Genomic DNA, 57,671 nt, shown 5'->3' with positions numbered 1-57,671 from the left:
TGTATAGCCGATGAGATATAACTTTTTATTGTAATAAGAAGCATCCGTAACCAAAAAATTTATTTTAAAAGATTCTGTTTGCTGCGCCTGCTGCTTTCCTGAAATTTCAGGATCAATGCTGTAATGCACGGTGGATTTCGTGCCCCAATCTTTCGTAAAAAGGTGAATTTTCCCGTTGAGATAAATCATTGCTTCAGCATCAAAATCCGTTGAAGAATACTTCGGGATAAAGTCTTTTTGTTCCGGATATTCAAATGAGATCAACCGAACCGAATCATTTGTGAAAGAATTGTTTCCAGATGATACTTTATAAATTTCAAGGTCTCTTCTCGTCCCTCCGTTATTTCCGAAATCGCCGATGTAAAAATTACTTCCGTCATGAGTTAAAGCTTCCCAGTCTTTATTTTTAGCATTAATCGGTAGGATATTGATGATTGATCCTGTTGTTTTATCCAGTTCAAAAATTTCCGGTGAATTTCCACTATCGTTAAATGTGTACAATTTCCCGTTCATTAAGCTTAACCCTGATGTTTCTTCAATCTTTTCATCCAGATAAGCAATTCTGAATTTTCTGATCTTTAATGTTTCAGATTGTTGGGAAGAATACAACGTAGAAATCAGAATGGCTAAAACAGGAAATAATTTTTTCATTTTGTAAAAATATTATAAATGACAGTAATTACAATCTTTTTAGCGCAATGGACACAATTTTTTAATAATTGTATTTAATTTTCGCTCGCAAAGGCGTTCATACTCAGCAAATGATAGAAAAGTCTAATATTAATATAATTTGTGTTTTTTTGATACTATTATTCCACTCAGCCAAGTCTAAATGAAAATTAAAAAATTTAATAAAAAAGACGGACCAAGCCGCCTGAATTGATTATATAGAGATATTGAAAATTATTTAGAACGGAGAAAATTTACGCTGTTTTTTTATGTGATTCCGGGTTTTTCTTATTCTTCTTTTTCCAGTAATCTTTCTGATATTGCCGTACTGTTTTTCCGGTTCCGTCATGTCGCCATCCGGGAGAATTAAAAATATAATTAATTCTGTCCGAGAATTTTAACCCCGGTTGTTTAATGTCTTTCCATATTTTTCGCCATTCATATAAAAGAACTGTATCAGGCTTATTGTCGGGCATTTTAGGATAAATACCATATTTTACGGGCACGTTGGGATCTTCTTTTTCAAAAGTTCCGAAGATTTTATCCCAGATAATAAGACACATTCCCATATTTCTGTCCAGATATTTAATATTACAGGCATGATGCACCCGGTGATGAGAAGGTGTAACTAGAATATATTCCAGAATACCAATACTTTTTACGGTCTGTGTATGCACCCAGGTTCCGTACACCTGGCCTATCGCATATGCCACCATAATATGCCACGGATTAAAACCTAAAAAAGCGAGCGGTGAAAAATAAAGATACCGGTACAGCGGCTGTAGAACCGGACTCCTAAAACCGGTTGTCAGATTAAAGAATTCCGAGCTATGATGGGTAATATGTACCGCCCAAAACGCCCTGGAATGATGATCTACATAATGAAGGACATAATAAGCGAAATCCGTAATAATAAAGCAAAGCAATCCGTACCATACTGTATATTCCCATGAAAAAAGCCTGTGGTTGAAGAAGAAAAACATTACTCCCATGGCAAAAGCTTTCATCAGAATATCCAACCCAAAATTGAGTAGCGCAAGATAAATATTTGTTGCAAGATCTTTTCCGTTATAAAGCCTGGCTTCGGCAACATGACTGTAAATCATTTCTGCCAGAATGATTGTTGCATGTACCGGGATCGACCATGCATAAATATTTTCAAGACCATCTTTACCAAAAAAGTAATCTACCATTGTCACTTTTATTTGGTACAAAGGTAAGATTTTAAGAAAACGTTAAGAATATTTCCTGATTTTTTTAATGAAATTTTAATCAGCTGTTTTGTTGGCTAATTGTCCGCAGGCTGCATCAATATCTCCTCCCCGGCTTTTTCTTACTACACAAACAATTCCTGCATTTTCAAGCTGACGGATATAATTTTCTTCTGCCTGCTTATTACATTGATCATATTTCCCGTCTCCAATTGGGTTATATTGGATTAAATTAACTTTTGAAGGAACCTGTTTACAGTATTTAATAAGCGCTTTAATATCTTCATCTCCGTCATTGATGCCTTTCCATACGCAGTATTCGAAAGTAATGACAGAACCTGTTTTCTGATACCAGTATTGAAGCGCTTCCATAATTTCCGTTAAAGGAAATTTTTCGGAAAACGGCATGATTTCATTTCTTTTAGCCTCAATAGCAGAGTGAAGTGATAAGGCAAGTTTCACTCTTAAATCGTCATCAGCAAGCATCTTAATCATTTTCGGAATTCCCGATGTAGAAACGGTAATTCTTCTCGGCGACATCCCTAAACCTTCCGGTTGTGTGATTTTCCTGATGGCTTCCACTACATTTTTATAGTTCATCATCGGCTCTCCCATTCCCATAAAAACAATATTGGAAAGTGGCCTGTTAAAATACATTTTGCTCTGGCTGTCGATTAAAGCAACCTGATCTACAATTTCCGCCACTTCCAGATTTCTCATTCTTTTGAGTCTAGCTGTTGCACAGAATTCACAGTTTAATGAGCATCCTACCTGAGAAGAGACACAAGCTGTAGTTCTTGTTTCGGTAGGTATCAAAACAGACTCTACCAATAAACCATCATGTAATTTCACTCCGTTTTTGATGGTTCCGTCGGTACTTTTCTGGAGCTGATCAACAGAAACCGGATTGATGGTATATTCTTCGGAAATTCTTTCACGAAGAGACTTTGAAAGATTCGTCATCTCATCAATCGAATGAAGGTTTTTGCTCCACAGCCAATCGTACACCTGTTTCGCCCGGAAAGGCTTTTCTCCTAAAGACGTAAAATACTCTTTAAGCTGGTCGAGTGATAAAGTTCTGATATCTTTCATTATGTTGTTGGATGTTGGATGTCAGAAGATGGAAGAAAAATTGGGCGCCGAATTGCAAACTTCCAGCACCCAACTTCCAGCTTCCGTTCTTATAAAATTAGCATCGCATCTCCGTACGAGTAGAATTTGTATTTCTCTTTTACAGCTTCTTCATATGCGTGCATTACGAAATCTCTTCCTGCAAACGCTGCAATCATCATGATTAACGTAGATTTCGGTGTGTGGAAATTCGTGATCATACAGTTGGCAACCCCGAATTCATGAGGAGGATAAATAAATTTATTTGTCCATCCGTGAAATGCGGAAATTTTCTTATTTGAAGATACTGAAGTTTCCAGTGTTCTCATTGTTGTAGTTCCTACAGCACACACTCTCTTATTAGCTTCAACGGCATTGTTGATGATCTGGGCATTTTTCTCATCGATGAAAATCTCTTCAGATTCCATTTTGTGCTTGGAAAGATCTTCCACTTCAATAGGATTGAATGTTCCTAATCCAACATGAAGGGTAACTTCTGCGAAATCAATCCCTTTGATTTCCAGTCTTTTCATCAGATGTTTTGAGAAGTGAAGCCCAGCCGTAGGTGCAGCAACCGCTCCTTCCACTTTTGCGTAGATTGTCTGGTATCTTTCTGCATCTTCCGGTTCTACGTCTCTTTTAATATATTTTGGAAGCGGTGTTTCTCCAAGCTCCTTTAATTTAGCTCTGAATTCTTCGTAAGAACCATCGAACAAGAATCTTAATGTTCTCCCTCTTGAAGTTGTGTTATCGATAACTTCCGCTACCAGAGATTCGTCTTCCGTGAAGAATAATTTATTTCCAATTCTGATTTTTCTTGCAGGATCTACCAATACATCCCAAACGCGGGTTTCTTTATCAAGTTCTCTCAAAAGGAAAACTTCGATTTTTGCTCCTGTCTTTTCTTTATTTCCATAAAGACGTGCCGGGAAAACCTTGGTATTGTTAAAGATGAAAAGATCTCCTTCATCAAAATAATCAACCACATCCTTGAACAATTTGTGTTCAATAGTTTCGGTTTTTCTGTCCAAAACCATTAGCCTTGCTTCGTCTCTGTGCTCGGATGGGTGTTCTGCTAATAATTCTGCAGGAAGATCAAAATTAAAATCTGATGTTTTCATTTTTTAAATTACGGTTTAAAAATTATCAAATTACAAGATGTAATTTTCGGACTGCAAATATACGACATTCGGTACCCCTTTGTCAAGTATTATTTACAATCAGGCAAAAAACCGTGATTTTACGGCGAATATTATGTCTGAAAATTTGTATTTTGCAGTTTAAATGTACACTTATGAGCAAATATTCAATTGAATCTTTCGTCAACGAAACAAAAGAAAAAACCGAAAACAGAGATTACTTCGAACTTGAAAAGCCAGCGCTTCTGGAAATTAACCTGAACAATCAGGCAGTATGGACAAAGACCGGAAGTATGGTAAGTTATATAGGAAACATCAATTTTGAAAGACAGGGAATGCTTTCGGGTGGTTTGGGAAATCTGCTTAAAAAAGCAATCAGCGGTGAAGGAGCAAGACTGATGAAAGCCGAAGGAACCGGAAAATTATATGTGGCCGATGAAGGAAAGAAGGTACGCATTCTTTACCTTAACAATGAAGCTGTTTGTGTAAATGGAAACGACGTATTAGCTCACGAACAAAGCGTAAAAAGTGATATTACGATGCTGAAAAGCATTGCAGGCGTTATGTCCGGCGGACTTTTCCAGGTAAGGCTATCCGGAACAGGACACATTGCAGTTACTACGCACGGTGAGCCATTGACTTTGCTGGTAACTCCTGATGCACCTGTTTTTACAGATCCTAATGCTACGGTAGCATGGTCCGGAAACCTAACTCCTGAATTAAAGACCAATGTTTCTTTTAAAAGTCTTATCGGAAGAGGGAGCGGCGAAGAATTTCAGATGAAATTCTCCGGGAACGGATGGGTTTTAATACAGCCTTATGAGGAAGTGTATAGGATTGAGAAATAGTAAAATGCCCATAAAAACAGTAAAGTTTGCAAATTGCTCACTTTGCTGTTTTAGTTTTGAAATTTTAGTTGATCAGGATTAATTTTTATATCAAAATTTTGAGGCTCAATACTTTCTAATGACAATACAATTTCAAGATTTTCAGATTTTGCTGATGCTGATTTTACTATATAATTTTTTTCAAATTTAACTTTATTATAAATTTCATAATAATCGAATAAAAACTGTAATCCAATATATGATAAATCGTCCTGAAAGTCTGCAAAAATAACTTCTGCTGAAACTCTCGGCTTTTTCATCTTTCCATTTGTATATTCGTTGATTAAATATCGTGATAAGCCGTCATTTTGTTTTCCAACAAACTCAGATCTAAAGAACCTTCTTTTTGACTCATCTTCAAATTGTTTTTTAGCAGAAGGAATTCTTTTTGAATATTTATAGTCAAAATTCAGCTTACTTAAAGGAAACGTAGTATTCGTTACATGAAAATAATGTTGTAAATTATTTTTTAAGTCAATTATAGTTGCTGTCATTATATCTTTACTTTCAGCTCTGAAATTAATCTTATAAGAGTAATCTTTTGAATTTACAATACTCAGAAATTCAAAATTTTCTGTTCGCTTTTCTCTTTTTTGTTTTGATTGGAATTTATATTTAACAAAATAATCAAAATGATATTCCTGGGAAAAAGCATTAGCGAAGCTTAAAATAAGCAATAATGGGATGAGTTTTTTCATAGATATTGTTTTACCTTCTTCCATTCTTCAAGTTTCTTCTCAAAAGACACGGTGTGGAGAGGACTGGTAGAAGGTAGTAAAAATACCGGAATTTTATAATTCTTGCCTAAAATTTTCTGTACATTTTTATATGATTTTCCGCCGTTGCAAAATATGGCTTTAATATTAGAATGATCTTCCAGCAATTCTTCAATTTGATTGGCTTCTTCGTTTTTAATTTCAGAGTCGAGACTTCCTTTTCTTTCGCAGGAATCGATGACATCCCAAAGCGCAATATGATGGTTCTTTAAGATCTGAATTCTTTGATCGTAATCTTCCGTAAATTCTTCATTCAGCAATTCAAAAATGATCTTCCAGAATTTATTTTGCGGATGACCGTAATACTGTTGCTTTTCCAGGGATTTGACACCCGGAATTGAGCCTAAAATTATAATTTCAGAATGATCATCAATGATTGGAGGAAAAGAGAAGATTCTGTTTTGCATAATTGGATTTTATATTTTGGCTAAAGCCTTTTCATTTTCAAAAAACAAAAAGCGGGCTAAAGCCCGCTCCTATTGATATTTTTATAATCAAATTAAAAATCAGTTTTTAATTGCTCAACTGAAATAATTCTACTGGTTAATCTTTTAACTTCTTCTAAAGAATTTTTACCTTTAACTCTTTCAATTAAATTCAGTATAGCATCTCTTTCATTTTCACTTTTGATAATTATATAATTAATATCTTCAGGAGAAAATTCTAAAGAAATATGAGAAATATCTTCATTATAAATTTTCTTTAATTCCTTAACCTTCTCTGAGGAAGCTTTTTTTAAATTTCCAAATAAGTTATGTTCAATTTCAGGATTTATAACATACCGCCACTCCCTTTCATCTGAGAATCTATAATTTTCAGTAACTTTTCCATTCATCCGCTCTACCCTACCTTCGTAATTTTTTAAATATCTTATAATATCAAAAGCTTTCCTCTCCTCAATTGTTAGATCAGAAATTCGTTCTCTTCCACTCTTTAATTTTTCAAATAAATCGGAAAAAATGCTATTTGCTAATACTGATTTCTTCTCAATATATAAAACGGGGTTTAAACCTTGTTCTTCTGCCCATTTTTTCTTTAATCCTATTCCATAACTACCATAATTATTGATATGATTTAAAATTTGCGAAAAAGGAATATCACAAAAAGATACCATCGGAATTAGATAGTCAACCTCCTTGCTTTCTGATATGATCTTTTCTCTGCAATAAGATACCTTAAAGTTGTTTGCTAAAATTCCCTTTAAATTTGTAAAATTCTTAGTGAAATGTATGATTGTATTTGAACTAAGTCCCATACAGTATAAGTTTTGTTACTATTATTATAGTGTTTCTTTCAGCCAGTCGAAGAATTCTCTCTGCCAAACGAGACCATTCTGAGGGTGAAGCACCCAGTGGTTTTCATTCGGAAAGTACACCAGTTTGGATTTTAACCCTCTCAGCTGTGCTGCCTGGAAAGCTTCCTGACCCTGCTCGTAAGGAACCCTGTAGTCGATTCCACCCTGAACGATCATAATCGGCTTGTTCCATTTATCCACAAAATTGCTTGGATTAAATTCTGTGTACGCTTTAGGAAGTGGCTTTTCCCAAGGCGAACCGAGATCCCAGTTGGCAAACCAAAGCTCTTCTGTGGTAAGATACCAGGATTTCATATCAAACAATCCATCATGGGCAATAAACGTTTTGAATCTGTTTTCGTGGATTCCGGCTAACATGAATACACTGTATCCACCGTAACTTGCTCCAACAGCTGCTACTCTTTCACCATCCACGTAAGGCAATGTTTTAGCAAAGTCTGTTGCGGCAAGATAATCTCTCATCGGCTGACCGCCCCAGTCTTTGGAAATTTCTTCATTCCATTTTGTTCCCCAGCCCGGCATTCCTCTTCTGTTTGGTGCCACAACAATATATCCGTTGGCAGCCATTAAGGCGAAATTCCATCTTGTACTAAAGAATTGTGTTAAAGCCGACTGTGGCCCACCTTGGCAATACACCAGTGTAGGATATTTTTTATTAGGATCGAAATTTGGAGGGTAATGGAACCATACGCCCATTTCTTTGCCATCCGAAGTTTTCACCATTTTAAGTTCAGATTTTCCCTGAGAGAGGCTTGCGTACGTGTCTTTATTAACTTCGGTTACCTGCTGCATTTCTCCGTTTTTGATATTCACCGAAAACAGGTCTGTTGCATGGTTGATGTCTGTTCTTCCTATCAATAAAGTTTTTTTCTGATCAGCAAAGATTTCATTCACATCAAAATCACCTTTTGTGATCTGCTGAACTTTGGCATTTTTCGGGTCTAATGAAAACAGCTGTTTTGTACCTCTGAATGCCGCCGTAAAATAAATTGTTTTTGAATCTGCACTCCAGAAGACATCTCCGGAAACGCTTTCCTCCCATCCTGCAGTAAGATTTGTTACTTTAGCCGTTTTCCAGTCCATGATTTTCACATCATTTTTGTCCGCTTCATAACCGTCTCTGGCCATACTCTGCCAAATTAACGACTTTCCGTCCGGACTGAATTTAGGATTCACATCATAGCCTTTATTAGATTCCGTCAGATTTTTGGTGGTTCCTGTTGCAATATCATAAGCGAAGATATCAGTATTTGTGCTGGTGGAATACTCTTTTCCGCTCTTAGGCTTTGTTACATAAAGAAGCTGTGAGGAATCCGGACTCCAGATAAAATCTTCAGTTCCCCCGAATGGTCTTTGTGGAGAATCCCACATCTTTCCTTCCAGAAGATCTTTTGCAGCATCTGCTTTATCCGAAACATTTACTACAAAAATATGGTTGTATTTTCCTTCGTTGAAATAATCCCAGTGTCTGTGGTTGAGGTCGGTATAAACCTGTGCCGTGGTTTTCGGGGTGTCGGAATATTTATCTTTCCCCATTACTTTTTCCACGAGAACCTGTCTGCTGAATGCTATTTTTTTGCCATCGGGAGAAATGACAATATTATCCGCTTCACCTATTGTATAAAATTCCGTCCAGGTTTTTGCATTGTCTTTAGAAACAAAAATCTTGTCACCTTCCTGGGCATAAATTCCGTTTTTATCCCATTGAATAAGGGCTTTTTTGCCTAAATCCATTTTTGCGGACTGGTTATTCAGAACATTCAGGAAATAGCTTTCGTTTTTGGTTTTTTCTGTTTTAAGATCCACCTGTCCCACTTTATAAATAAGCGAAGAATGATCTGGTGAAACTGCCTGTACCCCAACTTTCTTTAAAGTCCAGAGGATTTCCGGCGTCATTACTTTCTGTGCATTCATTAAGAGCGGCGCTGCCAAAGCCAGCAGACTGTACTTAAATTTCATATTGTTGATCAAATTTTTTGATTATGATATAAAGCTCATAATCCTGTTTATTTCAAAGTTTTCAAAGTTACTTATTTTTACCATACAGCAAGAGAATATTCAGAGATAAAATTTAAGCAAAATTGTGTATTGTCTACATAAAAAAGAGTGAACCGAAGCCCACTCATTATCAACCTTTGAAATGTTTATGATTTAATCTCTGTCTGAAAACATGGAGTTTGCCAGAGAAGTTATCAGGGAGAGAAGAATACTGAAAATCAGTGCCCACCAGAAACCGTCGACGACCATACTGTCTATAAAATAATCTGCAATAAGAATGATGATCGCGTTTATAACAAGGGCAAATAAGCCTAAGGTAATAATTGTTAAAGGTAATCCCAAAAGATTAAGGATCGGTTTTACAATCAGGTTTAAAATTCCCAATACAATGGAAAAGATAATGGCCCCACCGAATCCGGAAAAATGTACTCCCGGTAAAATCATGGTAAGCAGGTAGGCAACAATTGCCGTTACCAGCAGACGAATAATTAAGTTCATATTTTTATTTTTTTAGTTCAGTCACTTATTCAGAAATTGTTATATTAAATATAGCATAAATTTCCGAAAAGATTTACTTTATTTTCATCATGGTTACCAAAGAAGTGGCAACATGGCTTTCCGAATCATTGTTTTCATCAACAGTATAGATTTCCGTACGGATGACACTGATCTTTGCTCCGCCCTTGATGACATACGATTTTGAAACGAGTGCATCGCCGATTGCCGGACGCAGATAATTCACCTTCAATTCTACGGTTACTACATAGCAATCTTCTTCATAATGACTTACCGCGGCGTATCCTGAAGAAACATCCACTAAAGAAGCAATCATGGCTCCGTTGAACATTCCGGCTTTCCTGGTCATCAGATCCATTTTAGGGATTTTCATAGAGATAAAATCGGTTTCAACTTCCAGGAGTTCTGCTTTATAGAATTTCAATGTTTCGGAACGGTGAAAGCTGTCGGTGATGAGCTGTTTTTTTTCGGGTGTCATGTGATGATTTTAAAATGTAAATGTAAAGACAAATTTCAAAAACAATGCAAATATGGTTCTGGCCTTAAATTAATTTAAGCAGATCCGATTGAATTAAGTTTTGGCAAAAGCCATTTTGAGGTTTTTATTATTGGAAAGCAGACTAAAGTCTGCCCCTATTGATATCTTTTGAAATTATTATTTTGAACAGATTCTTCGACGAGATCAGCATGACATTGTGAATACTAACAGTTTTATTAAACATGATTTTGCAGCAGTGTCATTTTGTACAGAGGCAAAGCATTTTATGCATACTTAGTTTAAAACAATCTGAAAATTGTCATCCAAAGACAAAACACCTTCTGTCAGGCTTTCAGGATGTGCCGTAAAACCTTTTAGTTTTGAAGTTTTCCCTTTTAGAACGAGATCCATCAGCTGCTTATCTGATACTTTTTTACCAAAAATTTCAAACGAAACTTTAAAGCCACAGTTTTTGAAATCTGAACACCCTACCGCTGTCTTTCCTTTCATGAGATGATGTTCTTTGCATTTGGGGCATTTTGTTTCTTCCCAGGACTGCAGTTCTTTTTTTACGGCTGGTTCACGTTTCTTTTTTTCTTTCACCACCTTTTCTTCTTCCAGATTGATTACTTTTCCTTTTCCGTAGACTACCTTTTCGGTAAGCTCAGTAACCATCTGAATCAATTCTTCCTTGAAATGATTGGCTTCATACTCTCCTTTTTCAATTTTCCGGAGTTTAAGTTCCCATTCACCGGTAAGTTCCGGGCTTTTAAGGAGCTCATCTTCAATAGTATCAATCAGCTGAATTCCCGTTTGGGTAGCGATGAGGTTTTTCCTTTTCTTTTCAATATACTTTCGTTTGAAAAGAGTTTCGATAATGTTAGCGCGGGTTGATGGCCTTCCGATCCCGTTATTTTTGAGCAATTCTCGGAGCTCATCATCTTCCACCTGTTTTCCGGCTGTTTCCATGGCACGAAGAAGCGTTGCCTCGGTGTAAGGTTTTGGCGGCGAAGTTTTACCCTGATGGATCATCGGATCATGAGGTCCGGTTTCCCCTACGGTAAATTCCGGAATGGTCTGTTCTTCCTCTTTATCTTTTTCTTTCTCCGACTCGTCTTTCGGTTCTTTTGCATAAACGGCTCTCCATCCCGGTTCGAGAATCTGCTTTCCGCTGGTTTTGAAAGGAATGGTTCCCACTTTCCCCTCTACCAAAGTATTAGAGATTTTACATTCGGGATAGAAGACGGAAATAAAACGTTTCGCAATTAAATCATACACCAGTTTTTCCTCCCTGCTCAGATTTTGGGAAGGTGGAACTTCGGTAGGAATAATGGCGTGGTGATCTGTGACTTTTGTATCATCAAAGACCGTTTTGGATTTCGGAATCGGGGCTTCCAGCAAAGGTGCCACAAGTTCCTGATAAAAGTACATTTTTCTCAGAATTCCTTCTATTTTCGGATATAAACTTTCAGATAAATAGGTCGTATCTACACGAGGATAGGTCACATGCTTTTTTTCGTAAAGACTTTGAATATAATTCAGCGTATTTTCTGCGGAATAACCATATTTTCTGTTAGCTTCCACCTGAAGTCCGGTAAGGTCAAACAGCCTCGGATTCTTTTCTTTACCTTCTTTAATTTCGAAAGAAATGATCTCGAAAGGGTTTTCTTTTAGATATTCCAGACCTTTTTCGGCCCGTTCTAATGTTTTTAAACGGTCGATGGCGGCATTGAAAACAACATCTCTGTATCGGGTTTTCAGTTCCCAGTATTCTTCTACGGTAAAGGCATCAATTTCCTTTTGGCGCTGAACCAGCATCGCCAATGTTGGCGTCTGAACCCTTCCGATAGAAAGCACGGCTTTATTTCCCCCGAATTTTTTGGTAAAAAGCCTGGTTGCGTTGATGCCTAAAAGCCAGTCGCCGATAGCCCTTGCATTTCCTGCGAGATATAAATTTTTGTAATCTTCGGCAGGTTTTAAGCTTGCAAAACCTTCTTTGATGGCTTCTTCGGTTAGGGACGAGATCCACAAACGCTGAATCGGTTTGTTGCATTTTGCTTTCTGCAGTACCCATCTCTGGATGAGTTCTCCCTCCTGTCCGGCATCCCCGCAGTTGATGACCTCATCACATTCGGATACTAATCTTTCAATCACTTTAAACTGGTTTTCAACGCCTTTATTCGGAATTAATTTGATCCCGAAATTATGAGGAATGATGGGCAGCAGAAAAAGATTCCAAGATTTGTACTGCGGACCGTAATCGTGAGGTTCTTTGAGGGTGCAGAGATGCCCGAAAGTCCATGTCACACAATAGCCGTTTCCTTCCATATATCCCTGTTTGGGAGTGGTGGCCCCCAATACTTTGGCGATATCTCTGGCAACACTAGGTTTTTCGGCAATACAAAGTTTCATGAATTTTTCGGAGTTTTGAAGAGGGGCAAAAATCGGGATTTTTTTTGGATTTTGCTAATTTGTTGATGGCGGATGATGAAGCGTTGTTTGTTGATGGTTGAGCGTGTGGGTGATATCTTTTGCAATTAAGCTCATTGGTAAGAAAAGTGTTTCCTATATCGTGTATTATAAATAATGTTGGGAATTCCGGATGTATTAATGCAGGAAGTATTTCTGCGGGCGTTCATATTGCATTTGCAGTAATCACCATATGGTTTACAGTAGCAAGAATATTATTTACAGGGACTTCAATTACAATTGCAGGAGCAAGAATATTATTTACAGGAGTAAGAATATTATTTGCAGGAACTGAAATATAGTTTGCAGGCATAAAAATATAATCTGAAGTAAACAGAAGTATGTTTGCAGTGTATATAAGTATTGGAAAAATATAGATTAAACTTCTTGTTAAAAGAATTTTTTTTCACAAAGTTGAAATTATAATCCAGCATATTTAAGGAGCAAATAATTAATCAACGAGTTGATTCGATGAAGCTTATTATTTTAACTGCATAAGAAATTTAGACTATTAAGATTAATTAATTCAAAAAAAGCTCCCTTAAAAGAGAGCTCACCAACAATACTTATGAACCAGGTTCATGAATTTAATTTATATTACATGGTCATCGGAACGTCCATGAGAAGAATTTCCGTGTTTTCGGATGTCGCTTTGATGCGAAGCTCATTAATATTCCAAACTCCGAAGCCATCTCTTTCTTCCAGCTTTTGACCTTCGATTTCTGCACTTCCTTTAATGATAAAAGCATAAACACCGTTTCCTTTTTTCTTAACCTGATAATCAGTTTCGGTATTGGTTTCAAAGTTTCCCAAATGAAACCATGCATCCTGATGAATCCACACTCCTTCGTCATCGGCATTTGGAGAAAGGATTTGCTGGAATTTATTTTTGCTTTTCGTTTTGTCTAATGTAATCTGGTCATATCTCGGGGTAACGTTTCTTTTATTCGGATATACCCAGATCTGGAGAAATTTCACCAGCTGATCCTTATTTTTATTGAATTCACTGTGCATAATTCCGGTTCCCGCACTCATTACCTGAATATCACCACTTCTGATAATGGCTGAATTTCCCATGCTGTCTTTATGTTCCAGATCGCCTTCCAGTGGAATACTGATGATCTCCATATTGTCGTGAGGATGTGTTCCGAAGCCTCTTCCCGCCTCCACTTTATCATCATTTAAAACTCTTAATACCCCGAAATGCATTCTTTCCGGATTGTGGTAATTGGCAAAACTAAAGGTGTGATTGCTCACCAGCCAGCCGTGGTCTGCTTTTCCTCTGGTATCTGCTTTATGAATAACGGAATTGTCTTTGATCTTTGAGTCTAGATTGGGAAGATGGTTGTAGCCAATCGGTTCCAACGGTTCGATCTCATCGATCTCATTTTTCATGGTATTGTCCAATGATGCTGATGCCACGAACATTCCCGTTCCCAATAGTCCTTTTTTTAAAAAATCTTTTCTGTCCATATTTGGTGTGTATTTATTTGTTTTGATAGGACAAAGTTAGGTTGGTGGGTTTTGCTGTGCATTTAACTAGTTTAATAAATGTGATTATTTTCTTTTGTCTTGAAATCGAAGATTCGACGTAGTCAAACAAAAGAAACAAAAATTCAAGACTGGAACCTGAATGCTAAAAAATATTTTTATTCTCTAAAAATCCCAAAACTTGCGCGAGTTCACTATTGGTTCTTCGGTTCGACCTTTCTGTCGCGCTTCGGACAGTAGAATTTTCTTTACGTTCGCAAAAGTAATTTTCTTTACGCTTCAGTTTCCCAGGTCGGTTTTAAGGGGTTCTTCGACTGCTTCGCGCTCAGAATGACTGTGTGTCAAACCATTAACCATGAAAAGAATTGGGTGATAAAACCACCCTGTCAAAAATTCTGCAAATTTTTGCCATCCCTCCTTAGGAGGGGAATTGTGCGGATCTTGATTTTGAAAATTATTTTTGCTTGGAAGCGAGGCGTTTTCGGATGGTGCTTACAAATTCTTTGGAAACGCCTAGATAGGAAGCAATATAGTATTGTGCCACTCTTTGCGGAATGGACGGATAAACTTTTATAAATTCCAGGTACCGGTCTGAAGCACTTTTGGAAATAGTATTGACCAGACGGTGCTGGAGCGTGGAAAGATTTCTTTGCACAAGCATTCTGAAAACCCTTTCAAATTTTGGGATTTCGGATAATAGTTTTTCTTTAGCTGCCGGATTCAGCATATAAATTTCCGAATCTTCCAGGGTTTCTATGTATAAATTAGATGGTTTCTGATCCTGAAAGGAAGCAATATCACTGATCCACCAGTCTTCTATGGCAAACAGGATGGTCACTTCAAAGCCATTGTCATCAAGATAATATACTCTTACACACCCTTTCTGGATGTATCCCTCAAATTGACAGATTTCTCCTTCACGAAGCAGGATTGTCTTTTTGGGAAAGGTCTGCAGGGTAAGCAAACCGGTGAAAAATTGTTTTTCTTTAGGCTCAAGGTTAATGAATCTTGTTACATTTCCGATGATGTTTTCAGACATAGTTGCAGTTTATGGCTGCAAATTAGGAAAAAGTGTGTAAACTTCGTTCTTTAATAATCCGCTTCCTCCACCATAATGCTCAATAACTTTTACTTTTTTATCCAGATTTTCACAAAAGGTTTTGATGTCTTTCTCAAATTGTTCTTCCAGTCCGGAACTCAAAAGAACAATATCTACATTCGTATTTCTGATGGTATTATAGCATGTATTCTCATCCATTTGGATGGTTGCTTTCCAGCCTTCATTGTTTTCAATGACTCTTTTCAGGGTATCAAGGATCTCCTGATTTTTACCGATGACTAAGAAGTGTAAGGTATTCATTTTTGATTGTTTATTTTATGTTGGTTTGAACACTAAGGGACTAAGATTCTTTTTAATACTTTCTATTTTAAGGTTCACAAAGCCGTTCACTTATAAGAGCACACGGAGATCCGCTACAATATTGTCAGACTGAAGTTATAGGATCTTCTTAATCTAAACCTTAACCTCAACCTTCGATTTACTCTACAAATGCTTGCTTCCCGTGATCTTTAATTCATTTAAATCCAGCTGTGATTCTGCTTTCCGGATTTCATCATCACTGTATAGCTTTTCTCTTTTCATAGTAAACAGCTCTTTCCGTTGCAGCGCAAAAATATCCAGCATGATTTCATGATATTCTCTAAGATCATTCTGCCTGTTGGTGCACATTTCAATGGAACTTAAATGGTTCTTATGGAGCTTAATGTCATTTTCTATGGTATTTTTAAAGTTTTCAACAAGATTGTTTCGATTAATATTCTTTTGATATTTTTCCTGAAGTGTGTTAAGCGCCAGTTTATCAAGCCTGATCTGAATTCCGGCCTGTTGCTCATGGGAGGGCTGAATGATATCTATTTCTTCAATTCTAATCAACCTGATAATTAAAGGAAGCGTAAGCCCCTGAAACACCAGTGTCACAAAAATGACAACAAATGTGATGAAAAGAATCAGATTTCTCATGGGAAATTCCGCCTGTCCATTCATCATTACCGGAATTGAAAGTGCTGTTGCCAGCGAAACAACGCCACGCATTCCTGCCCAACCGATGATCAGTGGGTTTTTCCATCCCGGGGTAGGATCTTTTCGTATATTTTTACTGAGCCATCTCGGGATATGGGCTACGGGATAGATCCATAGCATTCTTACCACAATAACAATAGCACTGATGATAAGACCGTATTTTATGCCTTCCGCTAAAGAGGTTTCTCCCAATCCGTGGATGATATCCGGCAGCTCAAGACCTATCAGAACAAACACCAATGCATTCATCACGAAAATAAGGGTATTCCAGACTCCCAGCATGTTGACTCTGGTTGTTCCGGTTTTAAATATTTCATGGGCACGGAACGACATGAATAATCCACCGCTCACCACCGCCATAACACCTGAAAAATGAAAATGTTCTGCAGAAAGAAATAAAATATAGGGCGTAATTACCGTTAGCGCCGCATCAATAGCAGGAGTTGTAGGCAGAAACCGATGAATGGCATAGAAAACATGCGCCCCGGCAATTCCTACCACTACGCCCATTCCTGCTACAAGAAAAAACTGCCCGGTCGCTTCCTGCATAGAAAATACACCCGTCATAACCGCAGCGAGGGCAAACCTGAAAACAATAAGTGACGAAGCATCATTAATAAGACTTTCTCCTTCCAATATGGCGATGGTGCGTTTGGGAACTTTCAGCCCTTTTAAAACAGTAGTTGCCGCAACGGCATCCGGAGGAGAAACAATACCGCCCAATAAGAAACCCAATGCCAGGGTAAAACCCGGAATTAAAGCCTGTGAAGCAAATGCCACAACCAGTGATGTTAAAAAAACCAAACCAAAAGCTAACAGTCCGATCGTTCTTTTCCATTTCCAGAAGTCGTTCCATGAAGTGTACCAGGCTGCTTCATACAGAAGCGGCGGAAGGAAAATCAGGAATATGATTTCCGGATCCAGCCTTAGCACAGGAACGCCGGGAATAAAGCTGATGCCCAATCCTGCCAATACCAGAAATATGGGATAGGCAATTTTTATACGTTGCGCCAGCATCACGAGGAGCATGACGATTAGGAGTAGGCCTAGTATAAGGAGTAGTTGTTCGTGCATGGTTTTTATTTTTCTATATATTAATTTCTTTTGTCTTGAAACAAAAGAAACAAAAGTTCAAGACTGGAACCTTACGCTAAAAATTTCTTTTACTCTCTAAAAATTCTAAAACTTGCGCGAGTTCACTATTGGTTCTTCGGTTTTATATTTTTGTCGCGCTTCGGACAGTAGAATTTTCTTTACGTTCGCAAAAGTAATTTTCTTTACGCTTCAGCTTCCTAAGTCATTTCTAAAAGAACTTTCAATTGCTTTGCTTACAGTTTCACAGATTGTATTATCTAACTGTCTCATTCTGGAAGAATCTCAACTTCTTTTAATTACATTTTCTTTTGTCTTGAAACAAAGAATTATTATCTGTTATTTTTTCTTGTCTTAAAACAAAAGAAACAAAAGTTCAAGACTGGAATCTTCCGCTAAAAATTCCTTTTGCTCTCTAAAAATTCTAAAACTTGCGCGAGTTCACTATTGGTTCTTCGGTTCTATATTTTTGTCGCGCTTCGGACAGTAGAATTTTCTTTACGTTCGCAAAAGTAATTTTCTTTACGCTTCAGTTTCCTAAGTCGTTTCTAAAAGAACCTTCAATTGCTTTGCTTACAGTTTCACAGATTGTATTATCTAACTGTCTCATTCTGGAAGAATCTCAACTTCTTTTAATTACATTTTTCTTTTATCCTCTATCCGTCTATTATCTTACGGTCTTTTTCTTACAAATGTATGAATAATGACGTTCTTTCCTTCTTTTCCAGGTTTCTGGTTTTATGACCTTTTCCGACTGTGTCTTCTACCAGGAGAATTTCGCCGGTCTGAAACCGACGAAGCTCTCCGAGTGAGGTTTCTATTTCAACACCTCCATCCAAAAGCACAATGAATTGCTTCTGCGGGGCATGATGGAAATCGTAATTGTAATCTGCGGAAACTTTTCTGAACTGTAATTTTTTAACTTCAAAATTCTCGGATAAATATCCTATTTCACCTTGGTCAATTAAAGGAATTTCAAGATCTTCAAAATAAGATTCGCCTTCTTCATCACTAAATATTCTTGTGATTTTCATGATGTTTCAATTTAAAATAAAAGAGTATAATAACTTTATCTATTATTTAAACAAAAATCAATGAATTTGCCAGTTCAATTTCTTCCTGATTGATAGAATGTCCGAAATTCTGATAGACTTTTTCGGTAACATCAGCATTCATTTCCCGGAGAATATTAGCCGTTGCATATACCCTTTCTACCGGTACATGAAAATCCGGATTGCTGGTTCCGAGGAAAATGGGAGTTTGTGCAAAATCTCCTTTGTAATTTTCCCTGTTGATCTTTTCACCAATTACGCCACCGATAATGGCTGCCGCCCCTCCGAATTTCTGTGCATTTCTTGCTAAAAACTCCAGCGTAAGACAGGCTCCCTGTGAAAATCCGAAGAAGTAGATATTTTCCGGTTCTATACCCTCAGCTAAAGCTTTTTCTACGGTTTTGCCTATGTTTTCAATGGCTGAAGAGAGCCACGGCTCATTCTGTTCCACCGGAGCGATGAAGGAAAACGGATACCAGCTTCCTTTTGTGGCCTGAGGAGCCAGCAGTGCATAATCTTTCACATTCAAATATTGCGATAAACTCAAAATATCCTGTGCGCTTCCACCTCTTCCATGAATCATGATCAACACTTTTTCTGCTTCGTTCAATGGTTTTCCTGCTGTTTTTATATCTAAAATATGAGCCATGACTTATCTGTATTTTTCTGTTGGATAATTAAATTTCGGAAGAACTTCTACTAAATGTTCTCTTTTTTCTTCAAACTGCAGAGGAAGGTTTAAATGTTCACCTAATGAAGCGAGTTCCTCATCCACATCAAATCCCGGACCTGAAGTAGCAATTTCAAACAAAACACCTCCCGGTTCTTTGAAATATACGGAAGTGAAATATTTACGGTCTTTCACTTCAGTATGTTCCAATCCGAATGTATTGAGTTTTTCAATCATCTCAAGCTGTGTTTGTGCATCTGGCGTAGCGAAGGCAACGTGATGAACCGTTCCTCTTCCCGCAAGTCCTTTCAAAGCATTCGGGGTGCATACAAGATCTACATATTTTCCCGGAGCATCTTCCGCGGCGTATCTGAACCTGTCTGAACTTTCCGCAATAAGCTGATGATTCATCTGGGTTGTGAGCAGCGCTGCAGTTCTTTCATAAGCATCCAGCCAGATTTCCACATGGTGAATTCCTTTAATGGCAAAATCTTTTGGGATAAAATGATTGTTGTATCCTTTACGATCATCCTTATCATTAAAAACCAATTCCAGTCCGAGTCCGTCAAAATCTTCAAGATAAATAAAAACTTCCCCCGAAAATCTTTGCTGTGGATGTTTGAAAGGAATATTAAACTGATTCAGGCGATTCATCCAGTAATCCAGTGCATCCATGGATATGGAAAACGCTGTTGTATTCAGCATACCTTTTCCGTGTCTTCCATTTACCAGTCCTTTTCCGTAGGGAAAAGTCGTCATAATCGTTCCCGGAGTTCCGAATTCGTCACCGAAATAAAAATGGTATACATCGGAATAATCGAAATTAACCGTTGTTTTAACCAGCCGAAGTCCTAATACTCCGGTATAAAAGTCTATATTTTCCTGTGTGTCGCCTGTGATGGCTGTAACGTGATGAAGTCCTGTGATCAGTTTCATGGTTGTTGAGATTAAGGTTAAGGTTAATAATTATTCTTCTTTTAGCCAGACATCGTTGTACAATTCCGGATTTCTTTTGAACTGGGCATGAACATACGGACACAACGGTACGATTTTAAGATCATTTTCTCTTGCATACGAAACCAGCTTATCCAATAATATTTTGGCAAAACCTTTTCCGGCATATTCTTCGCTGACTTCGGTGTGATAAACGGTCAATTTGTTTCCCATTACTGAAATATCCATTTTTCCGGCTTTATTATCGTCTGAAAAAAGCTGTATTTCTCCTCTTACGTTTCCTAAAACTACTTTCGTTGTTTCCATATGTTTAAATTTTTATTGCTTATTGCTTATTGCTAATTGCTAATTGCTAATTGCTAATTGCTAATTGCTAATTGCTAATTGCTAATTGCTAAATTACTGCGTTTGCTGAAAATGGCTGATGACCTATGATAACTTCGGCAATGCCTCTTCTATTTTTTCACGTAAACCCTCGTGCTGTTTCGGAAGTTTTAAGCTTGTTCCCAATTCGTTCAAAGGTTCATCTACTGTGAATCCCGGATTATCGGTAGCAATTTCGAATAAAACACCGCCCGGTTCACGGAAATACAGTGAATAAAAATAATCTCTGTCGATTTTCGGAGTGATATTCAAACCTGCGGAAAGGACTTTTTCACGGAATTCCATCAACACATTATCATCTTTCACTCTGAAAGCAACATGGTGATTGGTTCCTGCCGCATTCCTTCCCAATAACAATTTATCATTTTCAATAATATCAACCAGGTTGGCCGTTTCAACTGCATCTGTAGCAAAACGGTATCTTTCTCCTTCCTGTTTCTGAAGATCATATCCGAAGATATCCGTTAAAACTTTTATGGTGGGTTCTGCTCTTTTTAATGAAAGCGTTACATTGTGAAATCCTTTCAAAGCATTTTCTTCTTTGATGTCTTCTGTTGTCCAGACTTTTCTTTCATCTGTGGAAGATTCGATAAACTGCAGCTGTAAACCATCCGGATCTTTAAATGAAATCAGTTTTTCACCGAATATTTCTACCTCTTCCGCATTTACATTAAACTGTTGCAGTCTGTTTTTCCAGAAATCAATACTTCCTTTGGGAATTGAATAGCCGATGTGCGTGGCCAATCCCGCTCCGTTTGTTCCTTTTCCTATTCCTTCCCACGGGAAGAAGGTCAGAATAGTTCCGGGTGTTCCTTCTTCATTTCCGAAATAAAAGTGGTAGGTTCCGGGATCATCAAAATTGACGGTTTTTTTTACCAGTCTTACTCCCAGTACCTGAGTGTAAAAATCTAGATTTCTTTTGGCGTTGTCTGCAATCGCAGTGATATGGTGCAGCCCTAAAATTCTATTGTTCATGTTGTTTAATTTTATATGACAAATGTATGAGCTTATAAAATCCTGCACATTTAACTAGTTTAATAAATGATATTATCGGCATTCGGATTTATACAATTATTTTTAAATAAATATCGAATTATTTAAAGTTAATAATAACAAAAAAAAATAATGATCTAAAAATCAGAAGATTATAATTAATTTTATAAAAAGTCTACATTTTTAGTGGACTAATAAAGATTTATACTTTATATTTGCAACCGTAATCAGAAGATAAAAACAATGAATACAGGTTTGAAAAATATTTTCATCATCAAGCATACCATCAGAATAATGATGAAGTATTGCTGTATGCCTGAAATAGAGCATTGTGGTGACTGACCTTACTTTTATATGACATATTTTAAAGGCTTTACCACGTTGTAGAGCCTTTTTTTGTTTAATTAAGCATCGTAATTATGATAGAGATAAAAAATATATCAAAAACCTTCCATCAGAAAAATCAGTCTTTTAAGGCACTGGACCAAATCAGCCTGAATATAGAAAAAGGCGATATTGTAGGAATTATAGGGTTTTCCGGTGCGGGGAAAAGCACGCTGATCAGAACGGTAAATCTGCTTGAAAAACCGGATAAAGGTGAAATCATCATTAACGGAAAAGATTTTACCCGGTTAAAATCCAGGGAGCTGGCAAAGGAAAGAAAAAAAATAGGAATGATTTTCCAGCATTTCAACCTTCTTTCATCAAGAACTGTTTCTGAAAATATTGCTTTACCGCTGGAACTTGATGGCGTAAAAAAAGAAGCAATCAGTAAAAAAGTTAATGAGCTTCTAAGTATTGTAGGACTTGAAGATAAGGCCAATGATTATCCTAAAAGCCTTTCGGGAGGTCAGAAACAAAGAGTAGCTATTGCCAGAGCACTTGCCAATGACCCTTATCTACTGCTCTGTGATGAAGCGACCAGTGCACTGGATCCCGCAACAACATGGTCAATCCTGCAGCTGCTAAGAGATATTAATCAGAGGCTCGGCATTACCATTCTCTTGATTACCCACGAAATGGAAGTCATACGGACGATTTGCGACCATGTCGCTGTTATAGACAAAGGAAAACTTATTACCAAAGGAACTTTAGGTGAAATTATTACACAAAAAGATCATCCCATCATCAAAAAATTTTTAAACTCAGGTGTTATGAATATACCGCAGGAACTCAGTAAAAAACTGCAGAAAGAACCGCAGGACGGGCTTTTTCCCCTTATAGAAGTAGAAGTGAATGAAGATATTTCTGTTGAAGCACTTCTTTCCATTGTATACGATAAATATAAGATTCCTTATAAAGTTTTAAAGGCAGACGTAGAATATCTGGGAGACACAAATTTTGGTAGACTTCTTCTACAACTCCAGGGTGATGAAGAAGAAAATCAGCAGGCCATTTATTATTTAAACCAGAATAAAATCCAAAACAGAGTAAGAGGTTATGCTTAGTGACACGATAATTACGCTCCTTTCAAAAGGTCTTTGGGAGACGGTTTTCATGACATTTGTTTCAGGATTTTTTGGGTTTGTTTTGGGACTGCCGGTTGGGATTTTATTATTTCTGACTAGAAAAGGACAGCTTTTGGAAAACAGGATTTATAACAGAATCTTATCGGTGCTCGTCAATATCTTCCGTTCAATCCCCTTTATTATTCTGATTGTCTGGATGATTCCTTTCACCAGAAGTCTGGTAGGAACATCTATTGGTGTTAATGCAGCATTGGTTCCGTTGAGTATCGGGGCAGCACCATTTATTGCAAGACTGGTTGAAAACAGCTTGCTGGAAGTTCCTGCCGGATTAATAGAAACCGCCAGAGCATTGGGAGCAAGCCCGTTTCAGATCATCAGGAAAATTCTCCTCCCGGAAGCACTGCCTTCTTTAATCAACAACGCAACAATCACTTTGATAACGTTAGTGGGTTATTCTGCAATGGGTGGAGCGGTGGGAGCTGGAGGACTCGGACAGATCGGCTATCAGTACGGCTATATCGGCTATGATGCGGTCATTATGAACCTTGTACTTACCTTATTGGTAGCGATTGTATTTATCATCCAATTTTCTGGTGACCGACTGGCTAAACGGTTTGATCATCGATAAAAGGATAATAATTGTCCTTCAAATTTAAGATAATATAATGTGAATGTGAAATAGTGTGGTGGCATTGCAAAACTTTGTCACTGATGGTAAAAGGCGAATTTCCGGGGCATCCTGAGATTAATACCGTTCCGTGATTTTCGCTTTCTTACCATTTAAAAAAGAAAATAATTTACAATGAAAAAAATAAAGATTTTAGGACTGATAACTGTTGGATTATTACTGTCAGCCTGCAATTCCGGGAAAGACAATCCCAATTCGATTAAAGTAGGTATTACCTCCGGACCGGAACAGGAAATTGCGGAAACTGCCAGAAAAGTGGCCAAAGAAAAATACAACCTTGATGTGGAGCTGGTTGCCTTCAACGATTATGTCATTCCCAATGAAGCCCTGAACAACGGGGATATCGACGCCAATGCTTTTCAGCATGTCCCGTATCTGAGTGAGCAGTCCAAACAGAGAGGGTATAAACTTGCCGTAGTGGGAAATACATTTGTCTACCCGATCGTTGCCTATTCCAAAAAAATAAAAAACATCAGCGAGCTGCAGAATGGAAGTACGGTTGTTATTCCGAACGATCCAACCAACGGCGGCCGCTCTTTATTGCTGTTACAAAAAAATGGTTTGCTAAAACTGAGAGACGGAATCGGTTTATTACCAAAAGTCACTGATATTACTGATAATCCGAAGCAGTTGAAAATTATCGAAATTGAAGCACCACAGCTACCGAGAGTATTGGATGATAAGGAAGTTGTACTGGCAATCATTAACAATAATTTTGCAGCACAGGCCGGACTGGATGCAGAAAAGCAGGGAATTTTAAAGGAAGATAAAAATTCGCCTTATGTGAATGTGATTGTTTCACGAGAGGATAATAAAAATTCTGAAAAAGTGAAGAAGTTTGTAAAAGCTTACGAATCTGATGAGGTAGAAAAAAAAGCAGAAGAAATTTTTAAAGGTGGTGCCGTTAAAGGCTGGAACTAAATATGATAAAAGTTTAATATTAATGCATTTCACAGAAATTAGTTATTGCTAAGAGATTTTTGTTATTTATATATTTTTGCAGCATCATTCTATATAATGGAATGATGCTTTTTTGTTTTCTTTAGGTGAATGGTGAGAAATAACCAATTTCACGAAATTACATTTTCTCAATTTGAGATAATAAAAAAAATTCCTATTTTTGTTTTTAATCTAAAAAGGCTTTTTATGTTAAAGAAAACCGCCATTGTAAGTTTATTTACTTTTATTTCTGCTTCGTATATGGCTCAAAATAATACCATTCCCGTTTATTTAGACGAATCGAAACCTGTTGAACAGCGTATTCAGGATGCTCTGTCCAAAATGACGCTTGAAGAAAAAATTGCGATGCTTCATGCACAGTCCAAGTTCAGCTCTCCCGGAGTACCAAGACTGGGAATTCCTGAATTCTGGACGACCGACGGCCCTCACGGCGTGCGTTCTGAAGTAAAATGGGACGAGTGGGATCAGGCCGGCTGGACCAATGATTCAATCATCGCCTACCCTGCCTTAACAGCACTTTCCGCAACGTGGAACAAAAACATGTCGTGGAATTACGGTAAAGCATTGGGTGAAGAAGCCCGCTATAGAAAAAAAGACATTCTTCTGGGACCTGGTGTCAACATTTACAGAACGCCACTCAATGGAAGAAATTTCGAGTATATGGGAGAAGATCCTTTTTTAACATCAAAAATGGTGGTGCCTTATATTAAAGGTGTGCAGTCGAACGGTGTAGCAACTTCCGTGAAGCATTATGTCCTGAACAATCAGGAAATGTTCCGTCATACCAGCAATGTGATTATAGATGACAGGACATTATATGAAATTTATCTACCTCCTTTTAAAGCAGCTGTAACCGAAGGAGACTCCTGGACGATCATGGGAGCTTATGATATGTACAAAGGACAGTACGCCAGCCAAAACCAATATCTTCTGAATGACATCCTTAAAAAAGAATGGAATTATAAAGGTGTGGTTGTTTCAGACTGGGGTGCGGTAAACAATACCGAACAGGCGATTCACAACGGCCTTGACCTGGAGTTTGGAAGCTGGACCAACGGTTTATCGGACGGGCATTCCAATGCTTATGATAATTATTATCTGGCCCAGCCTTATTTAAAATTGATTAAAGAAGGAAAAGTTGGAACAAAAGAGCTTGACGATAAAGTGACCAGACTTTTACGTCTTGCCTATAAAACCACCATGAACAGGAATAAACCTTTCGGGAATATTGCTTCTGAAGAACATAAAGCCGTTGCTAAAGAAATCGGTGAAGAGGGAATTGTATTGCTTAAAAATCAGGGAAATGTTCTTCCGATTGACATCAATAAAGCTAAAAAAATTGCCGTTATTGGTGAAAATGCCATCAAGATAATGACCGTAGGAGGAGGTTCATCTTCCCTGAAAGTAAAATATGAAACGCTTCCTTTGGAAGGAATTAAAACGAGATTCGGGAAACAAGCAGATGTGCAGTATGCAAGAGGCTATGTAGGAGATATCGGCGGTGAATACAACGGGGTAAAGTCCGGACAAAACCTGAAGGAAGACAGGTCTCCAGAAGCTCTTCTGGAAGAAGCTGTAGCACTGGCAAAATCTTCTGATTACGTAATTTTCGTTGGTGGACTGAATAAAGCTGATTTCCAGGACAGTGAAGGAAATGACAGAAAAAGCTACGGACTGCCATACAATCAGGATCAAGTGATTTCTGCGCTGGCAAAAGCCAATAAAAACCTTGCCGTAGTTCTGGTTTCCGGAAATGCCGTGGCAATGCCGTGGGTAAAGGATGTTCCGACAATTGTTCAGGCGTGGTATCTTGGTTCTGAAGCCGGAAATTCTTTAGCCGCAGTTTTGGCTGGTGATGCGAACCCTTCTGGAAAACTGCCGTTTACATTTCCTGTAAAACTGGAAGATAATGCAGCACATCAGATGGGAGAATATCCGGGGAATAAGGAAGAATTGGCTGCCGGAAAAGGAAAAGACCAGAAAAATCCGATCAATATCAAATACAACGAAGGTATTCTGGTAGGATACAGATGGCACGATACGAAAAAAATCAAACCTTTATTCAGTTTCGGACATGGCTTAAGCTACACGACTTTTGAATTCGGAAAAGCAAAAGCGGATAAAAAAACAATGGCACAGGATGACAAAATTACTTTTACAGTAACGGTTAAAAATACAGGAAAAAAAGCGGGTGCCGAAGTGGCACAGTTGTACATCAGCGATCTGAAATCATCTGTTCAGCGTCCTGCTAAAGAACTGAAAGGTTTTGAAAAAGTATTCCTGAACCCTGGAGAGGAAAAAGAAGTAACCTTTACCATCGACAAAACAGCATTAAGCTTCTTCGATGCCGATAAACACGACTGGGTAGCAGAACCGGGAGATTTTGAGGCTTTAATCGGTAATGCTTCCGATGCTATTAAAACCAAAGTGAAGTTTACTTTAAAGTAGTTTTACCTTATTTATATTTCTAAAACGTGAATGCCCGGAATTTATCCGGGCATTTTTATTATTTAATAGTATCAAATGAGATTATCAAAGATACTTTTAATTAAAATTTTAAGCTTCTATAATCAGTTCCTTCTCATATCCGTTGTACTTTTCCGTGATATAACCGTGTGGATTACAAATAACCTCGGTTTCTCCTATTTTATACCTGCAGGGCGTATGAATATGCCCATGGATCCAGTATAAAGGTTGATATTCCAGAATTAAACGCTCAAGATCCGAAGCATAGGCAGAAGTTAGAGTATCCTTTTTAAAATGTTCGGGCACCGATTGAAGGCTTGGAGCATGGTGGGTAATGACTATATTTTGTAATTTTTTAGAATTTTCCAGACTTTCTTTCAGCCATGCTTTTGAAAACTGATGGATTTTATAAATATCAATTGATCTTATTTTTGAATAAGAAGGATCTCGACGGATCATTTTATAGTCGTTCATTCCGTTCTGACAAAGAAAACCGTAATATCTGGGATCTCCGAATACTGAAAAATCTGTCCATAAAGTTGCTCCGTGAAAACGAATACCCTCAATATCAATACTTTCATCTTCCAAGACAAAAATATTGGATTTCGCGGCCGCTTCTTTTATTTTATTTAAAGTTTTAGGATGGGATCCTTTGTAATATTCATGATTTCCGAGCACGTAGATTACAGGCCTGTCACGAATGTAGCTTTTAATCCAATCAATTCCTTTGGTTCCCAGATTTACATCTCCCGCCAGTATTACTACATCGCAATTATCAAAAGATAAATCGGTTACTCCAAATTCCTGATGCAGATCACTGATGATTTGTATTTTCATTCTGCTAAAATAAAAAAGAACCGGCATTTTTTGCACCGATTCTTTATTTTATTAAATGTGATCATCAAGATTTTAATGAAGAATTTGCATCATAATGGCTCATTCAGAAAGCTATTCTACAATTATTTCAACCTCTTTTATTTTTATATTTCTGAAAATAAAATATAACAATACTCCCAATGCAGATAAAGCGTATATCATCAGAATAATTAAACTCAAGTTTCCCACTGCCCATTCTGAAGGAAAGATCTGGCTCATTAAAGTCATGAATGACAGTCCGATCCCCGCACCTAAGAAATAACTTGTAGACCCCACACTTGAGGCTACTCCATAATCTGAAGACGCAATATCCTGAACCCCTAACACTGACTGGGCGGTAAAACAGAATGTCATGCCTATCCCCGAAATACAGGCTGCGCCCATTAAAACCAAAGGCAAAAGATGTCCGGTAAATACTGAAATCAGCAGCAATAAAGCGCCTGCTAACATAAAGCTCCACCCGAAAATAGCCATCTGAGCAGAATCCAGCCTTTTTGAAATATGCGGCAAAGCAAATTTGGCAACCAGCGCAGACATGATACTAAATGGAACCAACATTAATCCTGCAGAAGCAGCACTATGATTCATATCTTTCTGGAGCATCAGTGAAATAAGGAACAAAAAGCCTATGAAAAACGCTCCCAACGCAACAAAACCAAGTCCGGATACTTTTAATGATCTGTGTTTCATCAGTGATAAATCAATCAACGGCTGTGATGCTGATCTTAAACGGTAAAATAAGATTGTTAATAATGAAAACGCCATTAAAAAAGAGGAAACAACAGTTACGGTCTGTTCTTGAATATGAATAAGTTCGTGTGTTCCGTAGGTAAGACTCAGAAGTCCCAACACCAATAAAATTCCAGATAAAGTGTCTGTTTTTTTTGATTTTTCAATAATGGTATCTTTCGGAAGATAGTAATAAGCAAGTATAAGCGTGACCGCCAAAACCGGAACATTAATAAGAAAAACCCAGTGCCAGCTGAGATAAGTACTGATAATTCCGCCTAATGAAAGTCCGCTTCCGGAACCTATGGCAGCAAATGAACTGAAGATCCCCACCGCACGGTTTCTTTCCTGATCCCCCGTAAACGTATTGGTAACGACAGACATCGCAGAAGGCATGATGAATGCAGCACCCAACCCCTGCAAAGCCCGAAAAACAGCCAGCATTTCAAAACCGGATGATAATCCTGCGCCTAAGGAAGTCAGCATAAAAATTAATGAACCCACAAGAAAAATTCTCTTTCGTCCGATTTGATCAGAAAGTTTTCCGCCGATAATGAGAAATCCTCCGAAAAACAGCACATACAATGTTTGAAGCCATTGTACGGTTTCGGTACCGATGCCAAACTGTTCCTGGATAGAAGGAATTGAGAGGTTAACAATCGCGATATCCAGAGCTTCTACAAATGTTCCTGCCGATGCTACCATCAAGATGATCTTTTTTCTGTCCATATAGTTCATTTATGCTGCAAAATTACCATTTGTAGGACATACATTAAAATTTAAACACAAATTAAGAACAAATAATAAAAAATAAATACATTTAAAGAACAATTATTCTTATATTTGATTTTTAATGATATAAAACAGAACATATGGCAACAGAAAATTACATTCCGGACGAAAAAGATTTTGCAATCCTGAGAATTCTTCAGAAAGACGCCAAACTGAGTGTTCGGGATATTGCAGGAAAAATCAACCTGAGTCCTACCCCGACTCACGAGCGCATTAAAAGAATGGAAAAATCAGGCATCATTAAAGAATATACAACCGTTGTAGACCGTAAAAAAGTGAATAAAGGCATGATGGTGATCTGCATGATCGCGCTTAATATTCATAATAAAAAAACAGCAGGAAAATTTATAGAAGAGGTTGGTAAATTGAAAGAAGTTGTTGAGTTTTATAATATCAGCGGAGATTTTGATTTTATGCTGAAGATTCTGGCTCCAAATATGGATGAATTTCATGAATTTTTCGTGAATAAGCTCTCGGAAATTGAAGGCATCGGACAAACAAAAAGCATTTTTGTGATGAACAGCATTAAAGAAAGTGTACAGATTCTTTAATCATTCTGAAGAATAAATATTATTATCCAAAAATTCTCTACACAAATCCCAAGATATACACGATTTAGAAAAAATATTAATATATTTGAATTGTAAACATGATGAAAACTGCATCAATGGAGACCAACAAAAGAAAAGTTTTAATTATTGACGATCATAGTATTGTGAGGCAGGGCGTTTATCTGCTCATCAGAAAGCATTTCACCAATACCGAGATATTTGAAGCTTCAACATTAAATGACGGTAAATCGATCATTAAAAAGGAGAATATAAACTTCATTATACTTGATATTAATTTTCCTGAAGGCAACAGTTTAAATTTTGTTGAAAATCTTTCCATTGAATACGGCGACAGCATCAAAATACTCATTTTTTCCGCTCTTGAAGAAACAATTTTTGCTTTTAATTTTATTAAAGCCGGTGCACATGGTTTTTTAAGCAAACTTTCTGAACAGGAAGAAATCGTTAGGGCTTTCAGCAAGTTTTTTGAGACAGGTAAATACTTAAGTGACGAACTTAAAGAAAGACTGCTTGATAATATGATCCGGAAAAGCAATGCATCTCCTATTGAAATGCTGTCCATCCGCGAGCTTGAAATTGCAAGACTTCTTGTTGCCGGATTATCCAATAATGAGATTGCTTCCAAACTTTATATTCACAAATCTACTGTAAGCACCTATAAAACAAGGATTTTCGAAAAACTGGGAGTCAACAACATTCCTGCTCTTCTCAACCTTTTCAATCTGAACTGATTAACCGGTAAATGTTAAAATCATTTTTGTTCCTTCCCCTTTTTTACTTTCAATATTAAAGGATACATCAATAAACGGTAAAAGTTCTTTTACGATCTTCATTCCTAATCTGGAACCCGAGAAATCTTCAGCCTGCTTTAGTTTTGAAATCTCTTCTTCCGACATTCCCAACCCTGTATCCTCAATTACCAGGTGATAACGGCACTCGTTGGTAATACCATAAATATAGATAAAACCCTGGTCTGTATATTTAATGGCGTTATCAAGTATATTATGAATGATAATACTCAGAACATCCGGATTACTTATCAGAACATCATTCTTGCCTATATTATTCTGTATTTGTATAGACTTAAATTCAGCAGTATTCGCAAACAGCCGCATCCTTTGGAAAACGAAATCACGCAGCATGATATTTTCCCTGGTTTTATGATTATCGTAAATAAAAATTTTATTGTAAGTAATGGTGGAATCTATAAATTCAAGTATCTGCGCGGAAGATTCTTTGATAGAACCGATCACTTTTTTTTCATAGCAGTCATCATCAGTATTATCCATAAGAATCTCGGTACTCATATTGATAAATTTGAGAGGGCTTTTGATATCATGGCTTATTGCTGCCACAAGTTTTTTTTGCCTGTAAAGCTGAGCGTAAAGTTCTTCCCGGGTTTTAGACAATGAACCTATGGTTTCTTTCAGTTCTCTGGTACGTTCATCAATTTTAGTATTAAGTATGAGAGATTCTTTTTCTATTTGTTTCAGCCTTATTTTGTAAAACGAGTAAAAAATCAAAAGTAATAGTACAATTGCGGATAATCTGAATAAGACAGTTTCCCAAAAGGCAGGCTTTACAAAGACATGTAATGTTTTGTAATTATAATCGGAAGAAAAATCTTTCAGTTTTCTTACATGAATCTCATGATTTCCGTTAGTAAGTGAGTTAATGCTTATTACCCTGCTATCGGACAATGGCTGCCACTTGTTATCATCAATTCGATATTCGATGTAATCATTCCCCTGATTACCAAAATTCGTGTAGTCGACGAAAATTTTCACGTAACCGAAATTATTTTCAAGATTTAAAATACCGGAAATATTTTTTTCTTTTTCGTTGATGGCAATTCTGTCTAAGTAATAGTCTTTACCAGGCGTAACAGGAAAAGCATTTCTTGCATTAATATATACCATTCCATTCATAGAAGGAAATATGATAGAACCATTATGCATCAATCCGTTGATATTCGCACCACCGTTGAACTCCAAAGTGAGCAGACCGTCTTTACGGCTGTATTTATGAATATATACAGCGGTATTTCCATGGAGATAATAGTTTAGAAAGTTCTCTTTTTTAACCTGAAACAGGCCTTTATTTGATGAAAGCCAGTAATATCCTATTCCGTCGTCAATTACGCTATGTACCGCTGAAAGTACACTGTTTTTTTGTGGTGGTTCGTATATTTTTCCGTCTTTATAAAGATAAAGGCCTTTTCCATAGGTTTGTATCCAGAAAAAATGATCCCCATTGTTGTTAATACTTCTGAAAGTTCTATTTTTGATAAGTGTTTTTCGCGTGCTTTTCTTTTCATTGAAAAGGTAAAGTCCGTTGTGTGCGGCAAGAAGCAATTCATCATTATTGACTTGTGTGATTCCTCTTACCGGAACATTGATCGCATAAAATTTTTCTTTTATAATTTTTTGGTTTTCAATGATTATGTAGCCTATAAGGTCTTTATCTGATTTAAGAGAAATCCATATTTTATTTCCTATCGTACTGCTTATACCCCGAACTACCGTATTTTTACCGAAATTCCGGATCGTTTTAGCTTGACCCTGAGCGTAAAGAATGAGACTATGTTCACTTTTCAGGAGAAATTCGGGTTTATTTTTAAGCGGAAGAATTCCGTACGGATCTTTATTTGGAAAAGGAAAAGTTTTCACATATCCGTTACAATTAAAGATATCGCCATCACCTGTAATCACCTCTTTATTATTATATGGAGTTATAGCATGAAAAATCGTTTTATCAGGAGTGTTATAGGCATTGATAAAATTTTCTCTAACTACTAAAAAGCCTTGTGAAACTGTTCCCAGGATAAGTGTTCTGGTACTATGATCATAATACATACATGTGATCGCAACGTTTTTAATCGTTTTACTGTCGCAGATCTCAGTTGATAATATCGTATTATTCTTATGTTCAATCACATAAACTTTGTTATCATTCCTTATCAGAAGCTGTTTATTAGCTGTGTTAATGAAGAACTCAAAATCTTCTTTTTCTGTAATTCCTGTCTGACATTCTTTTATTTCTCCTGTTTTCTCTATTTTTTCGATTAAAGAAGGCTTCCTCATATAAAATAACTGGTCTCCCAGAATGAAAAACCGAAAGTAAGTATAACCATTCAAATCTCTAATGAATCGGCTTTTACCGTCCTTTTGGTAAAAAAGTCTGTAATTGTCAATATAATAAAATTCCTTTTTTGTAATAAAAAAATAATATTTCCCTTTTTTTATTTTTTCAGACGTTTCTTTTAATATTTTCCAGAGGCTCTCTGCACCATGAGGCTTCAATTGCTTAAAAGAAGATGAATTCGTATCAGAGATTACCGAAAATCCCCTGCGGCTGATCAAAGCCGGAATATCTCCCGAATTGTAGAATGTAAACAGCCAGTCGTCATCCGCAGAGCCTTCTATCAGTAGAGTTCTGTTTTCAACCGATGGTAAATTCACATCATATGTCAGAAAATTCTTTCCGTCAAACCGTGCAATACCATTATCAGTAGAGAGCCATATAAAGCCATATTTATCTTTTACAATTGATTTTATGGTATTTTGGGGAAGCTTACATTCGTCAGCATTGTACCATTTTTCAAAATAATTATCCTGTTGTGCGGAGATCCGAACGAATACGAGAACAAGGAACAGTACGCAAAGATATTTCATATTGTGTTATAATAAGACAGTTAATATTTTGTAATACTAATACTACAACAAGTCATACAAATACTTATTAAAATTTAAAATAGTATTACATCTTCTATCTTTTCATAAAAATAACTTTGTGTTTGTAGTTTTACAGTTAACAATAATAGATGACAACTGTAAAATGTATATCAAAAATACATTTTTTTATGATATTTCACATATTATTTTACCATAATATGCAATTAGTAAAACAATTTAATGAATCAGATATAAAAAATTAAAAACAAAAACCTTGAAAAGCCTAAAAAGCAAATAATGAGAAAAAATTCGGATTCCTGATCATCACATGGCCTGTTGGGCAATTAGATTACTGATAGGCCATTGTTGAAACGGAATAAGAAAAATAAAATCCGGAAGGGTTTTGAAGATGACACCTAAAACCAATGAAAATATTATATGATTTAAGAAGAAACATTTTGATTTTTACCGTTTCCTTATCAAAACTCTACGGCAATCACCAGAATGATTCTTTAAAATCTCAGAGAAAGAAAGTACGATATAAAAAAAGAAAGCATAAATAATAGAAATTTATTGCTGCGAGAAATAAGAAAACATTTCCTTATAAGATTCTAAAACACATAATGATTAATTAAGTATTCAGATATTGCAGAGACTTACTCTGCATTTCTGAAACTTAGATGAAAAAACACAAATTCATTAACACATGCATTTTAAGATGAAGATAAAATTATTCCCATACATTAAAAGTTTTCTTAAAGGTTTGAGCACACGTGAGATTCCAGACGATTTCAAAATAAAGGAATTCATTGCGGAACGATAAATTGGATGATCTTACGTTCGTTCCGCAGCTCATAACATATTTATGGTTTACATCATTGTTTTGAAAACTTTCTATAAAGCATATTCATAACATTCTCAATTGAAACAAACATTAAATGAACCCTAACTATTTTCTTTAACAGCTAGCAGAATATCCACAGTGATTAACTAAAATTAAGCTGTAAGTATTGAGTTCATTTAGAAAACAAAAAAGAATTTAAAACTTTAAAAATCACGATAACGAAATGGCTTATAATTTCCTGTACGGCCTGTATAAGAAGCCTTAGCAATATATTAAAAACTTTATGGAAAGATCTGTACCTAATTATAAAAAAATCTTCGAAGATATTATCAGCAAAAAATGTCCTGAAAAATATACTTTGTGCGAACACATACTGAATAAACGCGAAATATCAGCAATGGATGTTCTGCGGCTGAATGATATTATTTTTGATAAAAAAACAGCATCTGATGTTACTAATCAAAAGCACAAAAGCTACGACAGCTGCACCATTACTGAAATTCTGAATTATCAAAAGGAAAATAATCTCAGTAATGTAGCAGTATCCAGACATTTTAATTTAAGCCGGAGTACAGTAAGTAAGTGGAGAAAGACATTCTCTTTACCACAGAATAATAATTTTTTGTAATTCCATTCTATCGAATTACACTGAAAAATATAATAACCGCCTTTTCAGAGCAGTTTCTTTACTGTAAAATGTTTCCAAGTACAATCAGAGTTTCAGCGATGTACACTAGAGATAGTAGAGATATAAAATACCAATATGTATTTTACCCGGAAATAAATTTTGGTTGATAGTTTTGATTTTTCCTGCTGCTCTGGAAGGCTTTACTCATATTATCACAAATTTCTTAAAAAATCGATTGTACAAATGCTAAAGAGATAGTTTCTCATACCAAAGACGGAATCTTTTCGTATACCATTCTACTTTATTTTCATTGAAAAAAACATATAATAGCGTTTTCTCTCCATACCATGTTTTTTTAAGCTGAAATATCAAAATATCATCATTGTCAAGTACTCTTGTATAAGATTCCAATGTCGCCAACACATCTTCTTTCTTCATATGCTGAAGATTGGGAATAAAATTGTTTTCCTCACTTTGCTTAGATTTCTTTTTCATTTCAGGTTATGTTTTTATATTAATCACAATATATATATCAAAAAATTACGGTTATGTTCAAGAAATCTCCAATTAAGAACATTTATTTACAACGACAAAGTTGTTATAAAAAATTTATATTCCCTATTTAATGATACTGTAGCAAGAATCTATATATATAAAGTTATTGAAGTTGTAAAAAAAAGATTGTAAAACTTTATAGGCTTTACATACATATTTAACTTACAACATGTAATATTAGTACTATTAAGATTATTTGATTACTTACATATTATTTTTTCCTAGTTTCGATTCGCTACATTATAGAGTATGGCAATCCAGATCGTGGAGAGCAAAAGTGAAAGACAGGTAATTCCAAGGCCGGATTTATAAAGGCTGTACTCTATAATTCCTGATTTATATGCTACAGACAATGCCAGAATTCCAAACTCTCCCGTTTGTGAAAGTAAGGCTCCGCCATACCAGCTTTCCCTCCACCCGAATTTCAACAAACGGAACGTTATTGCAGACATGACACTGTTACTGGCTAACACAAAAAAAGTCCCCAGAAGAATTATGCTAAAATTGGAAAAAAGGTAAGGAATATCAAGCCTTAATCCTATCGACACAAAAAAGAATGTAACGAAAAATACTTTAAAAGGAGCCAATGAATGCTCCAGCCAGCTGAATGTTGTTACCCTTCCTACTACAACACCAGCCATAAAACTTCCAAAAGCACTGCTTATTCCCGCTACCTCAGCCAATAATCCGGAAATAAGACATATAAATAATCCGAAAAATACCTGCAGATCATGATCTTTTTCAATTGAGGCGAAGAATTTCGGGAGTTTTATTTCCCGGAAAGTCCTGATTCTTTTAAGGATGAGGAAAATAACACCACACAATACAACCGGAAAAATGATAGTAAAGCTATGAAAATCCTGTTTATTCCAAGCTTTCAACAAAGTAAGTACAGGAGCTAGAAGCAGATCCTGAAATATGAGTATATTTAAAATCATAATACCGAAAGTTGTTTTTAAAGTCTGATGTTTGTTTAAAAACTCACTGACCACCGCGGTACTGTTGAAAATGAATAAAATAGCAATAAGCAAAATACTGTTCATGGAAAGACCTGCAAAATATCCCACCAGAAATGCACAGCCTATACTCAGAAGAATTTTAATAAGCTGTGCAACTATTGGTTTTATAAGCAGGCTTCTGTTGTCCGGTACATTGATTTCCATTCCCAGGAAAAACATAAGCAGCAAAATTCCTATTTCTCCTATCGTTTCCGTTTGCTCAGGATCTGTGAAAACTCCTGAAATGTGTGGCCCGAGAATAATTCCTACCAATATATAAGCAATAAGATAAGGCTGATTAAATTTTTTCAGAACAAACATAATTCCCAATGTGGTAAGGCACAAAATTGAGATCGACCAAAGTAATCCGTTCATAGCTTATTGTTTTAGAGTACAAATAAAACAGGTACGACAAAAATTGGTTTTCCTTTTGGAAAACCAATGTATAAACTGATTAATAACTAATTATTGAACCTCTATAAGGCGAGGCGCCTGTTTTTTGGCTTTTTCCGATTTCGGAATGGTAAGTTTCAGAACACCGTTTTCGTATTTTGCTTCAATGTGTTCTTCATCAACCACATTTTCAGCCAGTTCAATACTTCTTCGGAATGACTGATAGCTGAACTCTCTTCGGATATAGTTCTCATCTTTTTCTTCTTTCTGATTTTTTCGTGAAGAAGAAATCGTGAGTACATTTCCTTCCAGCGTAATTTCAAAATCCTGTTTCTCCATTCCCGGAGCAGCCACTTCCACTTCAAAATTTTCGGTATTTTCACGAATGTTCACCGAAGGAAGTGTAGTCAGTGTTGACGAAAAATTGTTGTTGCCCCAGTTAAAAAGTTCGCGGCTAAAAAAGTCATCGAACAGTGTACGTGGATTTGCAGGGAGCAAACTGCCATTGTTTCTCTTAACGATTGACATAATTTACGAGTTTTTAAAGGTTAAACAATATACTTAATGATCGTAACCTATTCATTACAAACAATATACCATCGAAAAATTCTGAAATTTTGTCATTTTTAAACTGAAAAATTGACAGTCAGTATGAAAAAATTTCACCCTGAAATCACTTAAAGCTGCCAAAGAAGTCCAGCATTGATTGTAAAGCTGTTTCAGAATGCATGATTTCTCCATTTTTAACAGATTCTTCTGCAGCTGAAGAAGCCCTTTTTCTCATTTCCGATTCATAGCCGGCAATAGCTTCCTTTATTGTCGAATAGTTTTCGGATGTTAAACATTCACTCAGGTGCAACGCATCTTTCATCGCCATATTCGCTCCTTCTCCCGCAAATGGAGGCATAACATGTGCCGCATCGCCAATAATGGTGACATTTTCTAAAGGTTTCCAGTACTGATCAAACGGCACGCAGTAAATTGGACGAGGAATAAACGGTATTTCCGCACTTTCAAACAATTCAAGCCAGATGCTGTTCCATTCTGGATACATCTTTTTATACCATTGAATGATTTCAGACTTATCGGAATAGTTCAATCCGCTTGTGGATGCCCAGTCTTCATCGGCTTTAAAACTGGCATAAAAACCGATTGCCCCTTTTTCTTTCTGTCCCATCAGCAGGTTTTTTTGATTTCCGAAAGCCATAATTTTTCCGCCTCTCAAAATTGTATTAATTTCAGGAGCATTCACATCAGCATCCGGAATATTTCCCTCCAACATTACAATTCCCGTATAAAAAGGCTTGATTTCCGTTATATAAGGACGAATTTTTGAATTTGCTCCGTCACATCCGATCACGATATCAGCATATACTGCAGGTTGATTTTTAAAATACAACATCCAGCCTTCATTTTCTTTCTCCATCGACAGAAAATGACTGTTCCACACTATTGTATTTTTATTTAAAGAATTCAGCAGAATTTTTCTTAAAGTTCCGCGGTCAATTTCAGGCCGGAAGTGTTCTTCTTCGAAATTTTCATCAGATTTAGCATCATGATCGCTAAACCAAACCTTTCCATCTTCATCCATGATCTTAGTTTTATCTGCACCGGTCATAAAGTTTTCTTTAAATACTTCCAGCAAACCTGCAGCATGGATAGCAGCCAGTCCTGAATTCTGATGCATATCAAGCAGGGAACCCTGAACACGGGAATTTTTATCAAAATCCCTTTCGTATACTTTTACCTGTACTCCTTTCATCTGTAAAAGTCTTGCCAGAGTCAGTCCTCCGGGGCCGCCGCCGATAATGGCAACGGATTTGTTTTTTATCAGCATAGTTTTAAATTATGCTGCAAAGTTATTTCTTAGGAAAAACTAAAAATTGTAAAAATCGGTCATTATCATTTTTAAAAAGTTCTTTTGGCGAAACACCCGAAAGTTTTTTAACGTCTTTTATAAAATGTGACTGATCCGAAAAATTAAGCTGGGGAAAAAGAATCCCGTCTTTGATGTATTCCAATGACTTTTGAAAACGAAGTATTTTGCAGTACATTTTTAAGGTAACGCCCAAATATTTTGTGAAATACCGGTTGATCTGCCTTTCACTCCAGTGTATGGTTTGTGATAATTCTTTAATGCTGATCTCACCGTTCGCCTCAAAAATCAGCCGGAATAAATTTCGTTTTCGTTCATCAATTGAATTACTGAGATGTTTTTTTGTTGCATCGGAGGCTTTGTCACAAAAATTTTCAAAATTATTAAGATCCTCTTCCCTAAACCCCCAGAAATTTTCAGGCAGTTCTTTTCCGTTGTTGATAAGTTCAGCAATCGATTCATTGAGAATATATTCCAGCGCCAACGGATTAAAACTGATGGAAAAAAACATGGCAATATTCTGCTGCGGCATTGTTTTAGGTTTTGTCTCAAGGCCCATCAATACTGTGAAAAACCGTCCGTCTGTTGTCCGGCACAGGAGAAGATCAATTCTGCCGTTAGGAATGATGATCCCTTCTTTGCACTCAGAAATATTGCTTAATGAAGAAAATCCATATACAAAATCAGCAAGCTTTTCGGCTGGCTTTTTAAAATGATATTGGAGTGGCAGATGCATTTTTAATTGAAAGAATAAATATAATGTGATATCGAAACATACAATAAATTTATTTATGATTATTCTTTAAAAGTAAGTAAAATCATCAAATAAAAATATGGTAATACAAGATCCACAATAAATTATAAAATCCAACTATTTTCTGATACAGTATTTAAAGAAGTTTTTATTAATGGTGGCTTGTGTACTATCCGGTGTACAAAAGCGGTACATGATCCGGAATACATTTTCTTTGACGAAGCCACCTCAGCTTTAGACGCCAATATGAAAAAGTAATTATAGAAACCCTGGAACAGTTTTTTAAAGGTAAACCGCTATTGTAATTGCTCACAGATTATCAACCGTAAAACATGCCGATAAAATTATTGTTTTAGATAAAGAAAAAATCGTGGAAGAAGGAATGATGCAGAATTGGTAGCTTTAAAAGGAGAATATTATAGACTCGTTAAAAATCAACTGGATTAGGCAATTAAATGTGAAAAATAATTCATCAATGTCAGAATTACTTTTTATATTTGAATCTAATTAAAAGCGTTATCCGAAAAGCTACAAGAGAGTAGTAAAAAACCAAAAAAAATAATTTTCATGAAAAATTTAAAAAAACTATCAAGAGAGAATTTAAGGACAATTAAAGGAGGAGCTATGTGTCTTGGTTGTGGGTGTGCTACCAATGGTGCTAAAAGTTTATGGAATGGTGCTTGTGTAGTATGTGAAAATAATATTGTTGTATTATGCCCAATTGAGCCATGCGAGCTCTGCGGGTAGTAAAACAATTATTTAGGGTAAGTGGGTAATCAAAAAAGATTACCCTCTTAATAAAATTAAAGTGAGTTTTGGATAATTTTATCAGGATGTTTTAAAGCTTAAAAAACTCATAGATTCTATCGCTTCAGATCAGCTGCTTTCTTTTCCTGTTAAAGAAGCTTCTCATTTTAAACGGAGTGAACTTCAGGGTGATTACAATAGTTTTGCAAAGCTTTTCAGGATGCGAGTTTGTTTACACGTTTGCAACCTTATGCTCCTGAAAATATTTCTACCAATCTGAGCATATCAGAATCCAGAAGCAGGATTGCTACTTAAAGCAACAAAAAAACTTGAATTTGCAAAGGCAGAACTTTCTCGAAAAAGCATCAGCGGTCGCAGGAATATTTAATAAGGTGTGGAATTATTGAAGGAAAAGTAAAGAACATCTCACTCATTCCTGATGATAAATACTTACAACATGTTACGTGGTTTTAAAAGACCAAATTACAAATATTTCGTACAGAAGGAACACCTCTTCATCAATATGCAATTCTGAAATCATTACCATTACGATTCGCTTCATCAGAATATACGCACCACCGAAGTGTGAAAATTTTATAATTACCTGATAATCAAATAAAATAAAGAGAAATAAATCACAGAAAAGCTAAATTATTTCCCGATACAAAACTTAGAAAAAATATTCCCCAGCACTTCATCATTCGTTACCTCACCGGAAATTTCGCCGAGATACTCCAGAGCGTTTCTTAACTCGTAGGCAAGAAGCTCGGTAGAGATCCTGAAAGTGATGGCTTCGTTGACTTTATGTATGGCGTTCAGGGATTTCTGCAACGCTTCGAAGTGTCGCTGGTTGGTAATCACCACATTATTTTCAGAAGCCTTTAACTGCTCAACGTATGAAGACAGCTCGTTTTTCAGATCCTGGATGTTCTGGTTTTCTACTGCAGAAATGGTAATAAAATCGAACTCGTGAGCAATCTCTTTTCTGAAAACATCTTCTGCTTTTTCATATTGAGTCGGAACGACTTCATCAATTTTTGTAGCGCAGATGATCAGCTTCAGGTCGTCTCTCAGCAAAGACTTGATCATTTCAATATCTTCTGAGAAATCTTCTGTTCCGGCGTCTGTAAGATAAACAAGAATATTCGCGTTTTCTACCTTTTCTTTTGCTTTTTTAACGCCGATGGCTTCAATTTCGTCGACCGTTTCCCGAAGTCCCGCAGTATCAATAAGACGGAATGCATGGCCTTTAATGTGCAGGATTTCCTCAATCGTATCCCGGGTTGTTCCGGCAATATTGCTGACAATGGCGCGCTCTTCCTTCAATAAAGCATTCAGAAGCGTAGATTTTCCTGCATTTGGTTTCCCGATGATAGCAACTGCAGTTCCATTTTTAATGGCATTTCCGTACTGGAAGCTTTCAATCAGAGAATGAAGTTTCACTTCAATTTTATTCAGCAGCTGCGTCAGTGCTGTCCGGTCTGCAAACTCCACATCTTCTTCTGCGAAGTCCAGTTCCAGTTCGATGAGGGAAACGAAATTAAGAAGATCGGTTCGCAACAGGGAAATTTCATTCGTTATTCCACCTTTCAGCTGACTGATTGCCACTTTTCTCGAAGCTTCATTTTCAGAAGCAATAACGTCGGCAATAGCTTCGGCCTGAGAAAGGTCAATTCTCCCATTCATAAAGGCACGCAGGGTAAATTCACCGGCTTTGGCCATTCTTGCGCCATTTTTAATCAGCGTTTCCAGAATACGTTTACCAATGTGCGGAGATCCGTGGAAAGCGATTTCCACTGAGTTTTCCGTTGTAAAACTTTTGGGTGCCAGAAAAATAGAAAGCATCACCTCATCAATCGTTTCCTCACCCTCCATAAAATACCCGTAATGGATCGTATGCGATTTTTGTTTTGCCAGATTTTTCCCCGGAAAACTCTTCTGAACGACTGGTATAGCATCATTTCCGGAAACCCGGATGATTCCCAAAGCTCCTACTCCGTTGGCCGTAGCCAGTGCACAAATGGTATCGTTATTCATGGTGCAAATTTACGTTTTTTCACCGCAAACAAAAATATCCTTTATCTATTGAGATCATTCACGAAACTCAAACCCTAAAATTCTATAACTATCACACGCTCTATCCCTCAAACCGAATCAGGAGCTTTTCCGGCTTTCCGCACTCGCTATTTTTTATTTTTCGGTTGCGGCAGGAGCCGCGCAACCGAAAAATAAAAAATGAGCTCAGACAATTGCTCCAATCCGGGCTATGGTGGAAGACATTACTTGAATCGGCACGATAATTCAACATCCCGTTTTTAATAGTTTACCAATAAAAAAACCACTTCAGGGACTGAAGTGATTACTGCTTTGAATTTACTAAGTTATATGAAGATGAATGATGTTTCATTTTCTGTTACAAAGATAAAGCAGATCATTTTCCGAATCCTCAGGATAAACCCTAAAAAAAATACCGTAAAAATACGGTTGCATATAATTAACCCCGCCCGGCAGTTCCTGCCGGGCGGGGTTAATATTCTTATACTTCTGAAATCAATACTACTATTAAAGCGGACTTACCAATTCATTGAACCACTCTTTCACCTCTCCTTCCAGATGAGGTCCTAATTTTTCAGTGCAGGTTTGATGATAGGCATTAAGCCATGTAATTTCCTCTTCAGAAAGAATTTCTTTTACAATCGTATCTTTAAAGAACGGACAGAACGTTAACGTTTCAAACTCGTAGAAAGTTCCCGAATCTGTTGTTTCAGATTCCCTTACTGCGATCAGATTTTCGTGACGGATGCCGTACTCCCCTTCCACATAGTAGCCAGGTTCATTAGAGCATACCATTCCCGGTAACAGTTCCTGCGGATTCATATCTTTTCGGATATTCTGGGGACCTTCGTGAACGTTCATAAAACTTCCCACTCCATGCCCCGTTCCGTGGTTAAAATCTTTTCCATGCATCCACAACGGAAGTCTTGCTATCGCATCAAGCTGAACACCTTTCGTTCCTTTAGGAAATTTCACCATCGAAAGACGGATCATTCCCTGCAAAACAAGCGTTGAATTTCTTTTAAACTCATCGGAAACAGCTCCCAATGCGAAAGTTCTTGTAATATCAGTAGTTCCTTCAAGATATTGGCCTCCGGAATCCACCAGAATGCTCGCATCATTGGTTACCTCTTTGCTGCCTTCACTCTTTGCAGAATAGTGCATGATGGCGCCGTTATCTTTATATCCTACAATACTTCCGAAACTTTCTCCTACAAAATTTTCTCCTTCAGCACGGAAGCCACGCAGCTTTTCCCCGATAGAATATTCCGTCATCGGCTCTTTTCCTGCATTATGGTTAAGCCAGTACAGAAATTTCACCATGGCAACACCATCTCTTACCATTACTTTTCTGAAGCCTTCAAGTTCCGTGTCGTTTTTCTGGGCTTTCATTAAATTACCCGGAACCGGAGCCTTGATCATGTTATTTTCAGATTTTAATGCTTCAAAAATAGACTGGTTGCTGTTTGGGGAAACCAATACTTTTTCATCTTTAAATTCTTTCAGACAATTATAAAATTCTTCATAAGGCATCATTTTCACCCAGGCTTCATCCATCTGTTTTCTGGCTTCCACTTCAAGCTTTTCAAGATCGGTGAACAATTTTGCATCATTTTTCGTAATAACGATATATCCAAGGAAAACCGGATTGCTTTGCACATCGCTTCCTCTTAGATTCAGGGTCCAGGCCACATCGTCAAGACTTGAAATAACATGTACCGTTGCTTCCATTGATTCCATTTTTTGTCGGATGGCTGCAATTTTTTCAACAACCGATTTTCCGGCTCTTTCAACAGGATGAACAAAGATCGGGTTTTTAGAAGGCGTACCCCTTTCTTTCCAGACATTGTCCAATAACGGAAGATCCACTAACATAATATTTTTAGCATTCAACTTTTCTGTAAGCAGTTCCCAATTGGCATGGGATGTTGCCAATGCATTGACCCCTACCCTTCCTTCTGCAGGAATTTCAGAAATAATCCAGTCGATATAGTTCGGTGTTCCTTCCATTCCCTCTTTGAAAAGATCAATTCCTGATCCTTCCAACTCTATTGCAGCTTGGGTAAAATATCTTCCGTCCGTCCACAATCCTGCTTTATCTTTGGTAACCACCACGAAACCGGCAGATCCCAAAAAACCTGACAGCCAGGCCCTTTCCTGCCATTCTTCAGGTAAATATTCACTCATATGCGGATCTGCAGAATATACGATAAATGCATCAACATTATTTTCCTGCATTTCTCCGCGAAGTGCAGCTATTTTTTCCTTTGAAGTCATTTCTTGAATAATTTTTAAAGATGTGAAGTTACGAATTTAAAGGTTATCTGGCAGGATTAACTCTCAAATAAATACCATCTTAATAATTTAGGTAACCTTAAGTAAGGTCATCACCTTTTTTCACTTTCCAACGATTACTTTCCTGTGTTCAGTTCCCCAATCGGCCAATGTATCGATAATTTTTTTTAAAGTCAAACCGTACTCTGTCAGCTGATATTGTACGGTTACAGGTTGCGTATCAAGTACTGTCCGTTTTACGAGTTGATTCATTTCCAATTCTTTCAGTTCTTTACTGAGCATTTTATTGGAAATACCTTTCACATCGTTCAAAATATCAGAAAAACGCCGTTTGTTGTAATAGCACACTGACGAAATTATTGAGATTTTCCATTTGCCATTCAACACGTCCATTGCATCATGAACAGCCATAATCTGTTTTTTGTTGGTGTCGTTATCCGAACATTTTATTTCCTCCATAAGTTACCTTGTTACTCAAAAGTTACTATTACTTTTAGTTACAAAGTTACTAAAATAAATTTATTAGTTCTAAATTTGCATCGTTAAAGAAATCGATCTCAAAACAAATAAATTCAAAAGTCTTAGAGCCTATTTAAATTTGATTAAATGCTACAAAATCATCATTTATTTTTTTGACTCAAAGATTTTATTTGAAGACTTAGTCATTTAAGTGAGCATAGAAGAATTAACAGGTTAATTGGATGAAGCTGTATTTTCAAGCTTCGCAAAGCAAATTTTATTTGTCTTTGCTTTCTAAAAAGAAATAGGTAAAGTTGAATTAAAATTTTGCGTTATAAAAACTTAAAAACAGGCTCTTGGAGTAAAAATTAATTTTCATCATTTAAAATTTAAAAAATGAATTTCACAGATAAAAATGTAATCATTACCGGCGGAAGTGCAGGAATTGGATTAGCGACCGCAAAAAAGTTTATTGCCAAAGAAGCAAACGTTCTGGTAACAGGGAGAAATACTGACAGTTTAGATAAAGCATCAGTAACAATTAACAGTCCGAAATTTAAAACCTTAGCTTCTGATATTTCTAAATTGGCAGACATTGCAGCATTGGAGCAGAAAGTTTCAGAAAGCGGAAACAAAATTGATGTGCTTGTTTTAAACGCAGGAATCGCAAAACAATTTTCAATAGAAGAAACAACAGAAGAAGTGTTTGATGATCTGTTCAACATCAATGTGAAAGGACTGTTCTTCACATTGCAAAAATTAATTCCTCATTTAGCAGAAGGAGCTTCTGTTATTCTTATTTCGTCCGGAGTTTCAGTGAGCGGATATGCACAAATGGGAGCTTACGCTGCAACAAAAAGTGCAGTTGACGCCATCGCACGTACCGCAGCCATAGAATTGGCAGACCGAAAAATTAGGGTAAATACCGTTGCTCCCGGATTAACGGATACTCCCATGAATCAACAGACGCCGGAAGATATTAAAAATGCTATCGCTGCAGCGGTTCCGCTGAAACGAATCGGGGAAGCGGAAGAAATAGCAAATGCTATTGTTTTCTTTGCTTCAAGCGAGGCTTCTTATATTTCAGGTTCATACCTGTCGGTTGATGGAGGAGTAACGATCCGCAGATAATATTTTAAAATTTATTTCGCTTTTGCGTTCGGCGTTGTTAAGTCTTTGATATGAAACTTAACAACGCTTTTTTCAATAAATTTTAATTCACAAAAAGTTTATTGCGATGCACGATTTCCAGATTGTTGTTTTGCTTTATTTATTTTCTGTAGATAATTGATGATTTCTTGTTTTCATATAATTCCAGATCAGATACAGCATAAATAGACCGATCCAAACACTCAGGACGACAATCATAAAAATAATCTGTATTGACGGATGAAGATAATTAGGTTTATAAAACAGGCGTTCAAGTGTAATAAATCTTTCTTTCAACCTAGCCCGATCAAAAGTATTCCTAATCTCATTAAGAGGTTCCCGGTTGTGATCACGGAAATAAAAGACATCATGACTCAAATCTTTGGGAACGATCTGTGATTCTATCTTATACTTCTTAAACAAAGTGTCCAGACGCTGGAACGAATGAAGCATTGAATCCTGATTATATTTGTAAAGCAATTTATATCTCGCTACGGCATTTTGATATTGTTGCTTAGCTTCAGAAACGTTATGGACCGGAATATATAAAATCTTATTTTCCAAAAAGATACAGATATCTTCATCATACTCCGGATCGACCTCATTACCTTTGAATACAATCTCCGTACTGTCTCCGATCGCTTTTTTAGAAATAATTCTTTTTGAAAACTCTTTAGGTTCAAGTCCCAGATCAGCCATTCCTGAAATTACTTTAGAACTTATATTTTTATAATCAGAACTTAGTATTTTCAACGTGTCTATACTGTAATAGTTTGTTTCAACGGAATAATTTTCTCGATTGTCCGGCTCATAATAAATGGTATCTTTTTCCGCGATCACCGGATAAGGTTTAGGATATAAAATATTTTCCGGATTGAATAATTTATCAGAACTATAGGAAGTATAATTGTACAAAAATGGGTATAATACATTCAGCAAAGTTTTGTCTTTATTAAAATCCTTTTCAGGAAGCTCCTGCCTCATTTTGGCATTTAACCCAAAACTGTAGCTTATGAAAAAAGTCAGCGAGAGAAAGGAAATCAGTAATAAAGAAGCGCCAATTTTTACAGTATTAGCGACATTATATTTCTTTTTGGAATGATTCCTCAATAACAAAACAAGAAAGCAAAACAGAAATAAACTGGTAATAAAAAAGTGGGAAATAGAAACATCATCGTAGAATTTGAATCTGTAAAACTCTGTATATATATCGATTTTATTGATCCCATCAAACTTGAAATATCCATAGATAAAATAGCCCAAATGTATTACGCTTAAAACAATAACAGATTTGATTAGAAATTTTTTTAATTGTTTGTCCATAATTGCAATAATATATTCTTTAAAATACGGATTTTTTTTAAATAAAACGTAATTAATCAAATCCTGAGATAATTCTAAAATGTTTAATAAAGCTCTATGGAATTATTGTTTTCCTTAAAACTCTCCTGTATTTTCTTAGTTTTCATTTTTTCATATTCAGCATCTGAGTATGAAGTCCCATCAGGTGAAGTTGAAGTAAAACTGGTAATTCCATATCTTCGCTTAAGCTCTCTCATTCTGTTCATCGGATCTCTGATGTAATCTTCAACGGCTTTTTTATATTGGCTTTCCGTCACAGGAATATAGGCAGACAAATTAAGTTTTATATGTCTGAACTTTTCAATTCCTTTTAATTCCCAGATATGTTGTTTTTTTGTGTCTTCGATCTTGACGATCAATCCCGGAAGTCCGCCAAATTTATATGGACCTTCAGAAATAGGAATTTCGTTAGTAAACCAAGCGTTATAGTTTCTGCCTTTATATTCTACCGTTGCCAGTTGGCATTTCTTACCTTGTATCAGGGCAGTTTCTGTTTCGATGTGCCAATTGAAGGTAATCTGCTGAATGATTTTAAATCGATCAGTGTTCACAGACAGGTAAGATATTACTTCATTGGATCGCCAGTCCTTTTGAATTATGCCACGAACTTTTTCTTGTGGAAAGGTATTTAATGAAACGGGCCTGTTTGAGGGCATTCCATCTGAATTCATGTTCTGCGCGATTGCAGAATCTCTTTTTACTTTTGCCAGGCTGAAATAAGTGGATCCGTTTTTATCGATAAACAGCCCCATTAGTTCGGTTTCTGTTTTCTCTAAATGTAATGAGTCGGGCTTAAAGGTGTACTGATAAGTAAAATTATATTTTTGACTAAAACTCAACAGTGAAATCAAAATAGTGAATATAAATATTATTTTCCTGATCATTTTATACAGATATTTAAAGTGTTAATATACTTAAATATAGTATTATACACCAGAATTAATTTCAGATTTCACTAAAAGCACTTATTGAACAACATATTAACTCTTAATTCACTATTTCCTAGTCTCAAAATTAAGTTCAGATCAGAAATTAAAGATTTTGGAAAGATTATTGCAATATACGTGAAATGGAAAGTCAGAATTATAAAAATCACGTACGATTTTATGCTCCTCATCATTTCGTTTTTCTTCCGCTATTAATCATTTTAGAAGGAATCGGAATATATAAGATTTTCAGTGATGAACAAAACCAACTTTCATGGATTTTGTTTTCGTTAATTGTTTTTCTGATTTTTTATTTAGCCATTATGATCCGCCAGCATTATGCATTGGTTCTTCAGAATCGTATTGTGAGGCTTGAATTCAGGCAGAGATACTTTGAAATTTTTGGATTGAGATCTGATGACGTTGAGGAAAAACTTACATTCGGGCAAATTGCTGCATTACGTTTTGCTTACGATGATGAATTTAAGATATTTCTTGAGAAAGCACTAAAAGAAAAAATAAAAGGTAATGAGATTAAAAAATCCATAACAAAATGGAGACCTGATCACCAAAGAGTCTGAAATAATAAACACTAAAATAATATTATCATGAAAAAATGGAGCTTTTACAGTTTTGCGATATTAACATTACTGACACTTACAAGCTGCGAAGCAGTAGAAACAATCTTCAAAGCAGGAATGTGGTGGGGAATCATATTAGTAGTTGGCGTAATAGCTATTATCTTATGGCTATTTTCAAGGGGTAGGAACTCTTAACCAGATTTTATGGAAAATTCAGACTTAGAAATCATTTCCCATCTGAAGCCTGCAAAGATTGTCAAAATTATGAAAGATCCGGTGGCATCTGCAAAGGCGGTACATCTTATTTATACCTCCGATGCAGAGACAGCCGGTATTACCCGAAAAAAAAGCGGAAAAAAATATTCTTATTATAAAGACGGCGAAAAAATCAGGGATAAAGATGAAATTTCAAGAATCAACAAGCTGGTAATCCCTCCGGCTTGGGAAAACGTATGGATCTGCGCGCTTGATAACGGTCATCTTCAGGCCACAGGATTTGATGTAAAGAAAAGAAAACAGTATCGCTATCATCCTTTATGGAGCGCCCTTCGAAACCATACAAAGTTTTACAGGATGCTGCAGTTTGGGTATGCATTGCCCGATATCCGACTTCAGGTAGAAAAAGATTTAGCATTAAGAAATTTCGACAAAAGAAAGATTCTCGCATTAATTGTGAGCCTGATGCAAAAAACCAATATCAGGATCGGAAATAATGCTTACGAAAAACTGTACGGTTCTTTTGGACTCACTACCTTGAAAGGAAAACATGTAAAAGTCCAGGGACAGAAGATTTCCTTTCATTTTAAAGGAAAAAAAGGCGTCATGCATGACATTGATCTTAAAAGCAGACGACTTTCAAAATTAATTCAGAAATGCAAAGATATTCCCGGTAAAGAATTATTCCAATATATTGATGATGAAGGCAACCGCCATACTGTAGATTCCGGTATGGTCAATGATTATATTAAAGAAATAAGCGGTGAGGATTTTACAGCAAAGGATTTCAGAACTTGGTCGGGAACGGTAAGTGCATTAATCGCATTTAAAGAGATTGGATACGCAGAAACCCACACAGAATATAAGAAAAAAGTAAAAGAAGCACTTGAAATGGTCGCTTCACATCTCGGAAATACAAGTACTGTCTGTCGGAAATATTATGTTCATCCATTAGTTATTAATTTATACGAAAATAATACCATCAAAAAATACCTTGATGAACTCGAACAAATTGAAAAGAATGATGGTAAAGCCGGACTTACCCATGAAGAAAAGCTGGTTTTAAAAATTCTGGAAAACGAAAAGATGTGATGGTGAATGGTGAATTGTCAATCAGTAGCGCTTGTCAATATTAATCATGCCTGAAAAATTCACCATTCACTTGCAAAGCAAAATTGACCATTCACATATTATAATCCACCCGAATAAATGTTGTAAATTTGTATCATTAGCAAATAAAAAATATACAACTATATGTCTAAAGCAATTTCGCAAGTACCATTTGCGGTAAATGAACCGGTAAATTCTTACGCACCGGGAACTCCGGAAGTAAAAAGCCTTATCGCTCAATATAAAAAAATGTGGGCTGAAAAGATAGAAATCCCAATGATCATCAATGGTAAAGAAGTAAAAACCGACGATAAGGTTCAGCTTCAGTCACCTCAGGATCATGCCCATGACTTTGGATTTTATCACAGAGGAACCATGCAGCATGTTGACGATGCAATTAATGCAGCACTGGCTGCAAAAAAACAATGGAACGAACTGGGCTGGGAACATCGTGCAGCAATTTTCTTAAAAGCTGCTGATCTTTTAGCAGGACCTTACAGAGACGTTATCAACGCTGCAACCATGATCGGGCAGTCTAAGAATGTTCATCAGGCTGAAATTGATGCTGCTTGCGAATTTATCGACTTTTTAAGATTTAACGTAGAGTTCATGACAGAAATGTATTCTGAGCAGCCGGTTTCCGATGCAGGAATCTGGAACAGAGTAGAATACAGACCATTAGAAGGATTTTGTTTTGCGGTAACTCCTTTTAACTTTACAGCTATTTCAGGAAATTTACCAACGTGTATGGCAATGCTTGGAAACGTAGTTGTTTGGAAACCGTCTGATAAACAGATCTATTCCGCAAAAGTAATCATGGATGTTTTAACTGAAGCAGGCCTTCCTGCCGGAGTAATTAACATGATTTTCACAGACGGAAAAGAAACCGCAGAAAAAGTATTGGCGCACAGAGATTTTGCAGGACTTCACTTTACAGGTTCTACCAAAGTTTTCCAGGGAATGTGGAAAATGATCGGGGACAATATTCATAATTACAGAACATACCCAAGAATCGTTGGTGAGACCGGCGGAAAAGACTTTGTCATTGCTCACCCTTCAGCGAATATTGAAGCTGTAGCAACGGCTTTGGTGAGAGGAGCTTTCGAATATCAGGGACAGAAATGTTCCGCAGCATCCAGGGCGTATATTCCTCAGTCACTTTGGGCTGATGTGAAAAAAGTAATGGAAAATCAAATCAATTCTATTAAAATTGGTTCTCCTGAAGATCCTTCCAACTTTGTAAATGCGGTAATTGATAAAAATTCTTTTGAAAAATGTAAAGGATATATTGACAGAGCCAATTCTTCAAACGAAGCAAACGTAGTGATCGGAGGAACATGTGATAATGCTAAAGGATGGTTTGTACATCCTACAGTGATCGAAACAACAAACCCTCAATACGAAAGTATGGTGGAAGAAATCTTCGGACCTATCTTATCCGTGTTTGTTTATGAAGATGCCAAATGGGCTGAAACACTGGAGCTTGTTGACTCTTCTTCTCCTTATTCATTAACCGGTTCTGTTTTTGCACAAGACAGATATGCGATTAATGAAGCATTTAAAGCATTGGAAAATGCTTCCGGAAACTTCTATATCAACGACAAACCAACCGGTGCTGTTGTTGGCCAGCAGCCTTTTGGTGGCGGCAGAGCTTCCGGAACAAATGATAAAGCAGGTTCGAAAATGAACTTATTGAGATGGACATCCGTAAGATCAGTAAAAGAAACCTTCATTTCTCCAAAAGATTACAAATATCCGTATTTAGGATAGATCATGAGTAATGAGTAATGCATAATTGCATCATCAATAGATACAGCTTCGGATATATTCCGGAGCTTTTTTATTAATTAATATTAATTTTTTTATTAAAATACAATTCATTCTGATTTCGGAATAATTATTGCTAGCTCTAATTCCAATACCAAAAAAATAAAGTATTATGAAAAAATTAATGTTAATCGCAGCACTAGGAGTAATAGCAGTAAGTTGCGGAACAAAGGAATCTTCAATGTCAAACAGCAGTACCGATTCAACAGCAGTAGACAATACCACACAGAGTATGACTCCTGCTACAACGGATACGATGTCTACTACGACAACCACTCCTGACAGCTCAGCAATGAAAATGGATTCAGCAACTACTGTTAAATAATAATAGTTTAACTTGCAATGAACAGTCCTCAGATAATTCTGGGGATTTCTTGTTTAAATTTAAAGCCATTTTTGTGACACCTTTTTCAATTTAACATTAAGATTTAAGAAGATTTCGAATTTAAAATTTCAACGGTCTATTATCAAACTATCTTTTATCTTTTATCTTTTATCTTTTATCTTTTATCTTTTATCTTTTATCTTTTATCTTTTATCTTTAATAACTATATTTGATTATACTTAAACATTAAAAATATTTCTATGACAAAATTATTTACAGCAGCAGTTTTTGCAATACTGTTTTTAGGAAGCTGCGCACAAAAAAAAGAAGACCGAGAGGAGTTCAAAGAAGAAAGAAACAAAGAATATATGAGAAACAGCATGGGTGAAAGTGCCGCTGCAAATTCCGAAATGGATTCTGCAAACACTGTAAAAACGAAATCGGATTCATCATCTACAAAATAATATATCCGCAGAAAATTCTGCGGATTTTTCATTAAAAAAAACTTACTGTAATAAACCTATTTTAATAGTAAGATCACTTAAAAAACTTAACCTTAACCAAAGAAAATAATCCAAGAAATGCTGTAACAATTTTTATGTATTACAGACTGATTTGTTAACATAATTATTACATTTGCAATCAATAAAAAGTATTATGAAAAAATTAACAATATTCTCAGCTCTTTTCATAGGAGCACTGGCTTTTGCACAGGGAATTAAATTTGAAGACTCCAACTTCAGCACCATTCTCGCAAAAGCGAAAAAAGAAAATAAACTGATATTTATCGATGCGTATGCTTCATGGTGTGGCCCTTGTAAGCTTATGGTGAAAAATGTTTTTCCACAGAAAAGCGTAGGCGACTATTACAACTCCCATTTTGTGAATGCAAAAATCGATATGGAAAAAGGGGAAGGAATAGAACTTGCCAAAAAATACAATGTAAAAGCATTTCCTACCTATCTTTTCGTAGACGGAAACGGTGAAGTAGTACATAGAACACTGGGATATGTTGAAGAGAATGATTTCATCCAGTTTGCAAAAGATGCAGGAGATCCCAATAAAAGACTGATTGCTTTAAAACAGAAATTCGAAAACGGAGAAAAAGATCCCGAATTCCTGAAAAATCTTGCCGGACTTACCATGTACAATGATGCTGAATTTGCAGCAAGAGTACTGGACCGGTATTTCAGCGAAAAGCCCGAGTTTGACAGAGATGACGTACAAATGCTGCTTTCTGCAACGCAAAGTACGGAAAGTCCATTATACAAAACGTTTGTAGCTAAAAAAGCGGAGATTACCAAAATTCTTCCTGCAGAAAGATATGAAGCTTTTGATAAAAATATAAAAGTAAATACCGCCATCAGAAAAGCGTATAACGCTGATACAAAAAAATGGAACGACAACTCATTCATGGCAGAAACCCAGAAGTTTTTAACAAAAGACGAAGCCGAACGAATCCTGAAAAGAGCAAAAGCCAGCAGAGCTCTTAAAGATAAGGATATTGACACCTACGAAAAAACAACTATTGAACTGTACAAAGATCCATCAGCTTCTTCATCAGAAGAACTGAATTCTATTGCCTGGAATTTCTTTGAAAATGTAACCAATAAGACATCCCTTGCAAAAGCAGTGACTTGGGCGCAGGAATCCGTAAAGAAAAATGAAAATTATGCCAATACTGATACCTTAGCCAATCTTTATAATAAGATAGGAGACAAGAAAAATGCAAGGCTTTGGGCTGAAAAGTCTATCGAGCTCGCAAAAAAATCAGGTGAAGATTATACTGACACTGAAAAATTACTGAACAGTCTTTAATAAATTTAAACATATAAAAACGGCGCGGAAAATAAATTTTCCGCGCCGTTTTTTATACTTCCATTTCTTCTTAATATTCAAACAAAACACTTCCCCACGTAAAGCCGCTTCCGAAAGCAGAAAGAAGTACCAAATCACCTCTTTTGATCTTTCCTTCTTCAATCGCTTCGCTTAAAGCAATAGGAATTGAGGCCGCAGTAGTATTTCCGTATTTCTGGATATTATTATGGATCTTCTCATCCGGAAGTCCGAATTTCTGCTGTACAAACTGAGCAATTCTCAGATTAGCCTGGTGCGGAATAAACATGTCCAGATCATCAATTGTCTTTCCGGCTTTGTCAAGTGCTTCCTGCATGGTTTCAGGAAATCTTGTTACCGCATGTTTAAAAACAAAATTTCCGTTCATGATCGGATACACTTCCTTATTGGTAACATTTTCCGGTTCCTTTCTCATTCTGTCGCTCCACCCGAATTTCGATCCCGGAAACTGTGTGCAGAGTTCATCGGCAAATTTCCCTTCAGAATGCATATTCACGGCTAAAATATCACCAGCATTTTCATCTTCCGATGCAGAAAGTACAACCGCTCCTGCTCCATCACCGAAAATTACGGAAACTCCTCTTCCTTCATCCGAAAAATCAAGTCCGAAAGAGTGTATTTCGGCTCCTACCACCAGAATATTTTTATAATTTCCCGCTTTAATAAAAGCATTGGCAACACTCATTGCATATACAAATCCGGAACACTGATTTCTTACATCCAACGCTCCGATGGTATCACACCCCAGCATTTCCTGCAGCAAAACACCACATCCAGGAAAATAATAATCCGGAGAAAGCGTGGCAAAAACAATATAGTCAATATCTTTTGAAGTAAGCCCTGCATTAGCGATCGCCTTTTCAGAGGCTTTGAAACCAAGATAAGCAGTGGTTTCCTGGGAATCATTTCTGTTTTCTCTGTGTCTCCTTTCTTTTATGCCGGTTCTTTCTGTAATCCATTCATCATTGGTCGTCATTAATTTTGCTAGATCATCATTCGTAACAATGTTATCCGGAACATGGAATCCGATTCCCTTTATTGTACTTTTAATCATATAGTTTTTTAATTTTGGTAAAGATAAAACTTATTTAACACATAGTTTTTCAAAATATTACTATTTTTACTATATGCCAATTGAGACTATTTACAGAGACTCCCAGTGCGAATGGGTAGATGTGGAAGCTCCGTCTGCGGAGGACCTGAAATTTTTACATGAAAGATATGAGATCAACAACCTCCTGCTTGAAGATACACAGGACCCTAATCACCTCCCAAAATACGAAGAAGATGGCGACGTGAAATTTTTCCTGTTGCGGGAAAGTACAGAACTGGAACGTAAAAATCTCAACACCATCAGTGACATCAGCACCAAAATCGGGATTTTCCTGCTCGGCAGGACGATCATAACGGTTCACCGTCTTAAAACCAAAAGTCTTTCCGAAACAAGGAAACAACTTTCCGCACTTACAGCAGAAGCTACTTCGGATCAGATTGCACTGAAAATTGCACTGCTTATCATGAAAAGTTTTGATGATGAATCCGTAAGCCTGTTTGAAACCATGGATAATATCGAAAGTGAAATTTTCCTTAAAAATACCAATCATACGAATCAGATTAAAAGATTATACAAACTCAAAAGAAAATCGGGCCTTAATTCCAGGGTTCTCACCATTTCAGCCGATGCTATTGATAAATTTAAGCTCTTAGACCTTCAGGATTCGGAAACATATGATTTGAAAGATAAACATAAAGATGTGGTGGCAGATTTTGAGCATCTCAATATTCAGATTACCAACCTGATCTCTATGTTTCTGGCTCTGTCTGACCAGAAAGCCAACCAGGTCATGAAAGTACTGGCCATTTATTCGGTTTATTTTTTACCCATCACATTTATTGCAGGGGTTTACGGAATGAACTTTGACAATATGCCCGAACTCCACACCAAGCACGGCTATTTTTTCACACTCGGACTGATGGCTTTGGTGGTGATCTGTACCTTCATCTATGCAAGAAGAAAGCAGTGGTAATTTACAGTTGTAGTTATCGTGAAAATACGGAGCGAAGATATTTCGATTATTACTAATTTTAACATCATCTGCGAAAGTAGCATACTTTAAACCAACCCAATCACAAACACCATGAAACCTGAAATCCTGAAAAAAATATTGGAAGAAGATCTTCTTTCAAAAGAATCCAAAAAAAGGCTGGCTGCATTGCACGACCGTATTTCGGCTAAGGAATTTTCTGATCTTTTAGATGCCGGGGGAAATCAATATGTAGAATTTGTACAGGAAGGAGGCGGTGTCTGGGGAAGTGCTCTCGTAGGTTATATTTATGGACTTGAAATCTTCGGAATCCGTTTTCTTAAAATTGCAGGTACAAGCGCAGGAGCCATCAACACAATACTGATTGCCGCATGCAAAACTAAGGAAGATGCCAAAAGCGAAGACATTAAAAATATTCTGTTCAACTGGAACTTTGCCGATTTTATGGATGGGAAACCTTATGTAAGAAAAACGATCCATTCGATGCTGAACAATAAAAATTTCCTGAAGATCAATGCCTTTCTTGCTATAGGAACTCTTCTCTTTTTCGGGATACTGGCATTTGTATTTCCAACAGACAAAATATGGCAGACAAAAATCCTTTTTTCAATTCCCATGTTTTTAGTAATTATGGGAGTTTTATTTTTATTAAAACTTTATTCTGATCTGAAAAAAAGGAATTCGGGACTGAATCCCGGAAATACTTTTTTAACGGCCATGAAAGACGCATTAAATAAATTTGATATTAAAACAGTGGCTGATCTTAATGAAAAGTTTGTCAAAACAGGAAAAAATCTTAACCTCAGCTACCGTTACGGAAATGAAATGCAGTATTATAACAAAGCACTGGAAAGCATTGAGGAGATCAGGATTAATAATCAGGAGCATATCGATAAGATCCGGTATAAAATTTTCTATGACAGTACGGTAAACAATGAATACTATAAAAAAGATCCTTTTTATCTCCTGAAATCGGAATATATTGTGATCACTACCGACATTAACGCTAAAATAAAGGTGGAACTTCCTACAATGGCTAATCTATACTGGTCTGAAGAGGAACTGAAGCACATCAGTCCGGCAGAGTTTGTACGGGCTTCCATGTCGGTCCCTTTCTTTTTTGAGCCGATGCAGAAAGCAATCAATAAAAATGATGATT

At 36.5% G+C, this 57,671-nt stretch carries 53 protein-coding genes and 1 pseudogene (2 of these 54 running past the window's edge); 19 read left to right on the top strand and 35 right to left on the bottom strand.

Annotation, left to right across the window (positions count from 1 at the left end):
* From ODE14_RS01085 to queA, 4 genes are all read right to left on the bottom strand, one after another.
* Nucleotides 1–651, bottom strand: the 5' portion of a protein-coding gene (locus ODE14_RS01085; protein WP_263602617.1) for a hypothetical protein. It extends 228 nt beyond the left edge of the window; the window shows 651 of its 879 coding nt (coding positions 1–651); its start codon is at nt 649–651; its stop codon lies beyond the left edge, outside the window.
* Nucleotides 652–923: 272 nt separating this feature from the next.
* Entirely contained in the window at nt 924–1,862 is a 939-nt protein-coding gene (locus tag ODE14_RS01080; protein ID WP_263603814.1) for a sterol desaturase family protein, read from the bottom strand.
* Between the two features lie 75 nt (nt 1,863–1,937).
* A complete protein-coding gene (gene rlmN, locus ODE14_RS01075; protein WP_263602616.1) occupies nt 1,938–2,972 on the bottom strand; it encodes a 23S rRNA (adenine(2503)-C(2))-methyltransferase RlmN in 1,035 nt (344 codons plus the stop codon).
* Nucleotides 2,973–3,061: 89 nt separating this feature from the next.
* The gene (queA, locus tag ODE14_RS01070) at nt 3,062–4,111 is read right to left on the bottom strand and encodes a tRNA preQ1(34) S-adenosylmethionine ribosyltransferase-isomerase QueA (protein ID WP_248394157.1); all 1,050 of its coding nucleotides are present in this window, start codon (nt 4,109–4,111) and stop codon (nt 3,062–3,064) included.
* A gap of 173 nt (nt 4,112–4,284) precedes the next feature.
* Here queA and ODE14_RS01065 point away from each other — a divergent pair, with 173 nt between their 5' ends.
* Nucleotides 4,285–4,977, top strand: a complete 693-nt coding sequence (locus tag ODE14_RS01065; RefSeq protein ID WP_263602615.1) for an AIM24 family protein — start codon at nt 4,285–4,287, stop codon at nt 4,975–4,977.
* A 50-nt stretch (nt 4,978–5,027) separates the two neighbouring features.
* Here ODE14_RS01065 and ODE14_RS01060 read toward each other — a convergent pair whose 3' ends face one another.
* The 17 genes from ODE14_RS01060 to ODE14_RS00980 all read right to left on the bottom strand — a co-directional run bounded on the left by ODE14_RS01060 (nt 5,028) and on the right by ODE14_RS00980 (nt 21,266).
* Nucleotides 5,028–5,714: a hypothetical protein gene (locus ODE14_RS01060; protein ID WP_263602614.1), complete on the bottom strand. Its 687-nt coding sequence runs from the start codon at nt 5,712–5,714 to the stop codon at nt 5,028–5,030.
* Complete coding sequence (locus tag ODE14_RS01055) at nt 5,711–6,199, bottom strand: DNA-deoxyinosine glycosylase (RefSeq protein WP_263602613.1); 489 nt, start codon at nt 6,197–6,199, stop codon at nt 5,711–5,713. The genes ODE14_RS01060 and ODE14_RS01055 overlap by 4 nt, the downstream gene beginning before the upstream one ends.
* A 92-nt stretch (nt 6,200–6,291) precedes the next feature.
* The gene (locus ODE14_RS01050; protein WP_263602612.1) at nt 6,292–7,047 is read right to left on the bottom strand and encodes an abortive infection system antitoxin AbiGi family protein; all 756 of its coding nucleotides are present in this window, start codon (nt 7,045–7,047) and stop codon (nt 6,292–6,294) included.
* Between the two features lie 24 nt (nt 7,048–7,071).
* On the bottom strand, nt 7,072–9,066 hold the full coding sequence (locus ODE14_RS01045; protein ID WP_263602611.1) for a S9 family peptidase: 1,995 nt from the start codon (nt 9,064–9,066) through the stop codon (nt 7,072–7,074).
* A 192-nt stretch (nt 9,067–9,258) separates the two neighbouring features.
* Complete coding sequence (locus ODE14_RS01040; protein ID WP_248394166.1) at nt 9,259–9,603, bottom strand: phage holin family protein; 345 nt, start codon at nt 9,601–9,603, stop codon at nt 9,259–9,261.
* A gap of 73 nt (nt 9,604–9,676) precedes the next feature.
* Nucleotides 9,677–10,099, bottom strand: coding sequence for a PaaI family thioesterase (locus ODE14_RS01035; protein ID WP_248394167.1), 423 nt, complete (start codon nt 10,097–10,099; stop codon nt 9,677–9,679).
* Nucleotides 10,100–10,393: 294 nt separating this feature from the next.
* Complete coding sequence (locus ODE14_RS01030; RefSeq protein WP_263602610.1) at nt 10,394–12,511, bottom strand: type IA DNA topoisomerase; 2,118 nt, start codon at nt 12,509–12,511, stop codon at nt 10,394–10,396.
* 223 nt (nt 12,512–12,734) lie between these two features.
* On the bottom strand, nt 12,735–12,881 hold the full coding sequence (locus ODE14_RS01025) for a hypothetical protein (protein ID WP_263602609.1): 147 nt from the start codon (nt 12,879–12,881) through the stop codon (nt 12,735–12,737).
* A gap of 284 nt (nt 12,882–13,165) precedes the next feature.
* Nucleotides 13,166–14,041 carry a pirin family protein gene (locus ODE14_RS01020; protein WP_263602608.1) on the bottom strand — a complete coding sequence of 292 codons (876 nt, stop codon included), beginning with the start codon at nt 14,039–14,041 and terminating at the stop codon, nt 13,166–13,168.
* 472 nt (nt 14,042–14,513) lie between these two features.
* Nucleotides 14,514–15,098 (bottom strand): Crp/Fnr family transcriptional regulator, encoded by a 585-nt coding sequence (locus tag ODE14_RS01015; RefSeq protein WP_263602607.1) that lies wholly within the window; start codon nt 15,096–15,098, stop codon nt 14,514–14,516.
* 9 nt (nt 15,099–15,107) lie between these two features.
* Nucleotides 15,108–15,419, bottom strand: a complete 312-nt coding sequence (locus ODE14_RS01010) for a hypothetical protein (protein ID WP_263602606.1) — start codon at nt 15,417–15,419, stop codon at nt 15,108–15,110.
* Nucleotides 15,420–15,602: 183 nt separating this feature from the next.
* Nucleotides 15,603–17,213, bottom strand: a complete 1,611-nt coding sequence (locus tag ODE14_RS01005) for a Na+/H+ antiporter (protein WP_263602605.1) — start codon at nt 17,211–17,213, stop codon at nt 15,603–15,605.
* Nucleotides 17,214–17,917: 704 nt separating this feature from the next.
* Nucleotides 17,918–18,265, bottom strand: coding sequence for a hypothetical protein (locus ODE14_RS01000; protein WP_263602604.1), 348 nt, complete (start codon nt 18,263–18,265; stop codon nt 17,918–17,920).
* 46 nt (nt 18,266–18,311) lie between these two features.
* Nucleotides 18,312–18,932, bottom strand: a complete 621-nt coding sequence (locus ODE14_RS00995) for an alpha/beta hydrolase (RefSeq protein ID WP_263602603.1) — start codon at nt 18,930–18,932, stop codon at nt 18,312–18,314.
* Nucleotides 18,933–18,935: 3 nt separating this feature from the next.
* A complete protein-coding gene (locus ODE14_RS00990) occupies nt 18,936–19,889 on the bottom strand; it encodes a VOC family protein (RefSeq protein WP_263602602.1) in 954 nt (317 codons plus the stop codon).
* A gap of 30 nt (nt 19,890–19,919) precedes the next feature.
* Nucleotides 19,920–20,213, bottom strand: a complete 294-nt coding sequence (locus tag ODE14_RS00985; protein WP_029296976.1) for a GNAT family N-acetyltransferase — start codon at nt 20,211–20,213, stop codon at nt 19,920–19,922.
* Between the two features lie 123 nt (nt 20,214–20,336).
* Nucleotides 20,337–21,266, bottom strand: a complete 930-nt coding sequence (locus ODE14_RS00980) for a ring-cleaving dioxygenase (protein WP_263602601.1) — start codon at nt 21,264–21,266, stop codon at nt 20,337–20,339.
* 437 nt (nt 21,267–21,703) lie between these two features.
* Here ODE14_RS00980 and ODE14_RS00975 point away from each other — a divergent pair, with 437 nt between their 5' ends.
* The 4 genes from ODE14_RS00975 to ODE14_RS00960 all read left to right on the top strand — a co-directional run bounded on the left by ODE14_RS00975 (nt 21,704) and on the right by ODE14_RS00960 (nt 26,849).
* Nucleotides 21,704–22,732, top strand: coding sequence for a methionine ABC transporter ATP-binding protein (locus tag ODE14_RS00975; protein WP_263602600.1), 1,029 nt, complete (start codon nt 21,704–21,706; stop codon nt 22,730–22,732).
* The gene (gene metI / locus ODE14_RS00970; RefSeq protein WP_263602599.1) at nt 22,725–23,381 is read left to right on the top strand and encodes a methionine ABC transporter permease MetI; all 657 of its coding nucleotides are present in this window, start codon (nt 22,725–22,727) and stop codon (nt 23,379–23,381) included. The genes ODE14_RS00975 and metI overlap by 8 nt, the downstream gene beginning before the upstream one ends.
* Before the next feature lie 174 nt (nt 23,382–23,555).
* Nucleotides 23,556–24,362 (top strand): methionine ABC transporter substrate-binding lipoprotein MetQ, encoded by an 807-nt coding sequence (gene metQ, locus ODE14_RS00965; protein ID WP_263602598.1) that lies wholly within the window; start codon nt 23,556–23,558, stop codon nt 24,360–24,362.
* Nucleotides 24,363–24,587: 225 nt separating this feature from the next.
* Complete coding sequence (locus tag ODE14_RS00960; RefSeq protein WP_263602597.1) at nt 24,588–26,849, top strand: glycoside hydrolase family 3 C-terminal domain-containing protein; 2,262 nt, start codon at nt 24,588–24,590, stop codon at nt 26,847–26,849.
* A 108-nt stretch (nt 26,850–26,957) separates the two neighbouring features.
* Here ODE14_RS00960 and ODE14_RS00955 read toward each other — a convergent pair whose 3' ends face one another.
* Together ODE14_RS00955 and ODE14_RS00950 are read right to left on the bottom strand one after the other, a co-directional pair.
* Nucleotides 26,958–27,704 (bottom strand): metallophosphoesterase, encoded by a 747-nt coding sequence (locus ODE14_RS00955; RefSeq protein ID WP_263602596.1) that lies wholly within the window; start codon nt 27,702–27,704, stop codon nt 26,958–26,960.
* Nucleotides 27,705–27,815: 111 nt separating this feature from the next.
* A complete protein-coding gene (locus ODE14_RS00950) occupies nt 27,816–29,201 on the bottom strand; it encodes an MFS transporter (protein WP_263602595.1) in 1,386 nt (461 codons plus the stop codon).
* 143 nt (nt 29,202–29,344) lie between these two features.
* On the opposite strand from ODE14_RS00950, the gene ODE14_RS00945 reads away from it, so the two are divergent.
* Together ODE14_RS00945 and ODE14_RS00940 are read left to right on the top strand one after the other, a co-directional pair.
* Complete coding sequence (locus ODE14_RS00945) at nt 29,345–29,815, top strand: Lrp/AsnC family transcriptional regulator (protein WP_248394189.1); 471 nt, start codon at nt 29,345–29,347, stop codon at nt 29,813–29,815.
* Between the two features lie 98 nt (nt 29,816–29,913).
* Nucleotides 29,914–30,567, top strand: coding sequence for a response regulator transcription factor (locus ODE14_RS00940; RefSeq protein WP_263602594.1), 654 nt, complete (start codon nt 29,914–29,916; stop codon nt 30,565–30,567).
* On the opposite strand, the gene ODE14_RS00935 is transcribed toward ODE14_RS00940, so the two are convergent.
* Nucleotides 30,568–33,510 carry a sensor histidine kinase gene (locus ODE14_RS00935; RefSeq protein ID WP_263602593.1) on the bottom strand — a complete coding sequence of 981 codons (2,943 nt, stop codon included), beginning with the start codon at nt 33,508–33,510 and terminating at the stop codon, nt 30,568–30,570. It abuts the gene before it with no gap.
* A 1,127-nt stretch (nt 33,511–34,637) separates the two neighbouring features.
* Between ODE14_RS00935 and ODE14_RS00930 the strand changes: the two genes are divergently transcribed.
* Entirely contained in the window at nt 34,638–34,982 is a 345-nt protein-coding gene (locus ODE14_RS00930) for a helix-turn-helix domain-containing protein (RefSeq protein ID WP_263602592.1), read from the top strand.
* 246 nt (nt 34,983–35,228) lie between these two features.
* On the opposite strand, the gene ODE14_RS00925 is transcribed toward ODE14_RS00930, so the two are convergent.
* From ODE14_RS00925 to ODE14_RS00905, 5 genes are all read right to left on the bottom strand, one after another.
* On the bottom strand, nt 35,229–35,477 hold the full coding sequence (locus tag ODE14_RS00925; RefSeq protein ID WP_263602591.1) for a hypothetical protein: 249 nt from the start codon (nt 35,475–35,477) through the stop codon (nt 35,229–35,231).
* 281 nt (nt 35,478–35,758) lie between these two features.
* Nucleotides 35,759–36,910, bottom strand: coding sequence for a cation:proton antiporter (locus ODE14_RS00920; RefSeq protein ID WP_263602590.1), 1,152 nt, complete (start codon nt 36,908–36,910; stop codon nt 35,759–35,761).
* Nucleotides 36,911–37,000: 90 nt separating this feature from the next.
* On the bottom strand, nt 37,001–37,456 hold the full coding sequence (locus tag ODE14_RS00915; RefSeq protein WP_072884239.1) for an Hsp20/alpha crystallin family protein: 456 nt from the start codon (nt 37,454–37,456) through the stop codon (nt 37,001–37,003).
* 145 nt (nt 37,457–37,601) lie between these two features.
* Nucleotides 37,602–38,765 (bottom strand): FAD-dependent oxidoreductase, encoded by a 1,164-nt coding sequence (locus ODE14_RS00910; RefSeq protein ID WP_263602589.1) that lies wholly within the window; start codon nt 38,763–38,765, stop codon nt 37,602–37,604.
* Between the two features lie 22 nt (nt 38,766–38,787).
* Nucleotides 38,788–39,540 (bottom strand): helix-turn-helix domain-containing protein, encoded by a 753-nt coding sequence (locus tag ODE14_RS00905; RefSeq protein ID WP_263602588.1) that lies wholly within the window; start codon nt 39,538–39,540, stop codon nt 38,788–38,790.
* A gap of 216 nt (nt 39,541–39,756) precedes the next feature.
* Here ODE14_RS00905 and ODE14_RS00900 point away from each other — a divergent pair.
* Nucleotides 39,757–40,005: pseudogene (locus ODE14_RS00900) on the top strand (peptidase domain-containing ABC transporter); the annotation flags it as partial.
* Between the two features lie 120 nt (nt 40,006–40,125).
* Entirely contained in the window at nt 40,126–40,305 is a 180-nt protein-coding gene (locus ODE14_RS00895; protein WP_263602587.1) for a bacteriocin-like protein, read from the top strand.
* A 651-nt stretch (nt 40,306–40,956) separates the two neighbouring features.
* Here the strand turns inward: ODE14_RS00895 and mnmE are convergent.
* From mnmE to ODE14_RS00880, 3 genes are all read right to left on the bottom strand, one after another.
* Nucleotides 40,957–42,342: a tRNA uridine-5-carboxymethylaminomethyl(34) synthesis GTPase MnmE gene (gene mnmE, locus ODE14_RS00890; RefSeq protein WP_263602586.1), complete on the bottom strand. Its 1,386-nt coding sequence runs from the start codon at nt 42,340–42,342 to the stop codon at nt 40,957–40,959.
* A gap of 525 nt (nt 42,343–42,867) precedes the next feature.
* Entirely contained in the window at nt 42,868–44,637 is a 1,770-nt protein-coding gene (locus tag ODE14_RS00885) for an aminopeptidase P family protein (RefSeq protein WP_263602585.1), read from the bottom strand.
* A 120-nt stretch (nt 44,638–44,757) separates the two neighbouring features.
* Nucleotides 44,758–45,114, bottom strand: coding sequence for a winged helix-turn-helix transcriptional regulator (locus tag ODE14_RS00880; RefSeq protein ID WP_248394234.1), 357 nt, complete (start codon nt 45,112–45,114; stop codon nt 44,758–44,760).
* 396 nt (nt 45,115–45,510) lie between these two features.
* On the opposite strand from ODE14_RS00880, the gene ODE14_RS00875 reads away from it, so the two are divergent.
* Nucleotides 45,511–46,245: an SDR family NAD(P)-dependent oxidoreductase gene (locus ODE14_RS00875; RefSeq protein ID WP_263602584.1), complete on the top strand. Its 735-nt coding sequence runs from the start codon at nt 45,511–45,513 to the stop codon at nt 46,243–46,245.
* Between the two features lie 135 nt (nt 46,246–46,380).
* On the opposite strand, the gene ODE14_RS00870 is transcribed toward ODE14_RS00875, so the two are convergent.
* Together ODE14_RS00870 and ODE14_RS00865 are read right to left on the bottom strand one after the other, a co-directional pair.
* Entirely contained in the window at nt 46,381–47,586 is a 1,206-nt protein-coding gene (locus ODE14_RS00870) for a hypothetical protein (protein WP_263602583.1), read from the bottom strand.
* A gap of 83 nt (nt 47,587–47,669) precedes the next feature.
* Nucleotides 47,670–48,509: a GLPGLI family protein gene (locus tag ODE14_RS00865; RefSeq protein ID WP_263602582.1), complete on the bottom strand. Its 840-nt coding sequence runs from the start codon at nt 48,507–48,509 to the stop codon at nt 47,670–47,672.
* A gap of 185 nt (nt 48,510–48,694) precedes the next feature.
* Between ODE14_RS00865 and ODE14_RS00860 the strand changes: the two genes are divergently transcribed.
* The 6 genes from ODE14_RS00860 to ODE14_RS00835 all read left to right on the top strand — a co-directional run bounded on the left by ODE14_RS00860 (nt 48,695) and on the right by ODE14_RS00835 (nt 54,428).
* Entirely contained in the window at nt 48,695–49,132 is a 438-nt protein-coding gene (locus tag ODE14_RS00860) for a DUF6526 family protein (RefSeq protein WP_263602581.1), read from the top strand.
* A 204-nt stretch (nt 49,133–49,336) separates the two neighbouring features.
* Nucleotides 49,337–50,440, top strand: a complete 1,104-nt coding sequence (locus ODE14_RS00855; RefSeq protein WP_263602580.1) for a DNA topoisomerase IB — start codon at nt 49,337–49,339, stop codon at nt 50,438–50,440.
* 162 nt (nt 50,441–50,602) lie between these two features.
* Nucleotides 50,603–52,228, top strand: a complete 1,626-nt coding sequence (gene pruA, locus ODE14_RS00850; RefSeq protein ID WP_263602579.1) for an L-glutamate gamma-semialdehyde dehydrogenase — start codon at nt 50,603–50,605, stop codon at nt 52,226–52,228.
* A gap of 169 nt (nt 52,229–52,397) precedes the next feature.
* Nucleotides 52,398–52,610, top strand: a complete 213-nt coding sequence (locus tag ODE14_RS00845; protein WP_248394248.1) for a cytochrome C551 — start codon at nt 52,398–52,400, stop codon at nt 52,608–52,610.
* A gap of 260 nt (nt 52,611–52,870) precedes the next feature.
* Entirely contained in the window at nt 52,871–53,074 is a 204-nt protein-coding gene (locus ODE14_RS00840; RefSeq protein WP_248394250.1) for a hypothetical protein, read from the top strand.
* A 193-nt stretch (nt 53,075–53,267) separates the two neighbouring features.
* Nucleotides 53,268–54,428: a thioredoxin family protein gene (locus ODE14_RS00835; protein ID WP_248394252.1), complete on the top strand. Its 1,161-nt coding sequence runs from the start codon at nt 53,268–53,270 to the stop codon at nt 54,426–54,428.
* Nucleotides 54,429–54,498: 70 nt separating this feature from the next.
* Here the strand turns inward: ODE14_RS00835 and ODE14_RS00830 are convergent, their stop codons facing one another.
* Nucleotides 54,499–55,521 (bottom strand): 3-oxoacyl-ACP synthase III family protein, encoded by a 1,023-nt coding sequence (locus ODE14_RS00830; RefSeq protein ID WP_248394254.1) that lies wholly within the window; start codon nt 55,519–55,521, stop codon nt 54,499–54,501.
* A 73-nt stretch (nt 55,522–55,594) separates the two neighbouring features.
* On the opposite strand from ODE14_RS00830, the gene ODE14_RS00825 reads away from it, so the two are divergent.
* Nucleotides 55,595–56,494 (top strand): CorA family divalent cation transporter, encoded by a 900-nt coding sequence (locus tag ODE14_RS00825; RefSeq protein WP_248394256.1) that lies wholly within the window; start codon nt 55,595–55,597, stop codon nt 56,492–56,494.
* A gap of 111 nt (nt 56,495–56,605) precedes the next feature.
* Nucleotides 56,606–57,671, top strand: partial view of a patatin-like phospholipase family protein gene (locus tag ODE14_RS00820; RefSeq protein ID WP_263602578.1) — the 5' portion only. The gene runs 521 nt beyond the window's last position; only the first 1,066 of its 1,587 coding nucleotides appear in the window; its start codon is at nt 56,606–56,608; the stop codon falls past the right edge of the window.

It is taken from the genome of Chryseobacterium sp. PET-29 (genome assembly GCF_025736815.1).
Classification (GTDB): Bacteria; Bacteroidota; Bacteroidia; order Flavobacteriales; family Weeksellaceae; genus Chryseobacterium; species Chryseobacterium nepalense.
The sequence above is the reverse complement of the archived record's forward strand: the minus strand, read 5'-3'. Positions and strand labels throughout refer to the sequence as shown.

What these genes read in the sequence shown, in the direction of transcription:
- metQ (WP_263602598.1), top strand. Translation starts at nt 23,556, where the DNA reads ATGAAAAAAATAAAGATTTTAGGACTGATAACTGTTGGATTATTACTG.
- ODE14_RS00935 (WP_263602593.1), bottom strand. Translation starts at nt 33,510, where the DNA reads ATGAAATATCTTTGCGTACTGTTCCTTGTTCTCGTATTCGTTCGGATC.
- ODE14_RS00985 (WP_029296976.1), bottom strand. Translation starts at nt 20,213, where the DNA reads ATGGAAACAACGAAAGTAGTTTTAGGAAACGTAAGAGGAGAAATACAG.
- ODE14_RS00870 (WP_263602583.1), bottom strand. Translation starts at nt 47,586, where the DNA reads ATGGACAAACAATTAAAAAAATTTCTAATCAAATCTGTTATTGTTTTA.
- ODE14_RS00980 (WP_263602601.1), bottom strand. Translation starts at nt 21,266, where the DNA reads ATGAACAATAGAATTTTAGGGCTGCACCATATCACTGCGATTGCAGAC.
- ODE14_RS01015 (WP_263602607.1), bottom strand. Translation starts at nt 15,098, where the DNA reads ATGTCTGAAAACATCATCGGAAATGTAACAAGATTCATTAACCTTGAG.
- ODE14_RS00940 (WP_263602594.1), top strand. Translation starts at nt 29,914, where the DNA reads ATGATGAAAACTGCATCAATGGAGACCAACAAAAGAAAAGTTTTAATT.
- ODE14_RS01045 (WP_263602611.1), bottom strand. Translation starts at nt 9,066, where the DNA reads ATGAAATTTAAGTACAGTCTGCTGGCTTTGGCAGCGCCGCTCTTAATG.
- ODE14_RS00875 (WP_263602584.1), top strand. Translation starts at nt 45,511, where the DNA reads ATGAATTTCACAGATAAAAATGTAATCATTACCGGCGGAAGTGCAGGA.
- ODE14_RS01030 (WP_263602610.1), bottom strand. Translation starts at nt 12,511, where the DNA reads ATGAAACTTTGTATTGCCGAAAAACCTAGTGTTGCCAGAGATATCGCC.
- ODE14_RS00895 (WP_263602587.1), top strand. Translation starts at nt 40,126, where the DNA reads ATGAAAAATTTAAAAAAACTATCAAGAGAGAATTTAAGGACAATTAAA.
- ODE14_RS00905 (WP_263602588.1), bottom strand. Translation starts at nt 39,540, where the DNA reads ATGCATCTGCCACTCCAATATCATTTTAAAAAGCCAGCCGAAAAGCTT.
- ODE14_RS01040 (WP_248394166.1), bottom strand. Translation starts at nt 9,603, where the DNA reads ATGAACTTAATTATTCGTCTGCTGGTAACGGCAATTGTTGCCTACCTG.
- ODE14_RS00880 (WP_248394234.1), bottom strand. Translation starts at nt 45,114, where the DNA reads ATGGAGGAAATAAAATGTTCGGATAACGACACCAACAAAAAACAGATT.
- ODE14_RS00930 (WP_263602592.1), top strand. Translation starts at nt 34,638, where the DNA reads ATGGAAAGATCTGTACCTAATTATAAAAAAATCTTCGAAGATATTATC.
- ODE14_RS00920 (WP_263602590.1), bottom strand. Translation starts at nt 36,910, where the DNA reads ATGAACGGATTACTTTGGTCGATCTCAATTTTGTGCCTTACCACATTG.
- ODE14_RS00910 (WP_263602589.1), bottom strand. Translation starts at nt 38,765, where the DNA reads ATGCTGATAAAAAACAAATCCGTTGCCATTATCGGCGGCGGCCCCGGA.
- ODE14_RS00835 (WP_248394252.1), top strand. Translation starts at nt 53,268, where the DNA reads ATGAAAAAATTAACAATATTCTCAGCTCTTTTCATAGGAGCACTGGCT.
- ODE14_RS01010 (WP_263602606.1), bottom strand. Translation starts at nt 15,419, where the DNA reads ATGAATACCTTACACTTCTTAGTCATCGGTAAAAATCAGGAGATCCTT.
- ODE14_RS01025 (WP_263602609.1), bottom strand. Translation starts at nt 12,881, where the DNA reads ATGCCTGCAAACTATATTTCAGTTCCTGCAAATAATATTCTTACTCCT.
- ODE14_RS01020 (WP_263602608.1), bottom strand. Translation starts at nt 14,041, where the DNA reads ATGGACAGAAAAGATTTTTTAAAAAAAGGACTATTGGGAACGGGAATG.
- rlmN (WP_263602616.1), bottom strand. Translation starts at nt 2,972, where the DNA reads ATGAAAGATATCAGAACTTTATCACTCGACCAGCTTAAAGAGTATTTT.
- ODE14_RS00975 (WP_263602600.1), top strand. Translation starts at nt 21,704, where the DNA reads ATGATAGAGATAAAAAATATATCAAAAACCTTCCATCAGAAAAATCAG.
- ODE14_RS00830 (WP_248394254.1), bottom strand. Translation starts at nt 55,521, where the DNA reads ATGATTAAAAGTACAATAAAGGGAATCGGATTCCATGTTCCGGATAAC.
- ODE14_RS00855 (WP_263602580.1), top strand. Translation starts at nt 49,337, where the DNA reads ATGGAAAATTCAGACTTAGAAATCATTTCCCATCTGAAGCCTGCAAAG.
- ODE14_RS00945 (WP_248394189.1), top strand. Translation starts at nt 29,345, where the DNA reads ATGGCAACAGAAAATTACATTCCGGACGAAAAAGATTTTGCAATCCTG.
- pruA (WP_263602579.1), top strand. Translation starts at nt 50,603, where the DNA reads ATGTCTAAAGCAATTTCGCAAGTACCATTTGCGGTAAATGAACCGGTA.
- ODE14_RS00885 (WP_263602585.1), bottom strand. Translation starts at nt 44,637, where the DNA reads ATGACTTCAAAGGAAAAAATAGCTGCACTTCGCGGAGAAATGCAGGAA.
- ODE14_RS00865 (WP_263602582.1), bottom strand. Translation starts at nt 48,509, where the DNA reads ATGATCAGGAAAATAATATTTATATTCACTATTTTGATTTCACTGTTG.
- metI (WP_263602599.1), top strand. Translation starts at nt 22,725, where the DNA reads ATGCTTAGTGACACGATAATTACGCTCCTTTCAAAAGGTCTTTGGGAG.
- mnmE (WP_263602586.1), bottom strand. Translation starts at nt 42,342, where the DNA reads ATGAATAACGATACCATTTGTGCACTGGCTACGGCCAACGGAGTAGGA.
- ODE14_RS01060 (WP_263602614.1), bottom strand. Translation starts at nt 5,714, where the DNA reads ATGAAAAAACTCATCCCATTATTGCTTATTTTAAGCTTCGCTAATGCT.
- ODE14_RS00995 (WP_263602603.1), bottom strand. Translation starts at nt 18,932, where the DNA reads ATGGCTCATATTTTAGATATAAAAACAGCAGGAAAACCATTGAACGAA.
- ODE14_RS01000 (WP_263602604.1), bottom strand. Translation starts at nt 18,265, where the DNA reads ATGAAAATCACAAGAATATTTAGTGATGAAGAAGGCGAATCTTATTTT.
- queA (WP_248394157.1), bottom strand. Translation starts at nt 4,111, where the DNA reads ATGAAAACATCAGATTTTAATTTTGATCTTCCTGCAGAATTATTAGCA.
- ODE14_RS00825 (WP_248394256.1), top strand. Translation starts at nt 55,595, where the DNA reads ATGCCAATTGAGACTATTTACAGAGACTCCCAGTGCGAATGGGTAGAT.
- ODE14_RS01055 (WP_263602613.1), bottom strand. Translation starts at nt 6,199, where the DNA reads ATGCAAAACAGAATCTTCTCTTTTCCTCCAATCATTGATGATCATTCT.
- ODE14_RS00845 (WP_248394248.1), top strand. Translation starts at nt 52,398, where the DNA reads ATGAAAAAATTAATGTTAATCGCAGCACTAGGAGTAATAGCAGTAAGT.
- ODE14_RS00860 (WP_263602581.1), top strand. Translation starts at nt 48,695, where the DNA reads ATGGAAAGTCAGAATTATAAAAATCACGTACGATTTTATGCTCCTCAT.
- ODE14_RS00915 (WP_072884239.1), bottom strand. Translation starts at nt 37,456, where the DNA reads ATGTCAATCGTTAAGAGAAACAATGGCAGTTTGCTCCCTGCAAATCCA.
- ODE14_RS00950 (WP_263602595.1), bottom strand. Translation starts at nt 29,201, where the DNA reads ATGGACAGAAAAAAGATCATCTTGATGGTAGCATCGGCAGGAACATTT.
- ODE14_RS01050 (WP_263602612.1), bottom strand. Translation starts at nt 7,047, where the DNA reads ATGGGACTTAGTTCAAATACAATCATACATTTCACTAAGAATTTTACA.
- ODE14_RS01035 (WP_248394167.1), bottom strand. Translation starts at nt 10,099, where the DNA reads ATGACACCCGAAAAAAAACAGCTCATCACCGACAGCTTTCACCGTTCC.
- ODE14_RS00990 (WP_263602602.1), bottom strand. Translation starts at nt 19,889, where the DNA reads ATGAAACTGATCACAGGACTTCATCACGTTACAGCCATCACAGGCGAC.
- ODE14_RS01080 (WP_263603814.1), bottom strand. Translation starts at nt 1,862, where the DNA reads ATGGTAGATTACTTTTTTGGTAAAGATGGTCTTGAAAATATTTATGCA.
- ODE14_RS00955 (WP_263602596.1), bottom strand. Translation starts at nt 27,704, where the DNA reads ATGAAAATACAAATCATCAGTGATCTGCATCAGGAATTTGGAGTAACC.
- ODE14_RS01005 (WP_263602605.1), bottom strand. Translation starts at nt 17,213, where the DNA reads ATGCACGAACAACTACTCCTTATACTAGGCCTACTCCTAATCGTCATG.
- ODE14_RS00925 (WP_263602591.1), bottom strand. Translation starts at nt 35,477, where the DNA reads ATGAAAAAGAAATCTAAGCAAAGTGAGGAAAACAATTTTATTCCCAAT.
- ODE14_RS01065 (WP_263602615.1), top strand. Translation starts at nt 4,285, where the DNA reads ATGAGCAAATATTCAATTGAATCTTTCGTCAACGAAACAAAAGAAAAA.
- ODE14_RS00840 (WP_248394250.1), top strand. Translation starts at nt 52,871, where the DNA reads ATGACAAAATTATTTACAGCAGCAGTTTTTGCAATACTGTTTTTAGGA.
- ODE14_RS00960 (WP_263602597.1), top strand. Translation starts at nt 24,588, where the DNA reads ATGTTAAAGAAAACCGCCATTGTAAGTTTATTTACTTTTATTTCTGCT.